The sequence below is a fragment of the Pseudomonas sp. 2822-17 genome (genome assembly GCF_002742485.1).
Lineage (GTDB): Bacteria > Pseudomonadota > Gammaproteobacteria > Pseudomonadales > Pseudomonadaceae > Aquipseudomonas > Aquipseudomonas cyclaminis.
On record NZ_LJRZ01000537.1, the window covers coordinates 1 to 56,145 of the forward strand.

At 59.1% G+C, this 56,145-nt stretch carries 53 protein-coding genes, 1 tRNA gene, 2 pseudogenes and 1 riboswitch (1 of these 57 only partly in view); of the genes and pseudogenes, 28 read left to right on the forward strand and 28 right to left on the reverse strand.

The window, feature by feature from the left end; translation table 11 throughout:
• Nucleotide 1: 1 nt before the first annotated feature.
• From AOA60_RS22300 to uvrB, 3 genes are all read right to left on the reverse strand, one after another.
• Nucleotides 2-77, reverse strand: a tRNA-Ala gene (locus AOA60_RS22300).
• A gap of 147 nt (nt 78-224) precedes the next feature.
• Nucleotides 225-1,706 (reverse strand): glutamate--tRNA ligase, encoded by a 1,482-nt coding sequence (gltX, locus tag AOA60_RS22305; protein WP_099586258.1) that lies wholly within the window; start codon nt 1,704-1,706, stop codon nt 225-227.
• Nucleotides 1,707-1,892: 186 nt separating this feature from the next.
• Nucleotides 1,893-3,908, reverse strand: a complete 2,016-nt coding sequence (gene uvrB, locus AOA60_RS22310) for an excinuclease ABC subunit UvrB (protein WP_099586259.1) — start codon at nt 3,906-3,908, stop codon at nt 1,893-1,895.
• A 342-nt stretch (nt 3,909-4,250) separates the two neighbouring features.
• Here uvrB and AOA60_RS22315 point away from each other — a divergent pair, with 342 nt between their 5' ends.
• Together AOA60_RS22315 and AOA60_RS22320 are read left to right on the forward strand one after the other, a co-directional pair.
• Entirely contained in the window at nt 4,251-5,447 is a 1,197-nt protein-coding gene (locus tag AOA60_RS22315) for an amino acid aminotransferase (RefSeq protein ID WP_099586260.1), read from the forward strand.
• 101 nt (nt 5,448-5,548) lie between these two features.
• The gene (locus AOA60_RS22320; protein ID WP_099586261.1) at nt 5,549-5,758 is read left to right on the forward strand and encodes a hypothetical protein; all 210 of its coding nucleotides are present in this window, start codon (nt 5,549-5,551) and stop codon (nt 5,756-5,758) included.
• A gap of 38 nt (nt 5,759-5,796) precedes the next feature.
• On the opposite strand, the gene AOA60_RS22325 is transcribed toward AOA60_RS22320, so the two are convergent.
• Nucleotides 5,797-6,675 (reverse strand): LysR family transcriptional regulator, encoded by an 879-nt coding sequence (locus tag AOA60_RS22325; protein WP_099586389.1) that lies wholly within the window; start codon nt 6,673-6,675, stop codon nt 5,797-5,799.
• Nucleotides 6,676-6,779: 104 nt separating this feature from the next.
• On the opposite strand from AOA60_RS22325, the gene AOA60_RS22330 reads away from it, so the two are divergent.
• Nucleotides 6,780-8,162, forward strand: a complete 1,383-nt coding sequence (locus AOA60_RS22330) for an aldehyde dehydrogenase family protein (protein ID WP_099586262.1) — start codon at nt 6,780-6,782, stop codon at nt 8,160-8,162.
• A gap of 11 nt (nt 8,163-8,173) precedes the next feature.
• Here the strand turns inward: AOA60_RS22330 and AOA60_RS22335 are convergent, their stop codons facing one another.
• The gene (locus AOA60_RS22335) at nt 8,174-8,479 is read right to left on the reverse strand and encodes a protealysin inhibitor emfourin (protein WP_099586263.1); all 306 of its coding nucleotides are present in this window, start codon (nt 8,477-8,479) and stop codon (nt 8,174-8,176) included.
• A gap of 28 nt (nt 8,480-8,507) precedes the next feature.
• Nucleotides 8,508-9,572, reverse strand: coding sequence for a M4 family metallopeptidase (locus tag AOA60_RS22340; RefSeq protein ID WP_099586264.1), 1,065 nt, complete (start codon nt 9,570-9,572; stop codon nt 8,508-8,510).
• A gap of 133 nt (nt 9,573-9,705) precedes the next feature.
• Between AOA60_RS22340 and AOA60_RS22345 the strand changes: the two genes are divergently transcribed.
• The 4 genes from AOA60_RS22345 (at nt 9,706) to AOA60_RS22360 (ending at nt 13,766) form a co-directional block, all read left to right on the forward strand.
• Entirely contained in the window at nt 9,706-10,635 is a 930-nt protein-coding gene (locus AOA60_RS22345) for a DNA/RNA non-specific endonuclease (protein WP_099586265.1), read from the forward strand.
• A gap of 37 nt (nt 10,636-10,672) precedes the next feature.
• Nucleotides 10,673-10,867, forward strand: a riboswitch (cobalamin riboswitch).
• Between the two features lie 114 nt (nt 10,868-10,981).
• On the forward strand, nt 10,982-11,992 hold the full coding sequence (locus AOA60_RS22350; RefSeq protein ID WP_099586266.1) for an ABC transporter substrate-binding protein: 1,011 nt from the start codon (nt 10,982-10,984) through the stop codon (nt 11,990-11,992).
• Nucleotides 11,989-13,005, forward strand: a complete 1,017-nt coding sequence (locus tag AOA60_RS22355; RefSeq protein ID WP_099586267.1) for an iron ABC transporter permease — start codon at nt 11,989-11,991, stop codon at nt 13,003-13,005. The genes AOA60_RS22350 and AOA60_RS22355 overlap by 4 nt, the downstream gene beginning before the upstream one ends.
• Nucleotides 13,002-13,766, forward strand: coding sequence for an ABC transporter ATP-binding protein (locus AOA60_RS22360; RefSeq protein WP_099586268.1), 765 nt, complete (start codon nt 13,002-13,004; stop codon nt 13,764-13,766). Before AOA60_RS22355 ends, AOA60_RS22360 begins: the two co-directional genes overlap by 4 nt.
• A 479-nt stretch (nt 13,767-14,245) precedes the next feature.
• On the opposite strand, the gene AOA60_RS22365 is transcribed toward AOA60_RS22360, so the two are convergent.
• On the reverse strand, nt 14,246-15,127 hold the full coding sequence (locus AOA60_RS22365; RefSeq protein ID WP_099586269.1) for a LysR family transcriptional regulator: 882 nt from the start codon (nt 15,125-15,127) through the stop codon (nt 14,246-14,248).
• Between the two features lie 100 nt (nt 15,128-15,227).
• On the opposite strand from AOA60_RS22365, the gene AOA60_RS22370 reads away from it, so the two are divergent.
• Entirely contained in the window at nt 15,228-16,280 is a 1,053-nt protein-coding gene (locus AOA60_RS22370) for an alkene reductase (protein ID WP_099586270.1), read from the forward strand.
• A gap of 279 nt (nt 16,281-16,559) precedes the next feature.
• Here AOA60_RS22370 and AOA60_RS22375 read toward each other — a convergent pair whose 3' ends face one another.
• Both AOA60_RS22375 and AOA60_RS22380 read right to left on the reverse strand, forming a co-directional pair.
• A complete protein-coding gene (locus AOA60_RS22375; protein ID WP_099586271.1) occupies nt 16,560-17,504 on the reverse strand; it encodes an alpha/beta hydrolase fold domain-containing protein in 945 nt (314 codons plus the stop codon).
• Nucleotides 17,504-17,944: a TspO/MBR family protein gene (locus tag AOA60_RS22380; protein ID WP_099586272.1), complete on the reverse strand. Its 441-nt coding sequence runs from the start codon at nt 17,942-17,944 to the stop codon at nt 17,504-17,506. Before AOA60_RS22380 ends, AOA60_RS22375 begins: the two co-directional genes overlap by 1 nt.
• 159 nt (nt 17,945-18,103) lie before the next feature.
• Between AOA60_RS22380 and chrA the strand changes: the two genes are divergently transcribed.
• Entirely contained in the window at nt 18,104-19,315 is a 1,212-nt protein-coding gene (chrA, locus tag AOA60_RS22385; RefSeq protein ID WP_256592862.1) for a chromate efflux transporter, read from the forward strand.
• On the opposite strand, the gene AOA60_RS22390 is transcribed toward chrA, so the two are convergent.
• Both AOA60_RS22390 and AOA60_RS22395 read right to left on the reverse strand, forming a co-directional pair.
• Nucleotides 19,295-19,876, reverse strand: coding sequence for a nucleotidyltransferase family protein (locus tag AOA60_RS22390; RefSeq protein ID WP_099586274.1), 582 nt, complete (start codon nt 19,874-19,876; stop codon nt 19,295-19,297). The two genes, chrA and AOA60_RS22390, sit on opposite strands and share 21 nt — an antisense overlap.
• 17 nt (nt 19,877-19,893) lie before the next feature.
• Nucleotides 19,894-20,127, reverse strand: a complete 234-nt coding sequence (locus AOA60_RS22395; protein WP_099586275.1) for a hypothetical protein — start codon at nt 20,125-20,127, stop codon at nt 19,894-19,896.
• Nucleotides 20,128-20,341: 214 nt separating this feature from the next.
• Between AOA60_RS22395 and AOA60_RS22400 the strand changes: the two genes are divergently transcribed.
• From AOA60_RS22400 to AOA60_RS34010, 5 genes are all read left to right on the forward strand, one after another.
• The gene (locus AOA60_RS22400; RefSeq protein ID WP_099586276.1) at nt 20,342-21,493 is read left to right on the forward strand and encodes a hypothetical protein; all 1,152 of its coding nucleotides are present in this window, start codon (nt 20,342-20,344) and stop codon (nt 21,491-21,493) included.
• Nucleotides 21,494-21,894: 401 nt separating this feature from the next.
• Nucleotides 21,895-22,134, forward strand: a complete 240-nt coding sequence (locus tag AOA60_RS22410) for a DUF6124 family protein (protein WP_099586278.1) — start codon at nt 21,895-21,897, stop codon at nt 22,132-22,134.
• 483 nt (nt 22,135-22,617) lie between these two features.
• Nucleotides 22,618-24,309, forward strand: a complete 1,692-nt coding sequence (locus AOA60_RS22415) for a trypsin-like peptidase domain-containing protein (protein ID WP_099586279.1) — start codon at nt 22,618-22,620, stop codon at nt 24,307-24,309.
• Nucleotides 24,310-24,659: 350 nt separating this feature from the next.
• Nucleotides 24,660-25,949, forward strand: a complete 1,290-nt coding sequence (locus AOA60_RS22420) for a PIN domain-containing protein (protein WP_143522479.1) — start codon at nt 24,660-24,662, stop codon at nt 25,947-25,949.
• Between the two features lie 313 nt (nt 25,950-26,262).
• Nucleotides 26,263-30,219 (forward strand): NACHT domain-containing NTPase, encoded by a 3,957-nt coding sequence (locus AOA60_RS34010; protein ID WP_256592863.1) that lies wholly within the window; start codon nt 26,263-26,265, stop codon nt 30,217-30,219.
• Between the two features lie 231 nt (nt 30,220-30,450).
• On the opposite strand, the gene AOA60_RS22430 is transcribed toward AOA60_RS34010, so the two are convergent.
• From AOA60_RS22430 to AOA60_RS22445, 4 genes are all read right to left on the reverse strand, one after another.
• Nucleotides 30,451-30,843 carry a hypothetical protein gene (locus AOA60_RS22430; protein ID WP_099586281.1) on the reverse strand — a complete coding sequence of 131 codons (393 nt, stop codon included), beginning with the start codon at nt 30,841-30,843 and terminating at the stop codon, nt 30,451-30,453.
• A 171-nt stretch (nt 30,844-31,014) separates the two neighbouring features.
• A complete protein-coding gene (locus AOA60_RS22435; protein ID WP_099586282.1) occupies nt 31,015-31,665 on the reverse strand; it encodes a hypothetical protein in 651 nt (216 codons plus the stop codon).
• 333 nt (nt 31,666-31,998) lie between these two features.
• Complete coding sequence (locus AOA60_RS22440) at nt 31,999-32,181, reverse strand: hypothetical protein (protein WP_099586283.1); 183 nt, start codon at nt 32,179-32,181, stop codon at nt 31,999-32,001.
• Nucleotides 32,182-32,203: 22 nt separating this feature from the next.
• Nucleotides 32,204-32,806 (reverse strand): hypothetical protein, encoded by a 603-nt coding sequence (locus AOA60_RS22445; protein WP_099586284.1) that lies wholly within the window; start codon nt 32,804-32,806, stop codon nt 32,204-32,206.
• Between the two features lie 241 nt (nt 32,807-33,047).
• Between AOA60_RS22445 and AOA60_RS22450 the strand changes: the two genes are divergently transcribed.
• Complete coding sequence (locus tag AOA60_RS22450) at nt 33,048-33,986, forward strand: hypothetical protein (RefSeq protein WP_099586391.1); 939 nt, start codon at nt 33,048-33,050, stop codon at nt 33,984-33,986.
• On the opposite strand, the gene AOA60_RS22455 is transcribed toward AOA60_RS22450, so the two are convergent.
• Together AOA60_RS22455 and AOA60_RS22460 are read right to left on the reverse strand one after the other, a co-directional pair.
• The gene (locus AOA60_RS22455; protein WP_099586285.1) at nt 33,983-34,447 is read right to left on the reverse strand and encodes a GNAT family N-acetyltransferase; all 465 of its coding nucleotides are present in this window, start codon (nt 34,445-34,447) and stop codon (nt 33,983-33,985) included. The two genes, AOA60_RS22450 and AOA60_RS22455, sit on opposite strands and share 4 nt — an antisense overlap.
• 71 nt (nt 34,448-34,518) lie before the next feature.
• Nucleotides 34,519-35,247, reverse strand: a complete 729-nt coding sequence (locus AOA60_RS22460; protein ID WP_099586286.1) for a hypothetical protein — start codon at nt 35,245-35,247, stop codon at nt 34,519-34,521.
• 149 nt (nt 35,248-35,396) lie between these two features.
• Here AOA60_RS22460 and AOA60_RS22465 point away from each other — a divergent pair, with 149 nt between their 5' ends.
• On the forward strand, nt 35,397-35,762 hold the full coding sequence (locus AOA60_RS22465; RefSeq protein WP_099586287.1) for a cupin domain-containing protein: 366 nt from the start codon (nt 35,397-35,399) through the stop codon (nt 35,760-35,762).
• Here AOA60_RS22465 and AOA60_RS22470 read toward each other — a convergent pair.
• The gene (locus AOA60_RS22470) at nt 35,750-36,058 is read right to left on the reverse strand and encodes a hypothetical protein (protein WP_099586392.1); all 309 of its coding nucleotides are present in this window, start codon (nt 36,056-36,058) and stop codon (nt 35,750-35,752) included. The two genes, AOA60_RS22465 and AOA60_RS22470, sit on opposite strands and share 13 nt — an antisense overlap.
• A 145-nt stretch (nt 36,059-36,203) precedes the next feature.
• On the opposite strand from AOA60_RS22470, the gene AOA60_RS22475 reads away from it, so the two are divergent.
• The 3 genes from AOA60_RS22475 to AOA60_RS22485 all read left to right on the forward strand — a co-directional run bounded on the left by AOA60_RS22475 (nt 36,204) and on the right by AOA60_RS22485 (nt 38,626).
• Nucleotides 36,204-37,454, forward strand: coding sequence for a hypothetical protein (locus AOA60_RS22475; RefSeq protein ID WP_099586288.1), 1,251 nt, complete (start codon nt 36,204-36,206; stop codon nt 37,452-37,454).
• A gap of 22 nt (nt 37,455-37,476) precedes the next feature.
• Nucleotides 37,477-37,938: a VOC family protein gene (locus tag AOA60_RS22480; protein WP_099586289.1), complete on the forward strand. Its 462-nt coding sequence runs from the start codon at nt 37,477-37,479 to the stop codon at nt 37,936-37,938.
• A 61-nt stretch (nt 37,939-37,999) separates the two neighbouring features.
• A complete protein-coding gene (locus AOA60_RS22485; protein WP_099586290.1) occupies nt 38,000-38,626 on the forward strand; it encodes a glutathione S-transferase family protein in 627 nt (208 codons plus the stop codon).
• A 27-nt stretch (nt 38,627-38,653) separates the two neighbouring features.
• Here the strand turns inward: AOA60_RS22485 and AOA60_RS22490 are convergent, their stop codons facing one another.
• The gene (locus tag AOA60_RS22490) at nt 38,654-40,390 is read right to left on the reverse strand and encodes an OPT family oligopeptide transporter (protein WP_099586291.1); all 1,737 of its coding nucleotides are present in this window, start codon (nt 40,388-40,390) and stop codon (nt 38,654-38,656) included.
• A gap of 509 nt (nt 40,391-40,899) precedes the next feature.
• Here AOA60_RS22490 and AOA60_RS22495 point away from each other — a divergent pair.
• Nucleotides 40,900-41,358, forward strand: a complete 459-nt coding sequence (locus AOA60_RS22495) for a transposase (protein ID WP_099586292.1) — start codon at nt 40,900-40,902, stop codon at nt 41,356-41,358.
• Here AOA60_RS22495 and AOA60_RS22500 read toward each other — a convergent pair.
• Nucleotides 41,328-42,230, reverse strand: coding sequence for a hypothetical protein (locus AOA60_RS22500; protein WP_256592864.1), 903 nt, complete (start codon nt 42,228-42,230; stop codon nt 41,328-41,330). The genes AOA60_RS22495 and AOA60_RS22500 overlap by 31 nt on opposite strands.
• A 106-nt stretch (nt 42,231-42,336) precedes the next feature.
• On the opposite strand from AOA60_RS22500, the gene AOA60_RS22505 reads away from it, so the two are divergent.
• Nucleotides 42,337-43,458, forward strand: coding sequence for a lactonase family protein (locus AOA60_RS22505; protein ID WP_099586393.1), 1,122 nt, complete (start codon nt 42,337-42,339; stop codon nt 43,456-43,458).
• A 3-nt stretch (nt 43,459-43,461) separates the two neighbouring features.
• Here AOA60_RS22505 and AOA60_RS22510 read toward each other — a convergent pair whose 3' ends face one another.
• The 4 genes from AOA60_RS22510 to AOA60_RS22525 all read right to left on the reverse strand — a co-directional run bounded on the left by AOA60_RS22510 (nt 43,462) and on the right by AOA60_RS22525 (nt 47,534).
• Complete coding sequence (locus AOA60_RS22510; protein WP_099586293.1) at nt 43,462-45,519, reverse strand: methyl-accepting chemotaxis protein; 2,058 nt, start codon at nt 45,517-45,519, stop codon at nt 43,462-43,464.
• A gap of 265 nt (nt 45,520-45,784) precedes the next feature.
• Nucleotides 45,785-46,075, reverse strand: a complete 291-nt coding sequence (locus AOA60_RS22515; protein WP_099586294.1) for a DUF3144 domain-containing protein — start codon at nt 46,073-46,075, stop codon at nt 45,785-45,787.
• 39 nt (nt 46,076-46,114) lie between these two features.
• The gene (locus AOA60_RS22520; RefSeq protein WP_099586295.1) at nt 46,115-46,810 is read right to left on the reverse strand and encodes a tRNA (adenine(22)-N(1))-methyltransferase TrmK; all 696 of its coding nucleotides are present in this window, start codon (nt 46,808-46,810) and stop codon (nt 46,115-46,117) included.
• A 13-nt stretch (nt 46,811-46,823) separates the two neighbouring features.
• Complete coding sequence (locus tag AOA60_RS22525) at nt 46,824-47,534, reverse strand: FadR/GntR family transcriptional regulator (RefSeq protein WP_099586296.1); 711 nt, start codon at nt 47,532-47,534, stop codon at nt 46,824-46,826.
• Nucleotides 47,535-47,874: 340 nt separating this feature from the next.
• On the opposite strand from AOA60_RS22525, the gene AOA60_RS22530 reads away from it, so the two are divergent.
• Complete coding sequence (locus AOA60_RS22530; protein WP_099586297.1) at nt 47,875-49,236, forward strand: MFS transporter; 1,362 nt, start codon at nt 47,875-47,877, stop codon at nt 49,234-49,236.
• A 19-nt stretch (nt 49,237-49,255) separates the two neighbouring features.
• Nucleotides 49,256-50,581 (forward strand): glucarate dehydratase, encoded by a 1,326-nt coding sequence (gene gudD / locus AOA60_RS22535; RefSeq protein WP_099586298.1) that lies wholly within the window; start codon nt 49,256-49,258, stop codon nt 50,579-50,581.
• 167 nt (nt 50,582-50,748) lie between these two features.
• Here the strand turns inward: gudD and AOA60_RS34015 are convergent.
• From AOA60_RS34015 to AOA60_RS22555, 4 genes and pseudogenes are all read right to left on the reverse strand, one after another.
• Nucleotides 50,749-50,868: pseudogene (locus AOA60_RS34015) on the reverse strand (putative addiction module antidote protein); the annotation flags it as partial.
• Nucleotides 50,831-50,941: pseudogene (locus AOA60_RS34020) on the reverse strand (type II toxin-antitoxin system RelE/ParE family toxin); the annotation flags it as partial. The pseudogenes AOA60_RS34020 and AOA60_RS34015, both read right to left, overlap by 38 nt.
• Nucleotides 50,932-51,438, reverse strand: a complete 507-nt coding sequence (gene msrA / locus AOA60_RS22550) for a peptide-methionine (S)-S-oxide reductase MsrA (RefSeq protein WP_099586299.1) — start codon at nt 51,436-51,438, stop codon at nt 50,932-50,934. The pseudogene AOA60_RS34020 and the gene msrA, both read right to left, overlap by 10 nt.
• 260 nt (nt 51,439-51,698) lie before the next feature.
• Nucleotides 51,699-52,709 (reverse strand): NAD(P)-dependent alcohol dehydrogenase, encoded by a 1,011-nt coding sequence (locus AOA60_RS22555; protein WP_099586300.1) that lies wholly within the window; start codon nt 52,707-52,709, stop codon nt 51,699-51,701.
• A gap of 183 nt (nt 52,710-52,892) precedes the next feature.
• On the opposite strand from AOA60_RS22555, the gene AOA60_RS22560 reads away from it, so the two are divergent.
• From AOA60_RS22560 to AOA60_RS22580, 5 genes are all read left to right on the forward strand, one after another.
• Nucleotides 52,893-53,792, forward strand: a complete 900-nt coding sequence (locus AOA60_RS22560; protein WP_099586395.1) for a LysR family transcriptional regulator — start codon at nt 52,893-52,895, stop codon at nt 53,790-53,792.
• 241 nt (nt 53,793-54,033) lie between these two features.
• Nucleotides 54,034-55,074, forward strand: a complete 1,041-nt coding sequence (locus tag AOA60_RS22565; protein ID WP_099586301.1) for an alpha/beta fold hydrolase — start codon at nt 54,034-54,036, stop codon at nt 55,072-55,074.
• A gap of 85 nt (nt 55,075-55,159) precedes the next feature.
• Nucleotides 55,160-55,405 (forward strand): helix-turn-helix transcriptional regulator, encoded by a 246-nt coding sequence (locus AOA60_RS22570; protein WP_099586302.1) that lies wholly within the window; start codon nt 55,160-55,162, stop codon nt 55,403-55,405.
• Between the two features lie 231 nt (nt 55,406-55,636).
• Nucleotides 55,637-55,885, forward strand: coding sequence for a hypothetical protein (locus AOA60_RS34025; protein WP_256592865.1), 249 nt, complete (start codon nt 55,637-55,639; stop codon nt 55,883-55,885).
• A gap of 166 nt (nt 55,886-56,051) precedes the next feature.
• Nucleotides 56,052-56,145 carry the beginning of an MFS transporter gene (locus tag AOA60_RS22580; protein ID WP_099586303.1) on the forward strand. Its footprint extends 1,133 nt past the window's final position, so only the first 94 of its 1,227 coding nucleotides appear in the window; it begins with the start codon at nt 56,052-56,054; its stop codon lies off the right edge, out of view.

Below are 56,145 nucleotides of genomic sequence, written 5' to 3' on the forward strand. Positions count from 1 at the left end.
TTGGTGGAGCTAAACGGGATCGAACCGTTGACCTCTTGCATGCCATGCAAGCGCTCTCCCAGCTGAGCTATAGCCCCTCATCGGTGAGGACGGGGCGAATCTTAATGGCGGTTTGGAAGTGTGTCAAATTTATTTTCAACATTTTCCAAAGTTTTTTGCCGGGATAACAATCACTTACCGACGAAACCCCGGAAAACCGGGGTTTCGTCGCTGCAACGGCCTGCTTACGCGATAGCGCCCAGCAGCTTTTCCCACTCTTTGTTTTCTTTCTTCGACACACCACCAAGCAAATCAAGGGCTTGGCGCAGACGGAAACGAGTGAGGTCCGGACCGAGAATTTCCATCGCATCCAGCACCGACACCGAACTGGCCTGCCCGGTGATCGCAGCAAACATCAGCGGCATGGCGTCACGCAACTTCAACTCCAGGGATTCCACCACCGCCTGGATCGTCGCGGTGATCGCGTCCTTCTCCCACTGGCGCAGGCTTTCGAGTTTCCACAGGATCAACTGCATCAACTGGCGAACCTGGTCGCCCGAGAGCTTTTTGGACTCGAACAGCTTGGCATCCGGGTTCACGCCTCCGGCAAAGAAGAAGCTGGCCAACGGGGCGACCTGGCTGAACGTCTCCACCCTGCCCTGCACCAGTGGCGCGATCTTCATCATGTACTCAGGGTTCAACGCCCACTGCTGCAGACGGCTGGCGAACTCTTCCACCGGCAGATCACGCAACCACTGGCCGTTGAGCCACGACAACTTCTCGACATCGAAAATCGGACCGCCCAGGGACACGCGCGACAGGTCGAAGTTGTCGACCATTTCCTGCAACGAGAATTTCTCGCGCTCGTCCGGCATCGACCAACCCATGCGCCCCAGGTAGTTGAGCATCGCTTCGGGCATGAAGCCCATGCGCTCGTAGAAGGTCACCGAAGTCGGGTTCTTGCGCTTGGACAGCTTGCTCTTGTCCGGGTTACGCAGCAGCGGCATGTAGCACAACTGCGGCTGTTCCCAACCGAAGTATTCGTAGAGCAGGATCAGTTTCGGCGCCGACGGCAGCCACTCTTCGCCACGCAGTACGTGGGTGATGCCCATCAGGTGGTCGTCGACCACGTTGGCCAGGAAGTACGTCGGCAAGCCGTCGGTCTTCATCAGCACCTGCATGTCCATGCGGTCCCACGGGATCTCGACGTCACCGCGCAGCATGTCCGGCACCACGCACACGCCTTCGCTCGGCACTTTCATGCGGATAACGTGCGGCTCGCCGGCAGCCAGGCGCTGGGCCACTTCCTCCTTGGACAGCAGCAGCGCGCGGCCGTCGTAGCGCGGGGTTTCGCCACGGGCCTGTTGTTCGGCGCGCATCTGGTCCAGTTCTTCGGCGGTGCAGAAGCACGGGAACGCATGGCCCATATCGACCAGTTGCTGGGTGTACTGCTTGTAGATGTCGCTGCGCTCGCTCTGGCGATACGGGCCGTGCGGGCCGCCAACGTCCGGGCCTTCTGCCCAGGTGATGCCCAACCAGCGCAAGGCATCGAAAATCTGCTGTTCCGACTCGCGGGTGGAGCGCAGTTGGTCGGTGTCCTCGATCCGCAGGATGAATTCACCACCGTGCTGCTTGGCAAAGCAGTAGTTGAACAAGGCGATGTAGGCAGTGCCGACGTGGGGATCCCCAGTAGGCGATGGCGCGATGCGCGTGCGGACGGTGGTCATGGCAGGTCTCGAATGGGCGATAAAACTAAAAATTGAAACAAGGGGCGAATGGTAACAGCCTGGGTGATTTCTGGAAAACCAAGGCGCGGCCATCGGGGGCAAGCCCCCTCCCACACTTTGACTTGTGGACACCGTCAAATGTGGGAGGGGGCTTGCCCCCGAAGAGGCCAGTCCAGCCACCGCAGATCACACAGCCAGCAACCGCTCACGCAACTTGCCAATCTCATCCCGAGTCTGCGCCGCAGCCTCAAACTCCAGATCCCGCGCCAACTGGTACATCTTCTCTTCCAACTGGCGGATCCGCTTGGTGATCTCACTCGGCGAGCGCAGTTCGTTCTCGTATTTGGCGCTTTCCTCGGCGGCCTTGGCCATGCCCTTGCGCTTCTTGCTGCGCGAGCCGGGCACCACGGCGCCTTCCATGATGTCGGCGACATCCTTGAACACACCTTTAGGCGTAATACCGTGTTCCAGGTTGAACGCGATCTGCTTGTCGCGCCGACGCTGGGTCTCGCCAATCGCACGCTCCATGGAGCCGGTGATGCGGTCCGCGTAGAGAATCGCCCGGCCATTGAGGTTACGCGCCGCCCGGCCGATGGTCTGGATCAGCGAGCGCTCGGAACGCAGAAAGCCTTCCTTGTCGGCATCGAGGATCGCCACCAGCGACACTTCCGGCATGTCCAACCCTTCGCGCAGCAGGTTGATCCCCACCAACACATCAAACACACCCAGGCGCAGGTCGCGGATGATCTCCACGCGCTCCACGGTGTCGATGTCCGAGTGCAAGTAGCGCACGCGCACGCCATGGTCGGCCAGGTAGTCGGTCAAGTCTTCGGACATGCGCTTGGTCAGCGTGGTGACCAGCACCCGCTCTTCCAGCGCGACGCGCTTAGTGATCTCGGACAGCAGGTCATCCACCTGGGTCAGCGCCGGGCGGATTTCGATTTCCGGGTCCACCAGACCCGTCGGGCGCACCAACTGCTCGATCACGCGGCCGGCATGCTCGGCCTCGTAGTTGCCCGGCGTGGCCGAGACAAAGATGGTCTGCGGGCTGATCGCCTCCCATTCATCGAAACGCATCGGCCGGTTATCCAGCGCCGACGGCAGGCGAAAGCCGTACTCCACCAAGGTTTCTTTACGCGAGCGGTCGCCCTTATACATCGCGCCCACTTGCGGCACGCTGACGTGGGATTCGTCGATCACCAGCAGCGCGTCATCAGGCAGGTAGTCGTAGAGCGTCGGTGGCGGCGCGCCGGAATCACGGCCCGAAAGGTAGCGCGAGTAGTTTTCGATGCCGTTGCAGTAACCCAGCTCCAGGATCATCTCCAGGTCAAAGCGCGTGCGCTGCTCCAGGCGCTGGGCTTCCACCAGCTTGTTGTTGGCGCGCAGGTACTCCAGACGCTCGGCCAACTCCACCTTGATGCCCTCGATGGCGCCCATCAGGGTTTCACGCGGGGTCACGTAGTGGCTTTTCGGATAGAAGGTGAAGCGCGGCAGCTTGCGGATCACCTCGCCGGTCAACGGGTCGAAAGCCGACAGGCTCTCGACTTCATCGTCGAACAACTCGATGCGGATCGCTTCCAGGTCGGACTCAGCCGGGTAGATGTCGATCACATCGCCGCGCACCCGGAAAGTGGCGCGGGCAAAATCCATGTCGTTGCGGGTGTACTGCAGGCTCGTCAGGCGACGCAGCAACTCGCGCTGGTCGAGTTTGTCGCCACGGTCCACGTGCAGCACCATCTTCAAATAGGCTTCGGGGCTGCCCAGGCCATAGATGCACGACACGGTGGTGACGATGATCGCGTCCTTGCGCTCCAACAGCGCCTTGGTCGCCGACAGCCGCATCTGCTCGATGTGGTCGTTGATCGACGCATCCTTCTCGATAAAGGTATCGGAGGACGGCACATAGGCTTCGGGCTGGTAGTAGTCGTAGTAGGAAACGAAGTATTCGACTGCGTTATTCGGGAAGAACGCCTTGAATTCGCCGTAAAGCTGCGCAGCCAGGGTCTTGTTGGGCGCCAGCACCAGCGTTGGGCGGTTGATCTGCGCGATCACGTTGGCGATGCTGAACGTCTTGCCTGAACCGGTCACCCCGAGCAACGTCTGGTGCGCCAGGCCGGCCTCGATGCCTTCGACCATCTGGCGAATGGCTTCCGGCTGATCGCCGGCGGGTTCAAAGCGGGTGACTAGTTGGAAATCCGACATAACGTACCTCTTGAAGTCACCCCGGACTGTAAACCCGCCGAGGACGAAATAGACCACCCCTCGCGAATATTCAGAGCGAGCGGTAGGAAAAAACCATGATAGCCATACAAGTGGTGGCGAATGTGACGGGTTTCAAGGCAATCGTCCTATCTGCCGTCCAGGATCAATGTTGCAATAAGACTAACGGTCAGCAAATAAACCGAAAAACTTGGCCGAAAAGCCGTTTCGGTTGTCGCCCTCAGCCGTGATGGCCTCTATACTAGCTCCCCGTTTGTGCACCGCTCTAGTGCATTCGGCTGGAGCGCGACACGTCCCTCCTTTCCCCCATAGAGCTGCCGCAAAATGAGCCTGTTCTCCGCTGTCGAAATGGCACCACGCGATCCTATCCTGGGCCTCAACGAAGCATTCAACGCCGACACACGAACCACCAAGGTCAACCTTGGCGTAGGCGTTTACTGCAACGAGGAGGGGAAGATTCCACTCTTGCGTGCCGTTGCCGAAGCGGAAGCCATTCGCGTGGCGCAACACGCCGCCCGTGGCTACTTGCCGATCGACGGCATTGCCGCCTACGACAAGGCCGTGCAAACCCTGCTGTTCGGTAACGATTCGCCATTGCTCGAAGCCGGTCGTGTCGTGACCGTCCAGGCCGTGGGTGGCACCGGCGCCCTGAAGATCGGCGCTGACTTCCTCAAGCAACTGCTGCCAGACGCCGTCGTCGCCATCAGCGACCCGAGCTGGGAAAACCACCGCGCCCTGTTCGAAACCGCCGGTTTCCCGGTGCAGAACTACCGTTACTACGACGCCGCCACCCACGACGTAAACCGCGCCGGCCTGCTCGAAGACCTCAACGCCCTGCCGCCGCAGTCCATCGTGGTGCTGCACGCCTGCTGCCACAACCCGACCGGCGTCGACCTGAGCCCGGCCGACTGGCAGAACGTGCTGGACGTGGTCAAGGCCAAGAACCTGGTGCCGTTCCTCGACATGGCCTACCAGGGCTTCGGCGACGGCATCCACGAAGACGCCGCTGCGGTGCGCCTGTTCGCGGAATCGGGCCTGACCTTCTTTGTCTCCAGCTCGTTCTCCAAGTCGTTCTCGCTGTACGGCGAACGTGTGGGCGCGCTGTCCATCGTTGGCGATTCCAAGGAAGAAAGCGCGCGCATCCTGTCCCAGGTCAAGCGCGTGATCCGCACCAACTACTCCAACCCGCCGACCCACGGCGCCGCGATTGTGGCCGCTGTGCTCAACAGCCCTGAGCTGCGCGCCCAGTGGGAAGCCGAACTGGCCGAAATGCGCCTGCGCATCCGCGGCATGCGCGAGCAGATGGTCGCCGAACTGGCCAAGGCTGCACCGGGCCACGACTTCAGCTTCGTCGGCCGCCAGCGTGGGATGTTCTCCTACTCCGGCCTGACCGTTGAGCAAGTCACCCGTCTGCGCAGCGAGTTTGGCATCTACGCGCTGGATACCGGACGTATCTGTGTGGCGGCGCTGAACCAGTCGAACATTGGTGCGGTAACAAAAGCGATTGTTCAGGTTCTATAACCCGGCCAGCGCCATACAAAGGGGGAAGCCAATGGCTTCCCCCTTTTTGTTGGCCAAGCCACTAGACTGAACCCCGACCGCCCCTTTGCTGTGAGAGCCCTATGCGAAACGATGACCTGGACCTGCGCGCCGACCGCGACGAGTTGCACGACTACACCCCGCGAGCGCCGCAACCCAAGCGCCAGAAAAGCCTGGTGCTGCAAGTGGCACTGGGGGTGTTCCTGGGTGGATTGGCGTTGTGGCTGGTGCAGTTGGGCGCGACAGCAATAATGGCCAAACTGGCCATGGGCACCTTCCAGTTCGGCGGCTGAAACCGGGTCAATGTGGGAGGGGGCAACCCCCTCCCACATTAAGACACCGACGCTTCCAGATTGCGTTCCTCCAACAACTTCACAAAGCTGCTCAAACTCTGTGACACCGTGCCCCGCCGCCAGATCAGCCAGGTATTCAGCAGGCGAAAACTGTCCATCAACGGCCACACACTCACCGCCGCAAACCCCGGCATGCTTTCCAGCATGCTGCGCGGCATCAGCGCCAGCCCGGCCCCGGCGCTGACGCAGGCGAGCATGCCGTGGTAGGACTCGATCTCGAAGATCTTGCCTGGCACCGCGCCATCCTGTGAAAACCAGCGTTCGAAGTGATGGCGATACGAGCAGTTCGAGCGAAACGTATAGATGTTCTCGCCATTCACGTCCTGCCCTCGGGTGATCGGTGCGTGGTGCAGGGGCGCGATCACTACCATCTCCTCTTCAAATACCGCCACGCCTTCCAGGGTCGAATGCAGCACCGGCCCGTCGACAAAGGCGGCGGCCAGGCGCCCCGACAGCACGCCTTCGATCATGGTGCCCGACGGGCCGGTGCTCAGGTCCAGCTCGACCTTGGTGTGTTTCTGGTTGTACGCCGCGAGCAACGCCGGGATACGTACCGCCGCCGTGCTCTCCAGCGAGCCAAGGGCAAACGCGCCCTGGGGCTCTTCCCCCGCCACGGTCGCACGGGCCTCCTGCACCAGGTCCAGGATGCGCCGGGCATAACCGAGGAAGTTCCATCCGGCCGGTGACAGCCGCAGGCGGCTCTTCTCGCGGATAAACAGCTCCACGCCAAGATCCTGCTCCAGCTGCTTGATCCGCGTGGTCAGGTTCGACGGCACGCGATGAATCAACTGCGCGGCGGCGCTGATGCTGCCTTGCTCGGCAACGGCCTTGAAGATTTCCAGCTGCACCAGGTCCAAGTCATTCTCCATTCGTGAATGTATTGCTTAATATTATTCAGTTTCCAGAAAAGAGCCAGCCCCGTACGCTGACCTCCATTCCAACGTACACGCAGGACGGTGCCATGAACGCGACTACCCACGCTTTATCGATCAACCCCGCCAACGGCGAAACCGTCGGCAGCTACCCGTACGAAACCACAGCGCAACTGGACGCCGCCCTGGACCGCGCCACCATCGCCTTCCGCACCTGGCGCCGCCAGCCGGTCAACCAGCGCGCCGAGTTGCTTCTTGCACTGGCCGCCGCCCTGCGCGAGCAAGCCGAAGCCATGGCGCAGATGATCACCCTGGAAATGGGCAAACCCATCGCCCAGGCCCGTGCCGAAGTGGAAAAATGCGCACAACTGAGCGAATGGTACGCGGCCCAAGGCCCGGCCATGCTCGCCCCGGAGCCGACCCTCGTCGACAACGGCACCGCCCACATCGAATACCGCCCGCTGGGCCCGATCCTCGCGGTGATGCCGTGGAACTTCCCAGTGTGGCAAGTGCTGCGCGGCGCCGTGCCGACCATGCTGGCCGGCAACACCTATGTGCTCAAACACGCGCCAAACGTGATGGGCAGCGCCTACCTGATCCAGCAAGCCTTTCAGAAAGCCGGCTTCGCTGAAGGCCTGTTCGAAGTGATCAACGTCACCACCGAAGGCGTGTCCAAGGCCATCGCCGACCCACGCATCGCCGCCGTTACCCTCACCGGCAGCGTGCGCGCCGGTATCGCCATCGGCTCCCAGGCCGGTGCCGCGCTGAAAAAATGCGTGCTGGAACTGGGTGGCTCCGACCCGTTCATCGTGCTCAACGACGCCGACCTCGATGCCGCCGTACAGGCCGCGCTGATCGGCCGCTTCCAGAACAGCGGCCAGGTCTGCGCCGCCGCCAAGCGCCTGATCATCGAAAAAGGCGTGGTTGAAGCCTTCACCACCAAGTTCGTCGAAGCCAGCCGCGCCCTGGTCATGGGCGACCCGACGTCAGCGGCCACCTACATCGGCCCAATGGCCCGTTTCGACCTGCGCGACGAGCTGCACGGCCAGGTCCAGGCCACCCTGGAAGAAGGCGCGACCCTGCTGCTGGGTGGCGATAAAGTCGCAGGCAACGGCAACTACTACGCGCCGACCGTTTTGGCCAACGTCACCGACCAGATGACCTCGTTCAAACAGGAGCTGTTCGGCCCGGTAGCCTCGATCATCACCGCCCGCGACGCCGACCACGCCGTGGCCCTGGCCAACGACAGCGAGTTCGGCCTTACCGCGAGCATCTTCACCACTGACGCGGCGAAGGCGCGGGACATCGCCAATCAACTGGAAACAGGCGGGATCTTTGTCAACGCCTTCAGCGTCTCCGACCCACGGGTGGCGTTTGGTGGCGTGAAGAAAAGTGGATTCGGCCGCGAGCTGTCGCACTTTGGTGTGCGCGAGTTCTGCAACGCGCAGACGGTATGGCTGGATCGCAAGTAACCCCTTGGGGTTCAACAGCGAACATGCCGCCGCACGCACTGCACCAACCCATCCAGGGCCGGGGACTTCACCGGCGCGAGCACACACACTGTGTGCTCGCGCTCACCCTCGCTGACCGTCAGGGTGTAATGCACCTGGCCCGGTTTGCCAGGCTCAGGCGCCGTGCTTTGCGGCAACTTGAAGAAGTCTGAAGCTTCGATCAGTTGCCGCAACTCCTGCTGTTGCGGCTCGGGCAGCTTCTCCAGCTCCACACTGTTCGGTTTCGCCAGGCCCGGAAAAAATGCCGGGCCGCCGTTTTCCTTGATCGAAATTCGCATGGCTGTTCCTCACCGCCCTGGCGGCTTGTCAGACGTTGATGCCCACGGCTTTCCAGCCTGCCTTGACGGCCTTCTGCTCATCCTTGTTCGCCCCGTACAAACGACCGGCGACGTCGTAGGTGATGCGCGCAAAACGCAGGAACCCCGAGTTCGGCCGCAACCGTGCATCGCGCAGGGCGTCATACCAGATGCGCCCTGCCCGCTCCCAGGCAAACCCGCCGATCTTCGTTGCCACCTGATAGAACGCATGGTTGGGAATCCCGGAATTGATATGTACGCCGCCATTGTCGTCATAGGTTTGCACAAAATCATCCATATGCCCCGGCTGCGGGTCCTTGCCCAGCAGCTTGTCATCAAACGCGGTGCCCGGTGCCTTCATCGAGCGCAAGGCAGTGCCTTTGATTTTCTTGGTGAACAACCCTTTGCCGATCAGCCAGTCGGCGTCCTCGGCCTTTTGCTGCAACGCGTACTGCTTGATGAGTGAGCCGAACACATCCGACAGCGACTCGTTCAACGCACCGGATTGATTGAAGTACATCAACTTGGCCTCATCCTCAGTCACGCCGTGGGCCAGTTCATGGCCGATCACGTCCAGGGCCACGGTGAAGCGGTTGAACAACTGCGCATCACCGTCCCCGAACACCATCTGCGTCGAATTCCAAAACGCATTGTTGTAGTCCTGGCCAAAATGAACGGTGGCGTCCAGCGCCATCCCGGCATCGTCGATGGAGTTGCGGTCGAACACCTGGTCGAAAAAGTCGAAGGTGGCGCCCAACCCATCATAGGCTTCGTCCACTGCGGCATCACCACTGGGAGGCTGGCCTTCAGCGCGGATCAGCTTGCCAGGCAGGCTGTCGGAGCCTTCGGCACTGTAGATCGAGCGGCGTTTTTCGGCGCCGATGGCCAGGGCCATATGCGCGGGGCCCTTGGCGGGCACCGCGACCATGCGCAGCGAACGGAACGTGCTGTCCTTGGCCCGCGTACGCAACGCGACGTCGCGCTGGGCTTTATCACCGTGGCGCGCGATCTGGTCGAGCATGTACGGCGGGATCAGGCAAAAAATCGGATTGCGATGAGGCTGGCGAACACACATTGGCTGGCTCCTTTTGCGAGGGGTGAGCGTCTGGACGACCGTTTTCAGGATAGCCGCCATGGCTTGACTCGACATCAATTGTCATCAACCTATGTTGCAGTCATGTTGATCCAACCCCCGTGAGGACCGCCCGATGCCAGCACGTAAAGCCAACGCCGACCTGACCTATCGCCCCCGGCTCGCCGACCTGCGGCCGCTGCTCGCGGCCAGCCCAACCCTGTTGGAAGCCCGGGCCGCGACGCCGCGTGTCACCCCGGCCAAAGACCTGAAAAACCGCCAGGGGTACGCCGACGATTTCCTCGGTAGCTTCGAGGTGCCCTGGCCCACCGTGGCGCAGGCACTGGCGCCTGACGCGCAGCCAAAGCGCCTGGACTACACGCATTTCTCCATCACGATGTCACGCGCCCGACGACTGGCACTCTACGTGGGCGTCAATATCGACGGCGGAAAACACGTGGATATCGTGCGCAGCAACGACACCTGGGCCTACGACGGCCGCCTGCCCACCGACGCCCAGATAGGCGAAGACCTCTACGCCGGCAATGGCCTGGATCGCGGCCACTTGGTGCGGCGCCAGGATCCCAATTGGGGCGACGAGGCAAAAACCGCCAACCTCGATACGTTCCATTTCACCAACTGCTCACCGCAGATGAGCGGCTTTAACCAGAAGACCTGGCTGGAGCTTGAAGACTACATCCTCGACAACACGCAACGCTGGAAAGCGCGGGCCACGGTGTTTACCGGGCCGGTGTTCGGCGACGATGACCGCGTGTACCGGGGCGTCAAAATCCCCAAGGCGTTCTGGAAAGTGGTCGCCTACCTCAGCGACGACGGCAAGCCGTCGGCCAGTGCCTACATGATCGACCAAAGCCGCGAATTGGGTCAGCTTGAGCTGGTATTTGGCCAACTGCGGACCTACCATCGCAGCGTGATCCAGATCGAGCAATTGACCGGCATCCGTTTCGGCAACCTGGCCGACTACGACGGGTTCAGCAACGAAGAGCGCGCCACCGGCACGCGAATTGAAGCGCTGATCCAGGGCCCCCAAGACATTCGTCTGTGAGCCACTGAACTTCAGCCTCCCTCTGCGAGGCTGAATCAACTACCATACCGCCGCCGGTTCCCCCACGGGACTAATAGGGAATTCGAAACGCCGCCCGCGGCGCCAATCGAAACTGCCCCCGCAACTGTAGGTGCCGAGCCTGCTCCTTAACGCCACTGGACCTCGTCCGGGAAGGTCGGAGCGTGGCGACGACGCATCAGTCAGGAGACCTGCCGGCCCAGCACAATCACTAACCGGCGGGGTGTCCGGGAAGGACATCCTTGCCTGCCCGACCGGCAGCGTTCGAGGGCGTATTTCCGAGCCGTACTGCCCCTGTTTCAACTACGGTTCACACGGAGATCGCCCGATGCTGCCACGCGTTATTGCCCTGATCACCGGCCTGGGTTTCTGTGCCCTGGCCCAAGCGGCGCCCACTCACTACCCGCTGACGGTCGAAAACTGCGGCAATGCCGTGACCTTCCCGCAAGCTCCTGCGCGCAGCGTGACCATCGGCCAGGCCGCCACCGAAATGCTGTATGCCTTGGGCGTCGGCGATAAAGTGGTCGGCACCTCGCTGTGGTTCAACCGTGTGCTGCCCCAGTACCAGGCGCAGAACGACAAGATCGAACGCCTGGCCAACAACGAGCCGAGCTTCGAAGCCGTGATCGCCAAGCGCCCGCAACTGGTGGCTGCCGAGCTGGAATGGGTGGTCGGCCCGCAAGGTGTGGTGGGCACCCGCGAGCAATTCCATGAACTGAAGATCCCGACCTACCTGCTGCCCTCCGACTGCGAAGGCAAGGACAACCTGGTGGGCGCCGACGGCACGCGGCTGGAGCCGTTCCGCATCGAAACCATCTACAAAAGCATCAGCCAACTGGCCGAGATTTTCGACGTACAGGCGCGCGGCCAACAGCTCAACGATGACCTCAAGGCGCGCCTGGCCAAGTCCGTCGCCACCGTGCAGAGCAAGGGCCTCAAGCACGCCAGCGCGCTGGTGTGGTTCTCCAGCTCCGAGATGGCCAGCGACCCGTATGTGGCCGGCCACAAGGGCGTCCCCGAATTCATGCTCGAAACCCTCGGCCTGCACAACGTGGTGCAGTCCGATGAAGAGTGGCCCGCCGTCGGCTGGGAAACCATCGCCAAGGCCAACCCGACCTTCCTGGTGATCGCCCGCATGGACCGCCGCCGCTACCCCGCCGACGACCATGAAAAGAAACTCGCCTTCCTGCGCAGCGACCCGGTCACGCGCAACATGGACGCGGTGAAAAACAACCGCATCATCATCCTCGACGCCCTGGCGCTGCAGGCCAGCATCCGCACGTTCGATGGCCTTGAACAACTGGCTGGCGCCATCGACGGCTACGACCTGCACAAATGAATAAAAGCGTGATCCGCACCCTGCTCGCCCTGACGCTGCTATTGATCGCCGTACTCGCCGGCGTGGCCATCGGCGAAACCGCCATCGAGCCGCAAGTGGTGCTGCAAGTGCTCGCCAACAAACTGTGGAACGCCGGCTACCTGCTCGACCCCATCGACGAAGGCGTGGTGTGGAACTACCGCCTGACCCGCGCCCTGGTCGCCGCCGCGTGCGGTGCGGGGCTGGCCACCTGCGGGGTGATCTTGCAGTCGTTGCTGCGCAACCCGCTGGCTGACCCTTACTTGCTGGGCATCAGCGCCGGCGCATCGACCGGCGCGGTATTGGTCGCGCTGATGGGCGTGGGCGGCGGGTTGATTTCGCTGTCGGCCGGCGCGTTTGTCGGCGCCATGGCGGCGTTTGCCCTGGTGATCCTGCTGGCGCGGGCCAGCAGCTCCATGAGCGGCACCGGCCAGATCATCCTTGCAGGCATCGCCGGTTCGCAGCTGTTCAATGCGCTCACCGCATTCCTGATCACCAAGTCGGCCAGTTCCGAGCAGGCCCGCGGCATCATGTTCTGGCTGCTGGGCAACCTCAGCGGCGTGCGCTGGCCGTCGGTGTGGCTGGCGGTGCCGGTGGCGGTGGCAGGCTTGGCGGTGTGCCTGTGGCATCGGCGTGCGCTGGATGCGTTCACCTTTGGCAGCGACTCGGCGGCGTCCCTTGGCATTCCGGTACGCCGCGTGCAATTTGTGCTGGTGGGCTGCGCGGCACTGGTGACGGCGGTAATGGTGTCGATTGTCGGCTCCATCGGTTTTGTCGGCCTAGTGATCCCCCACGCGGTACGCCTGCTGCTCGGCACTGGGCACTCGCGTTTGTTGCCGGCCAGCGCCTTGGGCGGCGCGCTGTTTTTGATCGCGGCGGATGTGCTGTCGCGCACCTTGATCAAAGGCCAGGTGATTCCGGTGGGCGTGGTCACGGCCTTGGTCGGCGCGCCGGTGTTTGCGTTGATCCTGATCGGCCGGAGGAACGCGCGATGAGCGTACTCAGTTGCACCGGCCTGGGTTTCAAGGTGCGCGACGCCGAGTTGCTGCGTGACATTCATCTGGAGGTGCAGTTGGGCGAGACGTTGGGGATTGTCGGCCCGAACGGCTCCGGTAAATCCACCTTGCTCAAACTGCTGGCGGGCTTGTGCACACCGGCGTCAGGTGAGGTGCGGCTGGGCGGCGAGCGGCTGGGCGACCTTTCGCGCCGCGCCATTGCGCAGCAGTTGGCCGTGGTGGAGCAACAAGCCGACACCGACGATGCCATCCGCGTGTTCGACGCCGTGGCGCTGGGCCGCACGCCGTGGCTGTCGGCGCTAAGCCCGTGGTCCAGCGACGACAACGCCATCGTCGTCCAGGCCCTGCACGACGTGGACGCCACCCACCTGAGCCAACGCGCCTGGCGCAGCCTCTCCGGCGGCGAACGCCAACGCGTGCACATCGCCCGCGCCCTTGCGCAACGGCCGCAGATCCTGTTGCTGGATGAGCCGACCAATCACTTGGATATCCAGCATCAACTGGCGATCCTGAAGGGCGTGCAGGGGTTGCCGGTGACGACATTGATTGCGCTGCATGATCTTAACCAGGCGCTGACCTGTGATCGCTTGGCCGTGCTGGATCGCGGGTGTTTGGTGGCGTTGGGCACACCGCTGCAGGTGCTGACGCCGCAACGCTTGCAGGACACGTTTGGGGTGCAGGGACACTACCTGACCGACCCGTTTGATGGGGCGCAGATATTGCGGTTGCGCTCCAACTGAGTCACTAGGATTGTTGTGGCTGATGAGTCCTTTGTGACACCTTGGCCTGCTGTGGCACATGAGTTCTTTGTGACATGTGAGTGCTTTGGGGCAGGTGAGTTCTTAGTGGCATGTGAGCTCTCTGTGGTGAGCGGGCTTGCCCCGCGCTGGGCTGCGAAGCAGCCCCAATAAGACCGCCAAGATTCTTCAGCAAAACCTCAGCGTTTGGTTGGGGGCTGCTTCGCAGCCCAGCGCGGCAAGCCCGCTCACCACAAAAAGCCCGCTCACCACAACAGGCCCGGTGACCACAACAATCCCTGTGACCACAGCAGGCCCGCTCACCACAGCCCTATAAATACCGCTGCATAGGCGTCGTGCACCACACCGGATCGTCCTCGACATCCACAATCTCAAACCCCTGGCGGAATCTCGGCAACGGTGACCGTCTGAATATTCATCATTCACCCATTCGTTGGTAGTGCAGAAAGTTACCGGGCCTGTCACGCATCCTCCAGCCTGTCGCGCAAAAAATCGATAAACCGTTGAGTCTTCGCCGGCAGCAGGCGGGTTTCGGTGAGCGCATAGACAGGCACCGATGTGCCATGCCAATCGGGCAACACTCTACGCAGTATGCCGCTGGCCACATCCTGTTCGGCAATGCCCTCAGGCAGCAGCGCAATGCCCAGGTCCAATGCGGCCAGCCGCCGGAGCATGCCTACGCTGTTGAGTTCAAACCGCCCGCTTACGTCGACTTCCACCTTATCCACACCCGACACCAAGCCCCATTGATGCGCCCTTGAACCGCGCATGCGCAAACATTCGTGATGCGCCAGGTCTGCGGGCTGCGCAGGCAGGCCAGCGCGTTCCAGGTACTGGGGCGAGGCGTACAGCGCTCGGCGCATGTTCGCGAGTTTGCGTGCGATCAGATTGGAATTGGCGGGCTCGCCCATGCGAATGACCACGTCCACCGGATCACTGATCAGGTCGGCCTGGCGTGGCGTTAAATCGAGTTCGAAGGTGATACCCGGATACAGCCGGGAAAATTCGGCAATCAACGGCGCCAGGTAGACCATCGCGAAATCCACCGGCAACGAGGCGCGCAGCACGCCGTTGGGCTGGGCGAGCATTTCGCCGAGTTGCTCATGGGCCAGGCGGGCCTCATCGACAATGCGCTTGCAGCGCTCAAAGTACAGTTGGCCAGTCTCGGTGGGCTCGATCTTGCGCGTGGTGCGGTGCAACAGCCGCAGGCCGATGCCTTTTTCCAGCTCGCTGATGCGCCGGGACAGCGTCGAGTTCGGCATGCCCAGGGTCTCGGCCGCACGGCTGAAACTGCGAGCCTTCACCACCTCGACAAACAGCGCCATATCGTTGAGAAATTCCACAACATTATCCCATCAGTGGATTAGTCATTTCGCGTTTGAGCCATTTATCCCGAAATCGGATTGATCAATCATAACCCCATCACTGATGAGGAACACCGCCATGAATGCTCTTTTTTCTCCCCTTGCCCTCGGTCGCTACACCCTCGCCAATCGCCTGGTCATGGCGCCAATGACCCGCTCGCGCGCCGACGACGCCGGTGTGCCTTCCGACCTGGTGACCACCTATTATGCGCAGCGCGCCACAGCCGGTTTGATCATCTCCGAGGGTGTGTTCCCCGACGCATCGGGCAAAGGGTATGCGCGCACCCCAGGCATCGAAACCGCCGCACAGGTGGCCGCCTGGAAATCCGTCACCGACGCCGTACATGCCCAAGGTGGCCACATTTTCATGCAACTGATGCATTGCGGACGGGTGTCTCACCCCTCGTTGTTGGCTGACGGTGGGCTGCCGCTGGCCCCCTCGGCGATCAAACCGGCGGGCCAGACCTGGACCGCGACCGGCCTGCAGGATTTCGTCACGCCCCAAGCAATGAGCGTGGCGCAGATCGGTGGCGTGGTCGACAGCTACCGCCAGGCCGCACGCCGGGCAATCGAGGCTGGCTTTGACGGTGTGGAGTTGCACGCCGCCTCCGGTTACCTGCCCGAGCAATTTCTCTCCAGCGGCAGCAACCAACGCGACGATCAGTACGGCGGTTCGGTGGAAAACCGTAGCCGCTTCGTGCTGGAAGTCCTCAAGGCGATGGCCGATGAAGTGGGCGCTGATCGCGTGGGCATCAAGATTTCCCCCGAGATGAACTTCAACGACATCAGCGATGCCAACCCGCAGGAAACCTACACCTATCTGGTCACGCAACTGCGCGGGCTGAAGTTGGCCTACCTGCATGTGGCGCTGTTCGGGGCGGGCTTTGACTACCACGCCGCGCTGCGCCCGTTGTTCGATGGCCGCTATTTGGTGGGCAGCGGGCTGACTCGGGACAGCGCCGACAGCTTGATCGCCGAAGGCAATGCCGATGCGGCGGTTTTTGGTAACGCGTTCCTGGCCAACCCGGACCTGCCAGCGCGTTTTCGCAGCGGTGCCGACTTGAATGTGCCCGACAAAGACACCTTCTACGCGCCAGGTGCCGAGGGTTACATCGACTACCCTGCGCTCTGAGGTGCACCACTCGGCTACTGAGCCTGGGTGATACTTGTGGTGAGCGGGCTTGCCCCGCGCTGGGCTGCGAAGCAGACCCATCAGAACCACCCCCGCTTTTCCAGACAAACCGAGTTGCCTGGTTTTAGGGCTGCTTCGCAGCCCAGCGCGGGGCAAGCCCGCTCACCACAACAAGCCCGCTCACCACACAAAAACCGGCTCACCCCAAATAAGCCCGCTCACCACAACAGGCTTGCTCACCCCAACAGGCCGGTCCGACGCAGAGGTTGAGGGCAATCGTTAAAGCGGCATAAACAAGGTTGTCCGCTTGCCATCGATGCGCTCAGTCATCCACTTGCGGCTGTACGCCAACACCGCCTCCCCCATCGCCACCGGAAAATGGATAAACCCATGGGCCGATTCCGGCAGCAGATGGGCCTCGGCCTGGGGCCAGCGCTGCGCAATCAATAGCGTGTCGTCTTTGAGCGGGTCCAGCTCCCCCACAAACATCAATGCCGGAGGCAGGTCGTCGAAGTCGCCATACAGAGGTGACAACGGCGGTTGCCTGCGCTCGTCATCGCTGATCCCCGGCGTCAGCATGCGCAGGGCCTCAACCATGCCCGGCCCATCCAGCAATAAGGTCTCCGGCCCGGCGCTGCGTACACTCGGCGTACCGGTCAAATCATAAACGCCGTAATACAGCACCGCGCCGCTCACACGCTGGAGCAGCGCGGGCCATTGCTTGAGCGCCAGCAACGTGGCTGCCGCCAAATGCCCGCCGGCCGACTCGCCCACGACGATAACGGGCAGGTTCTTGAACTCATCGTCGCTGAGCAACCAACGCGCCGCCGTCAGGCAATCCTCCATCAACCCCTCAACCGGTGTGTCCACCGCCAGCCGATAATCCACCGACACCACCGCCACGTCGCAGGCGTTGACCATGCCGAGGTTGAGGTCGTCATCCATCTGCGCATTGCCGATCACCCAGCCGCCGCCGTGGATATCCAGCACCACGCCCTTGGGCTTGCCGACGGGCCGCAGGATACGCACGGGTACGCCGTCCACGGTCCGGCTTTCAGCGGGCGTTGCGCGCCTGACCTTCTGGCTCACGCGCAACAGCGCCTGGATCAAGCGCGGTGTCACCCGGTTGCGGATCTTAAAGCGCGGCATCCAGGCAAGCTTTTGATTGAAGCGGCGCATCTGGGCCAGTTCCGGCTCGCTGGCCGGCCAAGGTTGATAAGCCATCAGCGGTTATTGCGCAGGATCGAGAAATTCAACGCCGCCGCGACACACAGCCACGCCAGGTACGGGAACAGGATCAAGCCGGTGATCAAATCCAGGCGCACCGCCAGCACCACCATGGCCGCCACGGTGACCCACAGCAACACGATGATCACCATCCCGGCAAGCAGGCGATGGGCGCCGAAAAACACCGGCGTCCACAACGTATTCAACGCGATCTGCGCGGCCCACAGCGCCAGCACCATTTGGCTGCCGGGGATCAGGCTCAGGCGGTAACCGGCCCAGGCCAGCAGCAGGTAGATGATCGTCCACGCGACTGGGAACAGCCAATTGGGCGGGGTGAAGCTGGGTTTTACGAGGGATTCATACCAGGCACCGGGCTTGAAGATCACGCCGGTGCTGGCGGCGGCGGCGCAGGCGAGCAGGAAGATGAAGAAGGTCATGGTCGGTCCTTGAGTTCGGAGGGAATAAAGCAACGCTATGCTTGAATGACTCAAACTGCTGCGCATAAATTCAATGAATACCCCAAAAATGGCGCTGGGCGTCATGAAAACTGGGTAGGGTCTGCGCCTTACCCGATGATCAAATGTGGAATCTCGACCGTGGCCATCCCCCCCACCCATCACCCTGACAGCCCCTGGTCGGTGTTCCTTGTCTTCCTGCGCCTGGGCCTCACCTCCTTCGGCGGCCCCATCGCGCACCTGGGCTATTTTCGTGACGAGTTCGTCACCCGGCGCCACTGGTTGAGCGAACGCAGCTACGCAGACCTGGTCGCACTCTGCCAATTTTTACCCGGCCCGGCCAGCAGCCAGGTCGGCATCGCGCTGGGCCTGCAACGGGCAGGTTACGGCGGAGCACTGGCAGCGTGGGCCGGGTTCACGCTGCCGTCTGCCTTGCTGCTGATCGTATTTGCCTTGGGCATTGCCCAGCACAGCGAAGCCCTGCCAACCGGCGTGCTGCACGGCCTTAAAGTGGTCGCCGTGGCCGTGGTCGCCCAAGCCGTGTGGGGCATGGCGCGCACCCTGTGCCGGGGCCTGGCGCGCGTAAGCCTGATGCTGATAGCTGCGTGCGTGGCGCTGTTGACGACGTCCGCGTGGGGCCAGGTCGGCGCGATTGCCGTCGTCGGCCTTGCCGGCCTGCTGTTCTTGACGCCCACGCCGAACACCGAACACGAAGCGCTGCCCATGCCGATCCGCCGCCGCACCGGCGCCCTGTGGCTACTGCTGTTTGTGTTGTTGCTGGTGGGGTTGCTGCTGCTGGCCCAACTGCTGCCCAATCGCAGCCTGGCGCTGGTGGACGCCTTTTACCGCAGCGGCGCATTGGTATTCGGTGGCGGCCACGTGGTACTGCCATTGTTGCAAGCAGAAGTGGTGGCGCCGCACTGGATCAGCAACGACTTGTTCCTCGCCGGCTACGGCGCCGCTCAAGCCGTGCCCGGCCCCTTGTTCACCTTCGCCGCGTTCCTCGGCGCCGCGATGTACTCGCCGCCCAACGGCTGGCTGGGCGGCCTGATCTGCCTCCTGGCAATCTTCGCACCCGCGTTTTTACTGGTGTTCGGCGCCTTGCCGTTCTGGGAAACCCTGCGCCGTAGCCCGCGCACCCAAGCCGCGTTGGCGGGCGTGAATACAGGCGTGGTGGGTTTGTTACTGGCCGCGCTGTACCACCCGGTGTTGACCAGCGCGATCTACACCACCTATGACATCGGCCTGGCGGTGCTTGCACTGGTCGCGCTGATGGTTTGGAGGCTTCCGCCGTGGTTGGTGGTGATCGCCAGCGGTGGACTGGGATGGTTACTAAGCGTGGGCGTCGGCTGAGCCAGGCTCAACAATCCTTAGCCACGGCCACCGCGCCTGATAACTCCTGGCCTTCTGCGCAAACAACGCCGGTTCCGAATGCAGTGGATTGATCCGCAACAGTCCCTGTTCTACATCCGCCAACCCATAGGGCGCATACACCTCGCCAGTGGCGATCTCCAAGCCGATGCACGTGCCGGCCACCAGATAACGATCAACCCCCTGTTTAGCCGAGTGCAGCTGCGGGTAAGGTCGGCCAAACCGCTGCCCATACCAGAGGTGAACCCGCGCCTGGTTCCTGACCTCCACATTCACGCCCAAATCCTGGAACAACCGCTCGGCCCTACGAATCACCGCGTCCTCAGCCTCGTAGGACAAGTCGGTGTCGAAGTAGAAAACGTCGTAGTCCTTTACGCCCTGCGCGGCAGGAAGATTGCACTGGTGATTCCACACCGCCTGGAACAGACACCCCGCCGTGAGCATGCACTGCTCCACACCGAGGTCGGGCAGGCGCTTGGTCATTTCAGCATTGATGGGGTTGGCCATGGCCAGGTGGAGCAAGGTGTCGACGGTCAAGGTCATGGGGATCCCTGATTTAATCAGCCCTTCAACTCACTGGCGCGATGACTCGCGGCATCGTCATAAGCCACATACAGCGACTCAGCGATTTGGCTCTTGATCGCCTTGGACGCTTCCAGCCCCAACACAAAGCCTTCTGCCTTGCCGCCTGCGCGGTTGAGTTCTTCATGGGTGGCTGCGCCGGTGATGGCGTCGAGCAGCTTGGTGGCGTGCGGGCCGACGCCCTTGGGCAGGCTGATTTGGTCGATGGACATGGGCGATACCTTGCAAGAGAGAGATCGGTAGCGCGTGGAACCACTGCCGAGGGGTGGCATGGTAGACCGATATGCCCTGCAACGGGGCGTTTGCGAGTGAACCGGTTTGAAACTCCAGATGCGCTCGTAATGGCATTTCACTATCATGCAGCGCCCGGCACCGCTTCACCGCGCATGCCCGCACACCTCATTCAATCAAGACCAGGGACAGGCAATGCCGCCACTCAAAACACTGCTCGCCGCCAGCCTGCTGCTGATCTCGCTCCTGCCGAGCGCTGCCAGTGCTGGCCTGTACAGTTCGGACAACAACAACTTTGGCATCCTGAAAACCAACCTTACCGACGCCAGCAAGTACCGCTACGCCGCGCTGGTGTCGACCAGCAGCGAAGGCGACAACTTTGAAACCCTGCACCAGCTTTCACGCGTCTACGCCGAGATCCTGGAAAAAGACATGGGCGTGCCCGTCGCCCTGTACAACGCCGACACTCTGCACCTGAAAAACATCGACACCTACCGCGCCGCGGCCATCGAGCAGATCCAGCGCAAAAACTTCAGCGCCACGGCCGACACCTGCGCAGTGGCCAGCACCTTTCTGTACCCGTCCACCGTCGCCAACCTATTGCGCATCATGGCCCCCGACATCGTCATCCCCCGCAACGACCCCGCGCTCCACGCCCAACTGGTCGATGTGTCCAAGCACTTCCTGGCGCAAGACCTGGGCGTGCTGATGAAGATGTGCGAAGCCTCGCCGTCACGCAAACAAACCGCCGCCTTCAAAGAATTCCTGGAAGCCCTGCAAAAAGCGCAGCCCTACATCGCCAGCACCGCCCGTCTGAGCCAGCACCGCATACAGGCCAACGCCGAACAAAACGCCGAAGACGCCCGCCGCGCAGAAATCGACCGCAAGGCCTTCGCACGCAAAGCCGAGCAGGACAAAGCCTACCAAGCCGCCGAAGACGCCCGCGACGCAAAAATCCTCGCCGACCAGGCCGCCGTGCGCGAAGAAAAACGCCTCAAGGCCCAACGCGCCGAACAAACCCGCCAACAAGCCCTGGCCGCCCGCACGCCCGAACAAGTGAACCGGGACAACCAACAAAACGAAGACGTGCACTTCTGCTACAAATACGCCGCCATGAACAAAGTGGCCACCGACGCCAACAACCAAGGGATGTCCATCGAACGCGCCGAGCAAGTCCTGGTGGATATGAGAGGCCTCAAAGGCCAGGATGCCGAAGACATGCGCAGCACCATCCGCGTCGTGCGCCTGACCCACGCCAACGACACCCCCAACCAAGCCTTCACCCTCGAATACGACCGCTGCCTGGCACTGCGTGCCAAGAAACGCGCAGAGGGCTCACTAAACTGATCCCTCTGTGACAAGGGAGCCTGCCCTGTGGCGAGGGAGCTTGCTCCCGCTGGGCTGCGCAGCGGCCCCAACACCATCAGCCACACAGACGAATAACAAGCGACATCGCCTTGCTCCATTGCCTACGCTTGCGTCAGAATCCGCCGGCTTGTGCGCTTGGGTGGCCGTCTTTAAGGTTGCCCGGTCGCCGACATCTCGGTGATCGGGTTTAGTAGCCTGAGTTTGGTATCTATAAGTGCATGAGCGTCATCAATTAGACATCGCGTCTGTACTTGATGGTGGCTGTACGCAGGGCGCCTTCGGGCGCGCCGGCTTTAGATATCCACCGGTCTACTAACCTGCGTACAGCTGCCACCCACCGTTTAGTAGCGGGAAGTGGCGGCCCAATTCAGGATATCTTTATGCTCAACGTCACACCGGATTCAACCACCCTCTTCACCGTCACCCCCGACGCCAGCAACGAAACCCTCATCACCAACAGCTACGAGACCTTCACCTCCGTCAGCACCTTGCTGCTCGACCTGTCCGAAGACCTCAACGGCAAACACCGCGACATTGCGCTGGCGATTCACCAACTGAGTGAATTGGGCGTGCTGCTGACCGCCAAACTGCTCGACCGCGAAATGCCTTGCGCCGGCTGATACCGGGGCCTTCACTCGCAGCGTGAGCACTCGCCGTGTCGTTGTAAGGCATATGCAACGATTCGGCGATTCAGGTTTTGATGGATTGGGCAAATGATCATGCCCGCGACCTAGACGGCGAGGCGGTAAGGAGTGAAATCACTACCGAGCGCACATGGTAAACTTTTAACCGCTAAGGGTCTGCTTTCGGCCACGAACGGCCATTCGGAGGTATCTACCAATTGGCGCAATCCAAATTGATTGTGGGTCCTCGGGCCCCCTTGAAGCAATGCGGAAGCTGAAAGAGTTCAGCACTATCTAAAAAAGCGCACATGCCAAAAATGATAGCCCGTGGCTTGCCACTGTTAAAATTTTGACGTACTGTCGCCTGGCCTCCATTCAGGTATTAAATAGGGTTGTTCAAATGCGACCCGATTCAAAAAAGCCACAAGCAACGGCACTGAGCAACTCTGCGACGTTATGCTTAAAGGAATATGGTGAAATATGAATGGAGGCTTCTTCCTCAACTTTTTATCTCTGAGTCCGTCAACATCCCCAGCAGAGCTTGCACAGCTTCTTGGCACGGATTATGGAAAGATTAAGCGTCTTTACTATCGCGGGGATAGGCAACGCCATTATTTAGCCTTTGATATCCCTAAGAAGAACGGAGGAAAGCGCAGGATTTTGGCTCCATCCGACAAGTTGAAAACCCTTCAATCTCGACTGGCTTCTCTGCTTAAGAAAATTTACAAGCCGCGCGAGCCGGTCAAGGCATTTCTGGACGGGGGGTCTATTGTCTCGAACGCATATCCACATTGCCGAAAACCATATGTCTTCAATATTGATTTGGAGAATTTTTTTGGCACTATTACCTTCGCTCGCATTCGCGGAATGCTTATATCTAAACCGTATTCTCTCACGCCCGAAACAGCGACCGTTATAGCTCACCTCGCTACAATTAACGGGATTCTTCCCCAAGGTGCACCGAGCTCTCCAATACTTTCAAATATGCTTTGCGCTAGCTTAGATCGCGATTTGTATTCGCTAGCCAAAAGAAACAGAGCTGTTTATACCAGATATGCTGACGACATAACACTTTCATTCTATTGTCCAGCTGAGTTTCTTCCTCCTGGAGTGGTGGAATATAGTATTTCCAATGGTAAGCCAAATCACTATTACAGCCGGACAGGACAAGAACTCCAATCGTTGGTGCGACAGCACGGATTCACTATTAATTTCGATAAGGTGAGACTGCAAGGCCCTGGCGAGCGGCGAACTGTTACGGGGCTGGTTACTAACCAGAAACCAAATGTTCCCCGCCCTTACATTAGAAAAACAGCAGCATTAATCCACTCCCTAGAAAAGAATGGGGTAGAGGCGGCCAATGCTATTTACAAGCAAAAGAACCCAAATAGCTCAGGCGTTTTGGAGTCGCACCTCCAAGGTCGCTTGTTATTCATAAAGCAGGTCGTTGGAGAAAGCTCAGTAGTCTACCGAAGACTTGCACAACGATACAATATGCTTCCGATCAGGTCTAAAGTCCCGAATGCACCGATTGCAACAACTGAAGACTCGGACAACTTCAAGGTCGGGGAGTTTATTAAAACAAAGTGCTGGGTTACCGAAATATCAGAAAGGATAGAAGACAACCTTGTTCAAATCCAAGGCACTGCCTTTATGATACAGGGCGGATTGATTGTCACTTGTGAGCACAATCTTAGCTACCAAACCAAAGAGAGACGGCATGAGTATGATGAGTGCTTAGTTTATCGCGTTGGTGAAGACGAAGGAGTATATGAGGCACAGGTCATCATTCGAAACAAGTATCTTGATCTGGCCGTGCTCAAAATTAAAAATGCTCCCGACGACCTAGAGCACTTCACCCTTGAGGTGACAAAAGAGCCGAACATAGGTGATCGAGTAGCTGTTTTGGGGTTCCCTAATCACAAGACTGGTTTTCACGTAGGCATTCTGAAATGCCGCATCACAAACAAATACCCACTACATGACGTCCAACACAGCGAGGTTGACAAAACCTTGTACGCAGGAAACAGCGGCGGGGCAGTCATTAACTCAAGTTATCATGTGGTAGGGGTAGCCGCCAAAGGAGCTGAAGGTAACCCGAATGGAAAAAATACTTTCATTCGAGTATCCGAGCTCATAGGGTACCTTCAGAAAAGCGGCTTCGATATGTGATGCTTTTCTCTCTAAAAAGTTAATGTGCCCCTGCACTGCTGTATTTTATCGAGCGATCGGAACGAGCCGCAAACTGCACGATATGATTTACAGCACCCTTGGAAACTTGCTAGTTTCTCTTTAGAAATCAACTGCTTTTAACCGAGTCGTCCGTTTATTGCCGATCAAGGTAGGTATCAATCGGACATAAGCGGACGGAAGGATTACATTTTGCATCTTGTCGAAATTTTTCATCGGGATAGGTGAGATTTGCTAGCCGTTTCCGACTTTAAATAAATGGTGGCACATTAGAAATTTCGGTGCTGTTTCTCAATCGTAATGCTGACGTTTATTAATTTTTGAGGTGCAGAATGAAAAGAGAGTTTCCTGGTTTCTTTGCCAATGGACTATCTGATATTGAGAAATTATGGGATGAATGCATTTTTGTTTTGGATGCAAATGTCTTACTCAGCTTGTATAGATATTCCGATTCAACTCGCTCCGAGTTATTACAGGTATTCAATGCCCTTGCAGATCGCCTTTGGATTCCAAATCAAGTTGCTTATGAATATTTAAATAATAGACTGGTCGTGATTGGTGAGCAGTCAAAGATATACGATGACGCAATAAAAAAAATAGAAGCACTAAGAAAAAGTCTTGAAAATAACAATCAGCATCCGTTTGTTTCGAAAGATACATTAGCTTCAAGTATTGGAATATTTGAAACGCTTGTCGCTGAGCTAAATGAAAATAAGTCAATTCACGAAAAGCGTATTAATAATGATGAAATAAAGGATCAGCTTGAGAAGTTGCTTGTAGATAAGGTGGGGGAGAGTTTTACAAAAGAAAAAACTGAAGAAATCATATTGAAAGGAAAGGCTCGGTATGAAGAAAGAACCCCTCCTGGATACTGTGACATTAAAAAAGGAGGAAATTCCGCTTTGTTTTTGGACGTTTGCAAGCCTTATGGAGACTATATAGTTTGGTTGCAGTTAATTGATAAATCGAAAGCCGACGAAAAACCCGTGATCTTCATTACTGGGGATGTGAAAGAAGATTGGTGGCTGTTATTTAATGGCAAAACTATAGGGCCTCAACCTCAACTAATAGAGGAGTTTCTATCTTTGACCGGAAAGTCGTTTTACATGTACCCTCCTGATCGCTTTCTTGAGAGAGCCAATATGTACTTGCAGCAAGAGACGTCACAGCAAGCAGTTAATGAAATTCGTGATGTCCGCGTTGAAGATTCGGAGGTGTCTGTATTTGACCAGCTTTTGAACGTTCATTGGCCATCCAGTAACATTATGAACGGTACAGACGCTACCTCTCCTGCGTGGCGACATAATCTTAGCCGCAGACTGGATATATTGTCTGAAGAGAAAGAGGCGGTAGTGGCTCGACTTAATGACGTTCGAATCTATTTAGATGATGCAATTTCTAGACAGAGTGGAGTTCGAGCCATTCTTCAACAAAGCTCTACAGATGGCAGTCGTATAAACTCCGAAAACATGGAAGTGTTTAGAAAAAGTTTGGTCTCCGCAGACCGCTCGATTGAAAAGCTTGAAAAGGAGCATCGAGAATTGCTAGGCAGTCTCTCCAACATTAAAAATCAAGAGAAATCTATTCTTTTAGAAGTAAGTGATGAATCCCACACCATGTAGCACTCTTTATTATAATATTTTGGCCCTTTCGAAATATGTGCTTCATAGAGATGCTACATCTGGACTGGAAGAAACGGTCCGTTCGCGGCTGACGGATTTATACAGCAATAGGAGAGGCGCTTGTTTGTCCTCGGGGCTTTTGGCTGCGGCCCACCCTTAGGTGATCGTCCACTTCTGGCCGATTGCAGCCGATAGCTACGGGCCGCTTCCGATCAGGGAACGGCTATGCGCGATAGTCCATTCGCCCAGAGGCATTATACATTTCATCAAGCTAGTATCCGCTGATTAAGCAGGCTCCAGATGAGGCTCAGACATGAGTGCAAGCGCAAAATTGATGGTGCACGAGATCATCGAACGAACCCTTTGGTACGATGCCCCAAACGGCCGAGTCGAATTGTCTCAGGCGGACCTGCTCAAACGAGCCGAGCCGTTAGTTATTCTCGGCGAAGCCGGAATGGGAAAGTCGCATCTGCTTGAGTGGCTTGCCACCTTTCCAAGTTATGCACGCTGCACTGCTCGCCAACTGATTAATCGTCACGATCCGAAAACACTTCTGGGCGATGCCCAGACTTTAGTGATTGACGCACTCGATGAAGTGAGTTCCCAAAGAGACGGCGATGCAGTGGATCTCGTTTTACGACAGCTCGGTAAACTCGGCTGTCCTCACTTCGTTCTATCGTGTCGTGTCGCAGATTGGCGCAGCGCCACTGGTTTAGAGGCTATTCGCGAGCAGTACTCAGAGGGGCCTCTTGAGCTGCATCTTGAACCCTTTAATAATGACGACGCGGCAATCTTTCTAAGTGCGTCGCTTGGAGGCGAGACCGCTAAGGAAGTGGTCGAGCATTTCAACGCACGCGGGCTCAACGGGTTACTTGGCAATCCACAGACTCTTGAACTCATCACCAGTATTGCCGAGAAGGGAAAACTGCCTGATACACGTAGTGAGCTTTTCGAGCGAGCAGTCGAGGTTTTGCGGGTGGAGCATCGGGATGCTAAAGCCGACAGTCAGCTTGCGCGAGAGATAGCGCTTGAGGCCGCAGGTGCCGCATTTGCTGGCCTGATTCTTACTGGTAGTGAAGCCATCGTTCGAACCTCTGCGGCGAGTGCTGCTGAAGGCGAGTTGCAGCTCACCGACATTTCTCGCCTCCCTCAAGGAGAGTACATAGGGGCCATGCTAGCCTCGCGGCTTTTTAAAGCAGACGGGGCCGATCGTTTCAGCTATCTGCATCGCCGTGTCGGCGAGTATCTTGGAGCCCGGTGGCTTGCAAAACAGGCTGATACTCCGCCAAAACGTAGGCGCCTTCTGTCAATGTTTCACAGCCATGGACTCGTGCCGGCAAGTCTACGTGGCATTCATGCCTGGCTTGCTCGTGATCCAGCACTTGCCCAAGCGGTGATCACCGCCGATCCAATGGGCATCGTCGAATACGGTGATGCAGACGATCTAGCGGTTGAACAGGCTCGTTCTCTTATTGCAGCGCTGGAAATACTTGCAACGGACAACCCTCGTTTTCGCGATTGGGGAGCTTACTCGGTTGGTGGAATCGCTCAGCTTGAGCTCATCGAAGACATACGCCGACTGATCACTGCAGCTCAAACACCGTTCAGCCTTCGTCTTCTAGTACTCGAAGCGATCAAGGGACAAAAAATCGCGACAGAGTTAGCAGATGACTTAAGAGGTCTAGTTCTCGACCCACAGGCGACTTTCGCGTGCCGGAGAGCAGCAGGTGAGGCGCTTGTCGAGCAAGATGACGAGAGTGATTGGACGGCCATTCTCCGCACTTTGCACGGATATGAAGGTGAGCTTTCGATTCGACTGGCCGTCGAGCTGGTAGAGGATATTGGGTACGAACAGATCGATGATGAGCTGATTGTCGACCTTGTGGTTGGATATGCTCTAAAGGGCGGTCGTACGATTGGCGTCTTGATGGGCCTGGAAAGAAATCTTCCGGAGTCTAAGATCGAAGGTGTTCTGGACCGATTAGCTGTAGCGGCAAAAAGGCTTGGTAAACGCTACGAACGTCCAGGGAATGACACCTTAACCGATTTTGCATATCACTTGATCGGACGCGGTGTGGCGGCCGGAGGCGTCACTACCGACAAGCTTTGGTCGTGGCTAGAACCATTTGACTCTAGTGTCGGGTATCAGCGCGAATCTCGTCAGCAGCTAGACGCCTTCATCCGAAGCGATGATCGCTTTCGGCAGGCCATGCAACGTTATGTACTTCTCGAGCTACCCAGTGATCACACCCCCTGGCAACAAGCTTGGCGGCTGAACGAACGGTCACATGGTTTCGCTCCTACGGCCGCCGACGTAATCGTATTACTTGATGCGCTGGATCCGCTCGATCATAGCGATGAACGCTGGCGTGATTTGGTCCAGCTCACCCCACATGGCGAAGAAATAGGTGTAGAGGTTCGCGCAGCCGCCAGGGCCTTCGCAGCACACAGCCCTGATCTATTGGAGTGGGTCGATAAGCTTGCAACGCCTGTCTTACACGAATGGGAAATCAGGCAGGCTGAAAGCGGGCGTATTCGTCGAGTAAAACAAGCTGCGGTGCATGCAGGACATCGGAAACAATATGCGACTTGTATCGATCAAATGCGGTTAGGTGCCTACAGCACAATCGTCGATCCCGCTAAGGCTTATCTCAACCTCTTCAACGATATTGGAGAGGATGTGCCTGCCCATAATCGGGTTTCTCAATGGCTTGGAGAGGATATCGCCGACGTTGCACATGTGGGGTTCGAAGCTTTTCTGGCACTTGATCCACCCATTCCTACTGCAGAGAAAATTGCGGATGGCCTTGCTCAGGGCAGAATCTACGAAGCTAGCTACGTTATCGTTGCCGCACTCGCCGAGCGCCTCAGGAAGGGCATAGGGTTCGATGATCTCAATGATGAGCGTCTGATGGCGGGACTCTTTGAGCTGCGTCGTACCAGCATTGACAGTCATGCTGGAATTGCTGGACTCAGAGAGGCGGTCGATTCCGCTATAGAGGTCCGCGGCGTCTGGAAGGAGGCTATGCGGCTCTACCATGAGCCTCAACTTCAGGCTCGGTGTGAATTGGTAGACGGCCTCCATGTCCTTATGCGAGACGAAAGTCATGCTGAGCAGGCTACTGACCTGGCTTCAGAATGGATAGAGCGCTTTCCAGATATTCCGCTTGGACCTGAAGCAGAATTGCTTGATCGGCTTATCCGTTCAGGGCGATTTGAGACGTTACGTCGCGCAGCCACTGCTCGCGTAGGGCTGACCGATAATGGGCGACGGCGAAATTGGGATGCTATCGGTTTTATCGTCGATTTTGAGTCTGCCGTAGCGCGGCTTGATGCTTCCACTATCGAGCCTGAGTTGCTCTGGCATTTGCGGTATCGCACAGGTGGACGTTTTGGCGAGGGCATTAGTGTTGCTCTCAGTCTTGCGCAGCTTGAGTGGGTCATCACGACCTTTCGACCAATCTGGCCAATGGTGGATCGTCCCAGTGGACCTTCGGGGGGCGATACCAACCCTTGGGATGCAAGCAACTATATTCTTCATCTCATTCATCGTCTGGGCAACGACTCCAGCGAGGGCGCGATTGATGCGTTGCAACGCTTAGGGCGCTCCCCGGCCGACGGTTATACCGAGTCGGTCAAAGTTGTTATCGCCGAGCAAGCGCGAATCTTTGTCGAGGCGGCCTATGCTCCTGCTTCTTTAAAAGAGATCAACGCAATTTCACGTAATCTCCTGCCAGTGTCAGCTGCCGATCTGCAGACACTCGTGCTTGAAGAGCTTTCAATCGTCCAAGCAAAGATCAGAAGTGACGATGCCGAATCTTGGCGCGGCTTCTATGACGAAAATAGTGTGCCATTCGCGGAGGAGCGCTGCCGAGATCATCTGCTGGGGCTTTTTCGCCAGGGGGCGACGGGAGTCATTTTTGATCCTGAGGCGCATGTCGCCGCCGACAAGGAGGTTGATATCGCCTGCTCAGCGGGCGCTATGCGGATACCGATTGAAGTGAAAGGGCAGTGGCACTCGGAACTTTGGAGCGGCGCAGATAAGCAGCTAGATAGACTCTATACGCGAGATTGGCGGGCTGAGGGTCGCGGGATCTATCTTGTTCTCTGGTTTGGCGATCGACAACCATCGAACAAGCTCCTTAGAAACCCAGCACGAGGTACGGAGCCACCTCAAACACCGGATAAATTGCGGGAGATGCTCGCTGTTAGCAAATCAGTCCGAGAAGGACGTGTGGTCATTTTCGTGCTTGATCTGGTGCGCTCTTAACCAAAGGTGATAGGTCTATTTTCATACGCCAATCGTCCGCTTTTGGCCGATAGCGGTCGGTCTGTAAGCATCGGCCGAAGAGCCATGCTTTACCCCTGGGTGTCTTCGCGGAGCGGTCTCGCTTTTGTTGAACCCGCAACGCGGAGAAGCCCAGGAGTTGCTGTTGGTCGATGGCTGCCTTTGGCAAAGGGCTGCTATCGCCCAGGTTGTGTGAAAACGAGCTGAAAGCAGTTAACTAAACGTGATGCAGACTGGTTCCATCTCTACCAACGAATTTTCACAGGCCCCTACGAGATCTCGTACACAGTAAAGCCTCCATCCCTTACCTGATCCCCACTTTGCCGCGACAGGTTCAAGCGAAGACTCTTCCTCCTGCGTTGCGCGAGCCCAATCATCGTGCCCGATCTCAGCGATCAATTGAGCCTGGTAGACCTGTAAGAATGGAAGCAAGCTTTTCGCTTGTTCAACCTCTATGAGGACAAATTCTGCTGTATCGAGTTGCTGTTTAACATTTTCGACCAGTTCGTAAGCCTGCAACGGGAGTGCCTCTAACACAGCCTCCAAGGCTGATCCGGATTTGTCAGCACTTTGGAAGGTGCCGCAGATGATATTCCCTCCTGCCATATTTTTCCCCTATCATGACTTCGAAGCTTGGATTAGGCAGCTCGCGATTACGTGTCTAACGTCGATTTTTTGCTGGTCTACGCCCGTTGCGAGCGGCCAATTAATCCAAGGCTTGATGAAAAATCCTGCGATTCTCTGACCTTCTGGTGGTCGAGATCGTGACGGGACCTTTCAATCATTTCTTACCTGTTTGAGCCAGTTCCAGAAAGGATCACTGGATTCATGCGCGTCCATGCTTGTTGTGCTTAAGATGAGATCTGATGCGCGCGCCGGGACGCTGAGGCCAAGCGTGCGTTCCACGTACGTCCGCAATGCCCTAGGTGGTGCTGGGTAGTCATCATCTGCGTATTGCTGCTCCCGCAGTTCGGCCGGTGTTCTCGTAAACTCCTCTGGCCAGCAGTGCTCGTTGTAACCGATGGCCAGTAAGCGAATCAGGTCTTGCGTACTATTAGTCAAGACGCAGAGCATGTCTGATCCCGAGCCCGAGCCAAGATGGACGATTCGCTGCTGATCGTGGTCGTCCAGCCACAACCCCGCCCACGATCCATCGCCACCAGTCCTGAGGAATATTGATAGCCGCTCGTTTACTCTGGGATCTGCGCAGGCCGTCCATCGAGCAGTATCGGCGGAGTCCGGAACGTGAAAGGCGGTGATAGCGCTGTTGTTGTATTCAGGTTCGGGATGCAAAGTCATGTAGCGGCCCCCAGTCCTATAGTGACGGACGCAGCCTAATGCTTCCAGGAATTCCATGGTCTGGCGTAATACTGGAGGTACCGGATTGCTTGCCGGGAAGGCGGCTACTAATTCGTCGGTGAAGTTCATGTCTTTCCTGACCATTGTCTTTAGCGAGTATCGTGAATGAAGGTAGATTGCTATACCGGGAATATATCGCCATGTGCCACCCAATGCCCGCTTCCGGCCGATAACTGCCAGCCACCAAAGCCTAAGAGAAGGCAGAATCGCGTCCCTACTGCCGGCCAACCCAAAGACCTCAACTCACATCGCCCAACGAACACATAAACTCACCCATAACCAACCACCCACGGCTCCTGCTCAATAGTCGCAACATCCCCCTCCGCCAATAACCCCCACAATTCCAGAATCTTGTCCCCCGGCACTTGCCTCATATGGCGAGGATCACCGGTCTCCAGATTTTCAAAAAGTGACGGTGCCCGACAGGTTTACAGCGATGCACCACTCTGCATCGTTGGTCACCGACACCTGCCCATGCTCCTCATCTTGTCCGCGCGTTTGCAGTTCGGCGAGAAGCTCAGAGAATGTGTGTATGCCAGGATCAGCGTTCATGGCACCGTATCTGTGGCTGACGTGATAACCCATATTGATCTCGTGGTTAACCTATTTATAAAACGTCAACGCCGGGATAGAGGTCCGCAGGCGGATGGTAATCGGGATCCTCAAAGCGGCTGTTGTTGTAATGGGTTTTGGCTGTCGGCCCTCCGCCCTTGTACGTCACCTGCGAGTTTGGCGTGAGATGCCACCCCTCTCCGTCTTTGTCGCGCTCGATCAGCGAGGGGTACAACGTGCAAGTGCCTGATGAACCTGATGTCAGCCTGAACTGGTAAAAGCGCCCAGCCTGGGGCGTGAACTTCGCCGTGACGAAGCAGGATCGCGTACGTGCGCCCTCCCAGGACATGCCCACGTGCGTTTCGATGCCGGGCCGGATTTGCGTTTCGTAATAGTCCGACGTGAGGGTTTGCCCCGCTTTCGGCATCCCCTGATCCTGGGTATGGATGAACGGAAGCAGCCCGCTGCGAATCACGCCACCCGAACGTTTACCGTTTTCGTATTGGTACAGGTCGGCATGCTGCGTGAAGTTGACGATGCGTATCCAGGCGGGATTGGGCTCGTTTGCAGGGGCCGTGAAGTAATCGGTGTGGGGGAAATACTGGCAGCCTGCGAACAATGGCAGGGTCAGCAGGCAGAGCGCAGTGCGTATCGACATGAAGCCTGTCCTTTTGCGGAGTCAGGGTAGAGACCACGAGAAAGGAGGCGCATTGCATAACAGGTGATAAATTCGTGGGGGCCGATTGCGGCGCGCTGGCAGCCGCCGGACACTCTGCCGTCGTGAGGGGCGGTGTTCGGCCTCTCAGCAGGCAGTTGTCTCGGCATAAGGTATTCTCCACGGCGTTAACATCGCCCAATGCCTGCAACCGTTGACCCTCAAGGCGCATCAGGAGATTTGCATAGTGATTGGCCATCGCTTCGAGCGCACCGCCCAGGATGACTTGCACGTCCACTCGCGCAACGGCGTGCAAAGCGTGTTTGTGCTGCTGACTGGCGCAATGGCGTTCATCCTGCCTTTGGCCTTCGTGCTGTTCTGGTTCACCGACGGCGGCTCGCAGTTGGCAGAGGTGGATCCGCTGAGTTCGCTGCTGATCGTACTCCTGCTGCTGCTTATTCCCGCCCTTGGCCTGCTGCTGATGGTGTACACCGGCACCCGCGAGACGTTGCTGTTGTCGCGAGTGAACGGTGAGGGCAAGCGCCGCACCCGAAACTTTTTCGGCGGCCGCGAGCGTGTGCAGTCGGTCTTCAGCATCGATAAACCTCACCACCTCGAACTTCGCCGCCGCCCGCAGGCCGAGCCCGCCTATACCCAGCTGTGGCTGGTGATGCGCGACGGCACCGAGCAACGGTTGACCACCGATAACGTGCCGGTGGTGCCGGGGAGCAAACGCACCGATGTGTGGCTGCGTGAACTGGCCGATTACCTGGGCGTGGCGGTGCCCACTGAGGTGGTCGTGGGGTCGGCAACGCCGGCACCCTATAGGCCTGCGCCAGCACCGGCGAAGGTCGCCAGGCGGCGCAAAGTCAGAGGGCCCACGCCTGCGGCTGAGTCCACCGATAAGCTCGGCATTGCGGCACGTGCCCTGCTTTCACTGCTGGGTGCATTCTTCGCGGTGCTGGAGCTGACGCATGTCGTCGGCTTGGTGCGCGCGCTGTTCACTGGGCGGCTGCGGGTCAGCGGTGTTCGCTCGGGCTCGGCGAGCTTTTACTGGGCCGAGCAGCCGTGGGTGTTTTCATTCAATGTACTGGTGGGCGTGGTCGAGGTGCTGATTATCGGCGTGATCGCCTGGGGGTGTGTGCGTACGGCGATTCTGGGGCGGATGAAGGCCAATCATTAAGAGCCGCTGACACGCACATAGTAGTTATCGAACTCACCGCTCTCCACGAACACGAAACCATGACGTGTATAAAAGCGATTGGCAGCGCTTTCCTTGAGAGCGCCCACGTTGAGGGAGCGACGTAGCTGATCAGCTTCTCTAAAAATCTGATTCAGCACGTAAGCGCCAATTCCGGCCCGCTGAGCGCTTGGTATGACGTAAAGGTGCTCAAGCAAAAGCTCGCGCTGATGGTCTTTGACCACCACAAAACCGACCAACTCGCCCGCTACTTCTATGCGGCGAGTACTCTGGACGTCGAACCTCGCGACAAATCGCTCGCGCGCGCGCCGGGGGTCGAAGCGCCCAACGCGTTCGAGACTCTCGCGCATGGCTTCAATTCTGATGGCGACCAGATCTTCCAGGTCGTCATGGGAAGCTGCGGCCAAGACGACAACAGCGTGTTGATCAGCACAGCGGGGCATTGCACACATCCTATAAGTGGTGACGCAGCGCGGGGCAAGCCCGCTCACTACAAAAAACCTGCATGCGTGGGTCACGCCTGGGTACTGAACCGCTGCGCTGCCCGCCGCGCCAACATCGCCGCTTCCGTCGCCTCAGTCGCCCGTTCGCCTTTGTAGGCCAGTTGGGTCACAAACTCTGCGTCCCTGAACTCGGCCGGTACCAGGCTGTGCTTGTCTTTGAACAGCGGCGCCAGGTCGATGGTGTTGGCGAAGTTTTCCTGGGTCAGGCTGTAGTAGCCCATGGCACTGCCGGACCAGGGTGAGCTGGCGTCTGTCATGTCGATGGCGGCATCACGGTACGTGACGGCGGCGGTCTTGAGGCCCAGGGATTTGTTGAGCAGATCCGTGAGCCGCTGGGTGTCGGAGCTGTTGAGCTGGCCGGCGGTATTAAGCACTTTCAGACTGCCGTCAGCGTCTACTGTGAAGCCATATTTCTTGCTGGCAAGGTCGGGGGCGGTGGTAGAAAGCGTTGCCTGGAACGCCTGGAACGAGGCTTTAAGCGTGCTGTGCGCAGCCCTGAAGAGCTCGGCGTATCGAGGGTACTCGGGCGATTCGGAGCGACCGACCCAGGTGTCGACGACCTCCAACGGTTTTGCCGTGGTGCTGGTGTCTTCACTGGGATGGTAGATGGCGGCTGGCGCTGCGTTTGCCAGGGCGTCCTTGGCAACATCCGTCAGCGGTTGGGGCACCAGCTTTTGGTCGGACGGTGCGAGGCTGGTGCTGGCTGGGGGGAGATAGGCGGAGCTGACGGAGAATGCCATTTAATCGGTCCATGATTAGCGGGTTCCTGAAGGTTATCGACGAGAATCGGGCAAGCTTGAATCAAGACGCCTCTGCTTGCAGGATCGTACAAGCCTGCCAACTCGCTACTTGGGTAGCCTTGGGCTTCTCACCCATCCAAGGATCCACCATGGCTCAGCATCCGGTAAATCTCACCCACAAAGCCTCGCTCATCGATCAGCAGTGGAGCCCTAGAGTGGTCGCGCAAATGAACGACTACCAGTTCAAGGTGGTGCGTATCGAGGGTGAATTCATCTGGCACGCGCACCCGGAAACCGATGAGGCCTTTCTGGTGCTGGAAGGCACGCTGCGTATCGACCTGCAGGACGGCCCGGTATACGTGGCGGCGGGCGAACTGTATGTGGTGCCGCGTGGCGTCGAACACCGCACCGCCGCAGAAGGCGAAGCCAAGCTGATGATGATCGAACCACGCGGCATCTTGAATACCGGTCACGAAGGCGGTGAACGCACAGCTGAAAATGATCAGTGGATCTGATCAGCAGCGCCCCCCACCAGCGCCAGTAATTCATTCACCAACTCAACCGCCTCTCGCTGATAGCCCTCCCGCCAGCGCGCCGACCAATCCTGCGGCCGACCGTCCTCTTCCCAAGCCGATAACGCCAAGCCGTTGACGATTTCCAGCTCAAACCACTGGCGCTGCCACCCGGCAGCGTCCGTTACCAGAGTGGTGTCGTGCCACAGGAACTCGGTGTGGGCGACAAAACGGCTCCAGCAGAACAGATCGTCTGAGGCCTGTTCCGCAAGTCTGATCAGTTGTGCTTTGTTATCCATGACTGGCTGTTTGCCCTTGATTTCTTCCAACCGCGTGACAGCGCCTCGCACCGCAGCAATTGGCGTGTACGCCTGCAGCGCTAGTGGCCACCCTGCAATCTCTGGATAATACCCTCCTCCCGCCCCGATACGGATATCCCGTTTTATGAAGTCGCCCGCGTCCGCCCTGCTCCTCGCGTCTGCCCTGTTGCTGCCAGCCATCGCCCACGCCGACGACGCCGCGCTCGCCGACACACTCAAGGCCTTCACCCGCTGCGACGCAACGTTCTTCAGCCGCCTGAACACCCACCACGCCGCATGGCAGGCCTATGCGCCGCTCAAGCAGGACAAGGACTTCACCTGGATCGCCGTTAGAAACCGTGCCGACCGCCACGCCAACCAAGTGCCCGTCAGCGCGCCGCCCATTGCGGGCCTGAAGCTGTTGTCGTATGCCGATGAGGCCACCGACCTCGATCAGTTGGGGCGCTACTATTACTGGGGGTTTGTTGTGCAAGGCGGCGTCGACGAAGTTGCCCAACGCCTTGCCCCGCTGCTGGACCAACCTGCACGGCTGCAAAAAATCGACGGGGCCTATATTCGCAGCGAACTCAAGGTCGACGACCACTGGCAGGCGATCAAGCCGCAACCCGGCAAGGCACCGGGCACGCGCCACGTTGAGCGGGTGCTGATCGTCGAGCCGGATGGCGAGCACACACGCGTCAGTTGCTCGGTACAGGGCGGCGTCGATGCGGCGCTGCTGGCGTGGCTGCGGCCGGACATCGCGCCGGTCGACTACCCGCGCACCGTGGTCGAAACCAGCATCAACGATGTCGAGGTACCCGCCAGTGTGCTCCAAGGCCTTGCCGCGCCACTGTTGCAACCGAAGTTCAAGAGGTTGAGCTACACCTACCTGTCCAAGAAAGGCGACGGCAGCCAGGACAGCCCGACCTCGGTCACCTTCACCGCCGACGGCGGCCTGCTGAAGAAGAACGAGGTCTACGGCGACACCTTCAACGTCGATCGCCTGATGCTGGCCGACCTGATCCAGCTGAAGTCAAAAATGAACGGCGTCGGCGATGGGCGCGTGCTGCAAACCCTCGCCGTCGAATTGAACGCGCCGAGCAGTTGGGCCCCTGGCCAAACCTTGCGCGCAGACATGCAGATGCTGAACGTGCCCGCCAAGCCCACCGACACACCTACCGCCACCTCATTGGTGTGCAAGGTGGGTGAACGCTTCCCGGCGCGCGAGGTGTTTGCTTCGCTGACCGGAGACGCCATCAAGCTTGAGTGCGACCAGGGCGACTACAAGACCTCGCGAGCGTTTATCGAGGATTTGGGAGTGGCGTTGACGCTGGAGTCGACGTCGAGCCAGTTCCACTACGTGAATCAATACACTGCGCTGGAAGTCGTGCGCTGATCGAGCTATTGGGAGGCAGGCCATGGAACTGAAATTCAGTCACGTCGATGTGCTGGTCAACGACCTTGAAGAGGCCTGCGCCTACTACGCGCAGATCCTCAAGGCGCGTATCTCCAAGACCTTCGTCTGGGACCGCGGCGGCCTGCATGTGCGCTACGCCGTGGCGCTGATGGGCCAGGAGCGGTTCATGCTGGTACAGCCGATTGCCGGCAATTTGCGGGCGCTGTTGGACGCCCACGGCGAGGGCATGATTTACCGCCACTGCTACTCGACGCCCGACATTGAGCTGGCCTACGACGAACTGATCGCGTCGGGCGTACAACCCGAAGATGAAAACGGCCAGCCGTTGCCGCGGGAGAACCTGCAAAGCCCGTCCGGCGGGCGCATTATCTGGCTGCCCAAGCGCTTTGGGCATTTCTCTATGGAGATTCTGGAAGAGAAAGGCTTGGAGGCCTTCATCGAAGAGGCGTTTAGCGCCGATTAAGGGCACTCTACGGCGGCACAGCAGTCTGCTCCTAACACACCCCTTGCCCAGCGGAGTTCCCATGATCATTGTTCACCACCTCAACAACTCACGCTCGCAGCGCATCCTGTGGCTGCTGGAAGAACTTGGCCTGCCTTACGAGATCAAGCGCTACCAGCGCGACCCGAAGACCAACCTCGCCCCGCCTGAACTCAAGGCGATCAACGCCCTGGGCAAGTCCCCGGTGATTGAAGACGGCGCCAACGTGGTGATCGAGTCCGGCGCCATCGTCGACTACCTGATCCGCCGCCACGGCGACGGGCGCCTGCAACCCGAGCCTGCCAGCGCCGACTACGACCAGTACGTGCAATGGCTGCACTTCGCCGAAGGTTCGGCCATGTTGCCGCTGATGCTCAATCTGTATGTGGGTCGCCTGGGTGAGGCCGGGGCGCCGTTGCATCCGCGTATCGAATCCGAAGTGGCCAATTACCTGGGTTATCTGAACGATGCGCTGGGACACACGCCGTACCTGCTGGGTGATGAGCTGAGCGGTGCGGATATCCAGATGAGCTTTATCGGTGAAATCGCCAAGGCCCAGGGCAAGTTGCAGGCCTACCCGCACCTGGCGGCGTGGGTGCAGCGTTTCCAGGCGCGACCGGCGTATCGCCAGGCGCTGGAACAGGGTGGCGAGTATGCATTTGCCAAATAAGTGAACGCGGGCACGGTGGGTGTGCGACTACCCCACCATCTGCCATAACGACGCCCCGACGCCGGTGATGCTCTCTCCGGCGATCAACCCCGCTGCGGCGGTAATCGCGAAACGCTCGGTGAGACTCGGCCAACGGCAGCTCACCAGCCAGGTCAGCACCGCGCCCAGCGCCATCATCAACGACACCGAGGCCGGCAGGACAAAGGCCAGCCCCAACGCGGCGGCGCTCGGCAAGTAACGGGAGCGATGGGCCGGCAACAGGCTGTCGAGCACGCCCAGCAACACACCTACCCCGCCGCCGATGGCAATCGCCCAGCGGATGCTCGTCGACAAGGACTCCAGCCCATGGGTCAGGGTTTGCGCCACGGCTTTCCACGTTGCCACTGCGGGCGCCGGCCATTCTTCGGTGAGCAGCATGGACTGCGGATCCGGAATCAGCGCCAGGTACGCCAACACGCCCACGATACTGCCAATGAAAATCCCCAGGATCTGCGCGATCACTTGTTTATGCGGCGTCGCGCCAATGGCTTTGCCCACCTTGAAGTCGTTCATCAAGTCCGTGCATTGCCCGGCCGAGCCGCCAGCGGTGTTGGCGCTCATCAGGTTGATCGGCACCTGGCCGGGGGCGACGATGCCGAAGCTCAGTTGGGACAATTGCCCGATGGCGCCAATCGGCGGAATGCCAGTGGCGCCCACCACACGGGCGGCGACGGCGGCCAGGCAGATCGCCAGGGGAATGGTCAGCAGCGCCATCCACAGGTTGATGCCGAACAACAACGCTTGCAGGCTGACGACCAAGCCTATCGACAGGATAAAACCCGCAGCCGGACCGGGCTTGGGCACGGTCCAGATCTTGCCGCCTTCGGCCTTGGTGGAGGTGCGTAATGCCCACAAGCGAATCGCCAAGGAGGCCAAGGTGGAACACACCATCAGGCTCACCCCCGGCCACAGCAACCACTCCACCAACGCGGCAAATTGCGGGCCGCTGCTGTCGGCCGGCAACGTCACCAGGTTCTGCGCCAACAGCCACGGGCCCAGGCCACCCCACGCGAGCAAGGCGCCGAGCAGCAAGGTCAGGCCAACGCGAATACCGATGATGCCGCCAAACCCCAGCAGCAACAGCGAAGGGTCGGCGGTAAAGGTCAGGCGCTCCAACTGGGCCGTCGGCGACCAGCGCGGGAAGGCCCACATGAAGGTGTCCACCCACTTCACCACCCCGGACAGCAACGCCGCGCTGAGCAACACCTTCAGACGCGTCGCGGCTTCGCGGCCATGGTTGTAGATGTGCAGCAGGGTTTCCAGGGTGGCCATGCCTTCGGGGAACTTCAGCGCCTTGTCATTGAGCAATGACGGCCGCAGGTACCAGGCAATCCAGATGCCCAGGAAACTCACCGAGAACACCCAGGCGATCATCGGCAGCGCGTCCAGTTGGTTGCCGGTCAGCAGTGTGTAAGCCGGGATCGGCGCCACCAGACCGCCAGAGATAATCGAGGCGGCGGCCGAGGCGACAGTCTGGTTGATATTGCTTTCATGCAGGGTCCAGGGCAGCTGATCGGTGGAACGTTTGGCCAGGCCTTGCCAGATCGCATATCCCACCAGCAGCGCGATGATCGACATATTGAACGACCAGCCGATCTTCAGGCCGGCGTACACATTGGAAGGGGTCAGCAAGATGCCAAGCACCGTACCGGTAATGACGGCACGCAGGCTGAGTTCGCGTTCGACGGGGGCGTACTGGGGAATGGCGGGCGGGGCTGAAAGCATGCGGATTCCTTTCGGCGATGAAACAGGGCGACCTAACAAGTGAGCCCTCTGGGCCCTGAAGGTTCCTGAATCGGCAAAACAGAAGAGCCGCGTAAAGCCCGTCCGTTTTTTGAAGAGCGGGCTCTGGGTAGTGAGCATTTTTTGTGGTGAACCGGCTTTTTTGTGATGACCCGGTTCTTTGTGATGAACCGGTTCTTTCTGGTGAACCGGTTCTTTCTGGTGAACCGGTTCTTTCTGGTGAGCAGTTTTTTTGTGGTGAGCGGGCTTGCCCCGCGCTGGGCAGCGAAGCGGCCCCCATAAGGCCGCCGCGATTTTTCAGGAAAACCGCAGCGCCTGGTGTTGGGGCTGCTTCGCAGCCCAGCGCGGGGCAAGCCCGCTCACCACAGAAGCCCGCTCACCACAGAAGCCCGCTCACCACAAGGTTACATTCAGCCAACAAGTGATACTTGTTCATCCCCTACTGCGCGCTAGCGTTAAGGCTCTTCAGGAATTCCACCAAGAGCACCGGAATGCGCCCCACACCTCAATCCCATCGTCTGCGTCACGGTCGTTATTCAGAACAGGGTCGTAGCTACCTCATCACCGTCGTCGTTCATCAGCGTCAGCGCTTGTTCACTGACCTTTACCTGAGCCGTCTGCTGGTTGCCGAACTCCGGCAGGTTCATGAGCTGGGGCTGGTTGAGTCTCTGGCCTGGGTCATCATGCCTGACCACATTCACTGGTTGTTTGAGTTGAAACAACAGGATTTGGCAGGCGTGGTGCGACGTATTAAGTCGCGCAGCACGCTGGTCATCAACCGGCGGCGTCAAAGCAAAGAGCGCGTTTGGCAACCCGGCTATCACGATAGAGCGGTGCGTGCGGAAGATGATCTTCGCAAGATGGCGCGGTACATCATTGCCAACCCTTTACGAGCCGGTTTGGTGGATCGGGTGGGCGACTACTCGTTGTGGGATGCGGCGTGGATTTGAGGAGGCGAGTGGGCTTTCTCTAGCAGTTGTTGCACCCACGGCGCATCTTGCTGATTGACCACGCCATATCGGTCCGGCGGGAAAAACCGCCAGTGATGCGCAACCTCAACCAGGTGTGTGAGTTCTTCGGCCGACAGCCAATACTCCGTGTGGGTCAAGGCTATCGGTGCACCGTCAAACCGTCGCCCAAGCAGTACGTTCGTGCAGGGAGCGAACGCCAAGGCCAGGTCACGGCAGGGGTGCATGCGTTTTTGCGCAGCGGGCATGCGCCCCACCCGGTTGTAGGTGAAAGGGCCGGGGTATTCGTCCTTGATCACCAGCCAGCGCCCCGTCGTGGTCATGGCCACGACCCATTGCGCCACTCCGCTGCTCTGGGCCTGTTCAAGCCGGCCGTTTTTCCATTGCATGAGGGCGTTGCAGTCCGGGTCGAAGTCCGAAGACCACAGGCTGGTGCCAGACACCAGCGTGTGACGCTCCAACTCGACCACGCCTTGGCCCGGCATCGTCTGCCAGTAACGCTTGATCGGGTCGCGGGTGTCGCGCAGGTAGTTACGCAATGCCCACGCCGCCATGAACACCAGCGTCGCCAGGGCCTGCCATGCCCATGAATGGCCGAGGATGCCGTCAACATCCAACCCCGGTGAGAAGACGGCGCGATACAGCAGCAGGCTGAGCAAAAAAACCAGACTGGGCAGGAACACGCCGAAACACAGCGGTGGCAGTAACACTGCGATCCAGTTGAAGCGATGCCCGCTTGCGTGTTCATGCGCCCAGGCCAGTTCCTCGGCGCGCATCGGCCTGCGTTCACGCGGGCCAATGCCGGGATCAGGGGTGTGGAAGCGCCAGTACCGTTCGTTGGGGTCGAGATTCATGCTGCGCATCATGCCCGTGACGCGCCGCAAGATACACCGTCTATTGCCCAGATCGAAATACAGTCATACGATGACTGACCACAACCATAACAATAAAGGCTCACTCGTGAATAAACCCCTCATCATGGCCGCCGCTATTGCCTGCGGTCTCAGTGCACACGCCAACGCCGCAACCTTCGCGTACATTTCCAGCCCCGGCGATGGCTTGATTTCCCAGTACCGCCTGGACGAGAGCAACGGCGCGTTGAGCCTGGTAAACCAGGTGACCGCCGGTGACCAGGTCAACCCCATGGCGCTGAGCCCCGACGGTAAAACCTTGTATGCCGCGTTGCGGGTCAAGCCGTTTCAAGTGCAGGGCTTCAGCATTGACCCGGCCAGCGGGCGTTTGACGCCGCAATCCAAAGCGCCCTTGGCCGAAAGCATGGCCTACCTCGCCACCGATCGCGCCGGACGTTTCCTGCTCGCGGCCTCTTACGGTGCCGACACCCTCAGCGTGCAGCCCATCGACAAGCCGGAACCGATCCTCACCTACAAAACCGGGCTCCACGCGCATTCCCTGCGCACCGACCCAAGCAATCGCTTTGCCTACGCCGGCAACCTGGGCAACGACCACGTGCTGCAATACCGCTTCGATGCCAACACCGGCGCACTCACGCCGATCGGCAGCGGCTACGTGAGCGTGCCAAGCAACACCGGGCCTCGACACCTGGCGTTTTCGGCCAACGGTAAATACCTGTATGTGGTCGGCGAAATGAGCGGCACGGTCACTGCGTTTGCCATCGACGACAGCACCGGTGCGCTGACGCAGATCGGTGTCGCCAATGGCATTCCCGCTCGCTTGAAGCTGGCCCACGGCGAAGTGCGTGATGCACGCAACAATGACTTGAAGGACGACCCAACACCGCGAATCTGGGCCGCCGACCTGCGCCTGTCCCCGGATGGCACGCTGCTGCTGATGAGCGAGCGCACCAGCAGTTCGGTGTCGGCGTTTGCGGTGGACGCGGCGACGGGCGCGTTGAAGTTCCTCGACAACTACCCAGTCGAAGAGCAGCAGCCGCGCAATATCGCGTTTTCGCCCAATGGCCGGTGGTTGCTGGTTACCGGCGAGAAAAGCGACAAGGTCGGCACTTACGCGGTCAGCAACACCGGCGCCTTGAAGCGCGTGGGTGAGGCGGCTTCAGGCAAAGGTGCGCTGTGGATTGAAGTCCTGCAGACCGCGGCCCAATAGCACTCAGCTCAAACGGAACCGCGCGGTGTTGTCACTCAACGCCTGACTGCCCTTGCTCAAGGTGTCCGCCGCTCGGTTGACCGCCCGTGCGCCATCCAGCAAACGCCCTGCCGCCTGGTCGACTTGCTGGATGTTGCCACTCACTTCATCCGCCGTCGCCGCTTGCTCTTCCACCGCTGTGGCGATTTGCGCCAGGGTGTCGGTGACGTTCTGCACCGCGCCGGCAATCTCGCCCAAGCGCGTGCCCAAGCCGGTGACGGACTCGGCGTCGGTCAACGCTTGCTCGCACGCGGCGCCCATCAGCGTCACCGCCTGGCTCACGGTCGCGCGCAGGCTGTCGACGGTGCCGGCGATCTGCGCCGTGGACGCCTGGGTGCGCTGGGACAGGCTGCGCACTTCATCGGCCACCACCGCAAAGCCCCGCCCCTGCTCACCGGCGCGCGCCGCTTCAATGGCCGCGTTGAGCGCCAGCAGGTTGGTTTGCTCGGCAATGCCGCGAATGGTGTCGACCACCGACTGAATCTGCTGGCCCTGCTGGCTGACTTGCTGCAACGCGTCGGCGGTGTCGGTGAGGCGTTGGTTGAGCTGCTGGATGCTGGCCGTGGTGCGCTGGCTGTCGCGGCTGCTGTCTTCGGCGATGCGTCGTGTTTGCTGGGCGCTGCCCGACGCTTGTTCACAGCTTCTGGCGACGCCCATGGAGGTCGCGGCCAACTGGGTAGCAGCGGCGGCGATCTGGCTGATTTGATGCTGCTGGTCTTCGACTTCGCTGAGGGTGCTGCCCGATTGGGAATTGAGGGTGAGCACCGCCGAGCCGAGCTGCTGGGTTTCGTGATTGACCCCCAACAGGCTGGTGCGCAATTGCACCACTGCGACGTTCAGCGCGGTGCTGATCAGCGCCAGTTCGTCACGCCCTTGCACCGCCACTTCGACGCACAGGTTACCGTCGCGCAGGGATTCGGCCAGGGTGGTGATGCCGCTGGCACTACGGCGGATGGAGGCCTGCAGGCACATGAACAAGTACAGCGCGGCCAGGGCCAGTACGCCGAAGACCATTGCAAGAGGAATGAAGCGTTTGTTCGCGTCGCGGTGGTAGTAGCTCAAGCGCTCGTCCAGGGAGGTCAGCGACTGCACGCGCAGTGCGCTGAGCGAACCGAGCATGGAGTCGACACTGCGTTCGAAACCGGCGGTATCGAGCTTGATGGTGCCACCGAACACGCCGTCATCCAGCACTTTAAGCTCGTTATCCAACAGTTGCAGGCTGTTGTCGTACTGTGCAGTCCAAGGCTCCATGCCCTCGAACTGCTTGGCCTTGAGCGAAGCCGCCGCCTTGACCAACTGGTCGCGCGCGTCGCCAATGCGGCTGCGCAGGTCGCGCATTTGCAAACGACTTTGCAGGGTGAACTGCCCCGACGCGATGGACGACTGCCCGACGCCCGCCATGCGACCGATACGCTCGATCAGGTCAGGCGTCTGCTGTGTGCCCATCTGCATCAGCATGTAGGTTTCCAGCCAGGGATCGAGGATCAGGCCGGCGTCCAGGGTGATCTGTTCGCGCAGGGTTTGCATCGCGCTCAACGCCGAGGTGAAACGGTCGTAGCCATCCGGCCACCAGCCCACCGTGCGCAGGGAAGCGGAGTCCATGCCTTTGACGGTGGCCTGCAACGCCCCGTAGCGCGCGAGGATGTCGGCGCTGGCGTTCTGGGCGTTGAGCGCATCGCCCAAGGCTTGCAGGCTTTGCTGGATCAGCGGGAAATTCGTATCGACCTTGTCCATCGCCGCCTTCGCCGCTGGCGTCGGTGCGTGCAGGATGTCTGCCGCTTTCCAACGCGCAGCCAGGTTGCGCTGGGCCGTCAATTGGCCGTCCAGTGCATCCAGGGCCAACAGTTGGCGCACGCCGGACTGCTCGGTGGAAATCACGCCTAATTTATCGCGATAGTCCTGGCCGATCATCCAGAGGCTCCCGGCCAGGGGCAGCATGAACAGGAAAAACAACAATTGGAATTTGCGTGCAAACCCCATACGTCCGAGCAGGCGGATACCGGGTGATAACAAGCTGTGCATGTCCGACTACTCCCTCAAACAACCCACGTGGTGCACGGTGGGCGAAGCCTTGAAATGACTAACGGCAAAGTGCCATGTCATTGATTGGCTTGGCTCTAGCAAGATACGGGCCGTTGGCGCGCAGCCCTGAAACAGGGCGTGCTGTGCGTTAATGGCGCCCGCAGCGTGCTCGAAAATGGGGCAAAAGCACTCACGGTCAAGGACACACCTGTAACCGATGGCGCAGGCGCCCCACGGACATGATCAAAACACCCGTGCCGCCGGCCTACCTGGCCTGCATGTACTGGTCAAAATTTTTGATGTGATCATCCAGATTATCCTCAAGCATCATCCGGTACTGGTCACAGCAATACGTGAGCATCGCCTCACGCTCCTCGGCCATGTGCGCACCGGACTTGAAGTTGCGCGCGAGGGCCCAGGCATTGAAGCGGGTAGTGCCGAACATCATCGAGGCGCTGACCTGGCCGAGGTTTTCGAAGGTTTTGAGCTGTTCGTTCGACAGTTCGATATGCGCGTCGGCGCGCTCATAGAAGGCTTGGTCGATAGCGTCTGCCATTGCGGGGTTCCTGGGTAATCACGATTGAATGAAGGGTTATCAAGCCAGCAGCGTGGTGATCCATCTGATCTGCCGGCTGATTTCTTGCAGCTTCGCCTCGGGCACGGCTTGCGACGCCTGCTCAAAGCCCGCCAGGGTCTGGTGTTTCAGGCGCAACGCGCGCTGCCACTTGGCCAAAAATACCGGGCTGCGGGCCTGCAGTTGCAGCGGGCCGAAGTACAGCTCCTCGGCGGTATAGCTCACCGGTCCAGCACGCTCGGCCACGATGATTTCATAATAAAAGCGGTTTTCGTGCAGCAGCTCTTCACTGACGATGCGATAGCCGTTGTTCATCAACCACAGGCGCAGCGGTTGCTCACCGCCGTTGGGTTGCAGGACCAGGCGCTCAAGGCCGTTCAGGTGGGCTTTGCCAGCTTCAAGGATGTCGCGAATCGTCTCGCCGCCCATGCCACAGAGGCTGATGGCCGTGATGCCGTCACTCGCCTGGACGGCCGCCAGGCCATTGGCCAGCCGCACGGTGATCTGCTGCTCCAGGCCGTTTTCACGCACGGTCCGTTCGGCCGCCTGGAACGGCGTAGCCGCCACCTCCCCTGCCACCGCCGCCTCGATCACGCCACGGCGCAGCAACGCCACTGGCAGGTAGGCATGGTCCGAGCCGATATCGGCCAGCCGCGCGCCGTGCGGCACCTGCGCGGCCACGCGCTCCAGGCGCATGGACAAGGTGTGTTCGTTCAACCTGTGTTCCTTATCATTCCCCGGAAAATCGATCCCGGCTGTTAGTCAGATGCAACACCATGGCGGCGCGTGCGGCGTCCGGGTCCTGGCGTTGGATTGCATTGAAAATCGCCTCATGCTCCCGGTTCGCCAGTTGCCCGAGCTTGGCAAAATCCGCGCCGCCACGCTCGTCACTCTTCACCTGGGTGCGCGGAATCATCGCATTGCCCAGGTGCTGCATGATTTCGGTGAAGAAGGTATTGCCGGTGGCTTCGGCGATCAACTGGTGGAAGCGTTTGTCCTCTTCCACGCAACTGTCGTTGTTGGCCAGGGAGGCCTGGTAGTCGTCCAGCGCTTCGCGCATGTGGGCCAGTTGCGCGTCGCTCCTGCGCAGCGCCGCCAGCGCCACCGCTTGCACCTCCAGGCCCAGGCGCAGCTCCAGCATGTTGCGCACGCTGGCGACCGTATCCACGTGCAGGCGCAAGCCTTGCTGGGCGCTCTGCTCCAGCACAAAGGTGCCGATGCCGTGACGGGTCTCCACCAGCCCGGCCGCCTGCAACTTCGACAGTGCCTCACGCACCACCGTCCGGCTGACGCCGTGCTCCAGCACGATGGTGGATTCCGACGGCAGCTTCTCCCCCGGTTTCAACTGACCGAGCAGGATGCGCTGGGTCAGGGCATCGACCACGCCCTGGGCCAGGTTGGTAGAACGTTTACGCACGGGGATCGGGGCTTCACTGGGCATTGCTGCAGGTCCACAGGGTTGGGCTGGGGGGAGCTTAACACCCAGACCCGGCACGCCGCCGAGGTTGATTGAATAACCACCCAACTTGTATGACAACTAATCTGACTGACAGGTATCTCGACAGCTCCCACCACCGTCAACGCTGGGTTCTTTCACCGCCTGCAAACCCACAAAAAACCCAATAAACACTGACAAATAACCAAAACACTTACTCAACGAAAGACCTTATAAGCACAAAAACATCGAGCACCGGATTGCGGACTACAGAAACGCACTTGTATGATGTCTATCAACAAGACACGCAAACCCACATAAAAATAACCAGGGGGAGTTTTGAATTGTGAACAATTCAAGCCATGCATCTGCCGCTCCACACAGTGATCCGGTCCTCGCGCGCGCCGTGCGCAAAGTGAAGAGCCATGTGCTCCCACTGTTCGTGATCATGTTCATCCTCAATTACATCGACCGGGTCAATATCGGCTTTGTGCGCACACACATGGAGCATGACCTGGGCATCGGCGCAGCGGCCTACGGGTTCGGTGCCGGGTTGTTCTTCATCGGTTATGCCCTCTTCGAAGTGCCCTCCAACATGCTGCTGCAAAAGGTCGGCGCACGTATCTGGCTGACCCGCATCATGTTCACCTGGGGCATCGTCGCGACGATGATGGCGTTCATCCAGAACGAAACCCACTTCTACATCCTGCGCTTTCTGCTGGGCGTGGCCGAAGCTGGCTTCTTCCCTGGCGTGATCTACTACTTCACGCGCTGGTTGCCGGGTGTGGAACGCGGTAAGGCGATTGCGATTTTCCTCAGCGGCTCGGCGGTGGCCTCGTTGATCTCGGGCCCGCTGTCGGGCGTGTTATTGCAGATCGAAGGCTTTGGCTTCCACGGCTGGCAATGGATGTTCGCCATCGAAGGCCTGGCCTCGGTGGTGATCGGTTTCTTTGTGTGGTTCTGGCTGGACTCCAAGCCCCACGACGCCAAATGGATGACCCGCGAAGAACAGGACGCGCTGGTCGGCGCCATCGACGAGGAACAACGCCAGCGTGAGGCGCTGACCAGCGTCAAGCCCACCATCGGCAAGCTGCTCAAAGACCGCCAGATCCTGCTGTTCTGCGCGCTGTACTTCTGCATCCAGCTGACCATTTACGCGGCGACGTTCTGGCTGCCGAGCATCATCAAGAAGATGGGTGACTTGAGTGATGTGCAAGTCGGCTTCTTCAACTCAATCCCGTGGCTGATCTCGATCATCGCCATGTACGCCTTCGCGTCGCTGTCGGGCAAGTTCAAGTTCCAGCAAGCGTGGGTCGCGGCGGCGCTGTTGATTGCGGCGGCGGGGATGTTCATGTCCACCACTGGCGGGCCGGTGTTTGCCTTTGTGGCGATCTGCTTTGCGGCCATCGGATTCAAGTCGGCGTCTTCGCTGTTCTGGCCGATCCCACAGGGCTATCTGGATGTGCGCATCGCGGCGGCGGTGATCGCGCTGATCAACTCCATCGGCAACCTGGGCGGCTTCGTCGCGCCGACCACGTTTGGCTTTCTGGAGCAGACCACCGGTTCGATCCAGGGTGGCCTCTACGGCCTGGCCGGCACCTCGGTGCTCGCGGCGATCCTGGTGTTTTTCGCCAAGACCGCGCCCTCTGCCCCATTGACCTCGCCCAGCGTGACGCCAACCGGCGCCGCCCTCAGCAAACCTCTTTGAGCCTCTTTAGGAACTTGCCATGACTACTCCCGTCGTTACTCACTTGCAGGTCATCCCCGTGGCCGGCCACGACAGCATGCTGCTCAACCTCAGCGGCGCCCACGGCCCGTATTTCACGCGCAACATCGTGATTCTCAAGGACAGCTCCGGCAACACTGGCGTCGGTGAAGTGCCGGGCGGCGAACGCATCCGCGAAACCCTGGAAGATGCGCGCAGCCTGGTGATCGGCCAACCCATCGGCCAGTACCAACGCGTCCTCAACCAGATGCGCAGCACCTTTGCCTCGCGGGATTCGGCCGGCCGCGGCCTGCAAACCTTTGACCTGCGCATCACTATCCATGCGGTCACCGCCATGGAAGCGGCCCTGCTCGACCTGCTGGGGCAGTTCCTTGAAGTGCCGGTGGCCGCTTTGCTCGGCGAAGGCCAGCAGCGCGACGCGGTGAAGATGCTTGGCTATCTGTTTTATGTGGGCGACCGCAATGCCACCGACCTGGCCTACCGCAACGAAGCGGACGCCGACGACGAGTGGTTCCGCCTGCGCCATGAAACAGCCCTGACGGCCGAAGCCGTGGTGCGCCTGGCCGAGGCTGCCAAGGCCAAATACGGCTTCAACGACTTCAAGCTCAAGGGCGGCGTTTTAAGCGGCGACGAAGAGATCGAAGCCGTCACCGCACTGGCCGAACGCTTCCCCGATGCACGCATCACCCTCGACCCGAACGGCGCCTGGTCACTCAAGGAAGCCATCCGCCTGTGCCGCGACCAACACCACGTGCTCGCCTACGCCGAAGACCCGTGCGGGGCCGAAAATGGTTACTCGGGACGTGAAGTCATGGCCGAGTTCCGTCGCGCCACGGGCCTCAAGACCGCCACCAACATGATCGCCACCGACTGGCGCGAAATGGGCCACGCGATCCAGCTGCAATCGGTGGACATTCCCCTGGCCGACCCGCACTTCTGGACGATGCAAGGCTCGGTGCGCGTGGCGCAGATGTGCAACGACTGGGGCCTGACCTGGGGTTCGCACTCCAACAACCACTTTGATATTTCCCTGGCGATGTTCACCCAAGTGGCCGCTGCGGCACCGGGCGAGATCACCGCCATCGACACCCACTGGATCTGGCAGGACGGCCAACGCTTGACCAAGGAACCGCTGAAGATCGAAGGCGGTTATGTGAAGGTCCCGGCCAAACCGGGCCTGGGCGTGGACATCGACATGGACGCTGTGGCCAAGGCTCACGAGCTTTATAAAGGCATGGGCCTTGGGGCGCGGGATGACAGCGTGGCGATGCAGTTCTTGATTCCGGGGTGGCGCTATAACAACAAGCAGCCTTGCCTGGTGCGCTGAGCGCTCAAGACAAAGTCGGTCAAATGTGGGAGGGGGCTTGCCCCCGATAGCGGTGTATCAGCCAGACATGTATCGACTGACACTCAGCCATCGGGGGCAAGCCCCCTCCCACATTGGTCCCCGGTGTATTTCAAGGGTTGTGGTCGCCCGCCACCGCCGCAATCGGCCTGCGGGTCTTGAGATTTCATGCTTTGTGCAAGGTATGCACTGATGATCTCCGGGCTGTCGAGAAAGCGCGACGCTTCAAAAAATTCTGTAGCCCGGCCCGACAAACACACGCATTTCACTCACCCCATCGCCTACGGGTGCACAATCGCCGAAATTGTTTTCCTCGGCTCGGTCCAGCCGCGTCAGCACCGCTTGGGCAACTTCCAGTTCGGCCGTATGAAGTGGCAGGTATACCCGTTCGGTATCCGCTCCAGATAATCCTGATGCTCCGGCTCCGCCTGCCAAAACTCCCTGGCAGGCTCTATTTGCGTGACCACAGGCCCCGGCCACAGGTTGGAGGCATCCACGTCAGCCGCAGTATCTTCGGCAATCTCCCGTTGCTGTTCGCTCAGGTAGTAAATCGCCGAACGATAGCTTGGCCCCAGATCATTGCCCTGCCGATTCGGCGTGCTGGGGTCATGGATCTGGAAAAAGAACTCAAGGATCTGCCGGTAGGAAATCACCGCCGGGTCAAACACGATCTCGATCGCTTCAGCATGGTTGCCATGGTTGCGGTAGGTGGCATTCGGCACATCGCCACCGGTGTAGCCGACCCGCGTGTGCAGTACGCCGGGGTAGCGTCGCAACAGGTCTTGCATGCCCCAGAAGCAGCCGCCGGCGAGGATGGCGGTTTCGGTTGGGTTGGTCATGGTCTGTCCTTGCGGTTAATGGAGACAGGGTAGTTATGGGGTGATGTTGGGCAATACCAAGGTGAATCAAGGAAAAACAGGGCAGCAGCCGGGTATCAGTCAGTCAAGGACGAACACCTGCACTTCCGTTCCTCGAAGACACCGCCTGCCATCGCAGCGGGCGAATGAGATTGCCGATCTGCTGCCCCATAACTGGGTGGCTATCTGACCGCACATATTTCAATGCGGAAATTTGCGGCGTAACTCCAAGTGGATTAATCCTATGCAATTTTGATTACCACCTTACCAAAGGCGCCTCTGGCCAAATGTTCGTACGCTTCGCGTGCTTGATCGAATGGATACACGTGGTCGATTACCGGGCGAATCTTGTGCTCATTCAAGAACTCGTTCATTCGGTCAAATGACGAGCGTGGAGCAACGGCTATGCCGCGAATCGTTGTTTGTCGAAAAATCATAGGCATCAGGTTCAGGGCAGAGGTTTGGCCTGTCAGAAAGCCGATCTGTGCGATACGTCCACCTACCTTTGTTGCAGCAATCGATTGATTGATGCCGTCACCGCCTGCCACATCCAGCAGAAGATCCACTCCCTTGCCGTCAGTGAGCTTCAGAACTTCCTCTGCCCACTCAGGGGTAGTGCGATAATTCACACCAGCCACAGCGCCGAGCTTTTTTAAAGCTTCCAGATTGTCATCACGGCTGGAGGTGACGATAACCTTGGCCCCCAGAGCTGTGGCAATTTGTGCTGCAAAAACAGAAACACCTCCAGATCCCTGAACCAAAACGGTTTGGCCGGCCTCGATCCGGCCATAATCGACGAGCGCATACCATGCGGTCAGCGCGGCAATTGGAAGGGTCGCGGCTTCCTCATCTGACATGTTGTCGGGGGCACGTACCGCGCTGTCTTCATGGATGATCATGTATTCCGCCAGTCCACCAGGCAATGGCGAGCCGAAGCAGTAGTTGGGCTCATCTGGCCCGGGCATACCGTCCAACCAACGTGAGTAGAGGTGTGAGTTGACCCGATCTCCGATAGCGAAGCGGCTGACACCATCACCAACAGCCACGACAGTTCCCGCCGCATCGCTGACCGGGATCAGTGGTTTGGGCACTAGGTGAGGTTCGTAGATACCGTCAACGATGGCCTTGTCCCGAAAATTGAGTGATACAGCGCCTACTTTAACCAGCAGTTCACTAGCTTGGGGCACAGGGGTTTCCGTTTCGCCCTGCACCAGATTATCCAGGCCGAAATCTTTCAGAAGCCACGCTTTCATTTTCTGTCTCCAACAATTTTGAATGTGCAGGTGAGGAAGACTCCTCCCTTACGCTGAAGACATTGTTGAGGTTTCCCGGCTGTAGATAAATGTGCAGAAACGATCAGGATTGTTATCCTGATCAGCAACAATCATCCAGTTAACACGCTTGCCGAGAAGAGACTTATGGAGCTTCTACAGTCGATGCAAGTATTCGCCAAGCTAGCGGAGTTGGGGAGCTTCACCAAAGTCGCTGAGGCAATGCAGGCCGGACGCCCGCACGTCACGCGCACCATTCAGGATCTGGAAGCCTCGCTGGGTGTCCGTCTGTTCCAGCGCACTACGCGTAAAGTAAAACTGACGGCTGAGGGCGAGCGGTTTTACGAACGCGTCAAAGAGATTTTGGCAACCATTGCAGAAACCACTTCCATGTTCGACCGTAGTGGGCCGACCTTGCGCGGACGACTTCGAATTGACATTCCCACTGCATTTTCCCAACGCAGCTTCATGGAAAGCCTTAGGAAATTTAAAGAGGCATTTCCCGAAATCGAGCTTGCGCTAGGCGTGACCGACCGTACGGTAGATCTCGTCGCCGAGGGCATCGACTGTGTATTGCGAATTGGTGACCTCCCGGATTCAAGCATGGTGGCCAGAGAAATTGGCGCCGCCACCATGGTGACCTGTGCGTCTCCAGGTTATCTCCAAACCTGCGGGGCACCCATAACCCTGCAAGATCTGGCAGACCACCAATGTGTCAGCTTCCTTTCCGGTCAAAATAACAGACCACTGCCTTGGCACTTCTCGGTAGACGGCGAAGATCGGCCACACACGCCTCATGGTGGAATCACGGTGAATGAGTCGAATGCCTACGTTCAATGCGGTGTTGCAGGCTTCGGCATTGTTCAAGCTCCTGGAATAGCCGTTGAGACATTCCTCGCAAGCGGAGAACTGGTTGAAGTGCTCAGGGCATTTCGTCCAAAGCCTCGCCTGGTATCCGTGCTTTATCCAAGCAGAACGCATCTTGCGCCTCAGGTCGACGCATTCGTGGATTGGCTGAAGGAACATTTTCCTGTGCTACACCCCAGCTGGTTCACAGCGCACTAACCTTCGCTCGTATGCTGACGCACGAATTCACAGACCGAACAAGGCAGTAGCGATGAGAGTTCCGGGTTGGGGCTGCTTCGCAGCCCAGCGGGGGGCAAGCCCACTCACCACAACAAGCCCACTCATCAAAAAAGCCACGGCGCCCCGTGCCCCAAAAGACGATACGATCGCGCTCGCCCATGAGGTTTACGCAATACCGTAAACCCACGAAGCTTCGACCCCATCAAGGAAGATAAAAACAATGAGAACGGCTTTCTGCGCCCTGTTCCTGCTGTGCCTGACCGCTCCTGCCTTCGCTGACGAAATCCCCATCGGCTTCAAAACCAGCGTGCTTCCCGACCCCCACAACCAACGTCCACTTGAGTTGGCCGTCTGGTACCCCGCTACTACCACCGCAAAACCGCAGCTGATTGCAGACAATGCTGTCTTCGTCGGCGCCCTCGCCGTGCCCGATGCGCCGCCGGCCAGCGGTGAACATCCCCTGGTCGTGCTCTCCCACGGCTACGGCGGCAACTGGGGTAAACAGGTGTGGCTGGCCAGTGCGTTGGCCCATCAGGGTTATATCGTCGCGGCGGTCAATCATCCCGGCACTACCACCAAGGACCGCAGCCCGCAAGCCGCCGCGCAGTTATGGCAACGCCCGGCGGACCTGAGCCGGGCTATCAATGCGGTATTGGATCAGCCCGCCCGATTTGGCGCGGTAGCGAGCAAACAGATCGCCGCCGTGGGCCACTCCCTCGGCGGCTGGACCGTGCTGGCAATCGCCGGGGCGCGCTTCGATCCTGATCTCTTCGCGAGGGAGTGCAGCACCTACCCCAAGCTGGGCGGTTGCATCGGTTACCACGAGATGAACCCCGCCGCCACGCCAGCGGGCAAGGCCAAGTTGGCGGCTGATTTGAGGGACAAACGCGTCACCGCCATTGTGTCGCTGGACCTGGGCCTGTCGCGCGGCTTCACCGACGCCAGCCTCGCCGCCTTGCCAGTGCCGGCGCTGGTAATTGCGGGGGGTGTGCCAACGGAGGATATGGCGCCTGAATTGGAGTCCGCCGATATGGTCCGGCGCATGGCAAAAGCTTCGACGCAGTATGTGGAGATTGCCGACGCTACCCACTTCAGCTTCATGTCGATCTGCAAGCCGGGGGCGATTGCCTTGATTGAGGAGAGCTCGCCGGGGGATGGCATGATTTGCCGGGATGGCGAAGGGGCTCGGGCGCGAGGGGTAATTCAGCAGCAGATTGTGGGGCTGATTACTGGATTTTTGGGGCGACCAGACAACAATTAAAAGAAAGTGCTACCCAAGCAAAAATGCATCGAATACGATGCATTTAATTGGTTAAATCAAAAATGCACCGTATAGGATGCAAAAAATGAATGACTTGGGGACCCTTATTAAAAATCTGCGCAAGGCAGCCGGTCTTTCACAAAGCCAACTCGCGCAACGGCACGGAATGAGCCGTGCAACTATTTCAGGCATCGAGAACAACACCATACCTGAAGTAGGGATTCGCAAGGTCGCAGCAATCCTTGAGGGTTTGGGGTATGAGTTGACCGCGACACCCAAGCGCCGACGTAAGACGCTCGATGAACTGAAATCAGGAAATATCCATGACTAGGCAAAATGACAGGCTGTATATCGGTGCTGGAGGAGTGGATGCGGGAACGCTGGGGATTGTCGGCCCACACCAGCTTGGTCGCATCAGCGTCTCCCACGACAGCGATGGCAAATCACTGCCTGAGATCAAACTCTCTGAGCTGTTGGTCTATGACGGGGCGAAAGATCTATTCGCCGATCTGATGAAAACTTATGCAGCCTACTCAGGTGTCTCTACCAGGAGCAGGACATCATGGGCCTCTTGCTTGGCGGTTCAAAGGCTTGGCCCAAACGTAAGATGCTGGTCAAGTTCGGTCGCAGCTCATGCAATTTGACGGAGTCTCGTTGCAACGAATTGCTTGCACGAGTGCACGGTGGAATGAGCCGCGCCATGGGGGAACTTTCTGATTATCGAATCGCCCATCACGAGTTTGACGCCGTGGGGGAAAAAATGATCTGCGCATGGGAGAAGGGGCTGGCGAGGAGTATTGAGCCGGAGTGATTGTGTTTGCTTGATAAAAGTTCCAGCGCAGTGCCGTCACATCGATAGCACTGATGATTACTATCGAACCACTCGCCTATAGGCTCACCAACCCCCGTTCCTATAATCGCCTCCCACGTCTTCCTGCGCCTGTCTTAAGGCCACATCCCCTCTTGGAACTCCTCACATGCCAAGCGCGAGCCAGGCCCCTAGCGGCCTTCCCGAACATAATCAACAAAGCGTCAAACAGCAGTGGCTGGCGATTCTTTCGGTTGCCGTGG

What these genes read in the sequence shown, in the direction of transcription:
- gltX (WP_099586258.1), bottom strand. Translation starts at nt 1,706, where the DNA reads ATGACCACCGTCCGCACGCGCATCGCGCCATCGCCTACTGGGGATCCC.
- uvrB (WP_099586259.1), bottom strand. Translation starts at nt 3,908, where the DNA reads ATGTCGGATTTCCAACTAGTCACCCGCTTTGAACCCGCCGGCGATCAG.
- AOA60_RS22315 (WP_099586260.1), top strand. Translation starts at nt 4,251, where the DNA reads ATGAGCCTGTTCTCCGCTGTCGAAATGGCACCACGCGATCCTATCCTG.
- AOA60_RS22320 (WP_099586261.1), top strand. Translation starts at nt 5,549, where the DNA reads ATGCGAAACGATGACCTGGACCTGCGCGCCGACCGCGACGAGTTGCAC.
- AOA60_RS22330 (WP_099586262.1), top strand. Translation starts at nt 6,780, where the DNA reads ATGAACGCGACTACCCACGCTTTATCGATCAACCCCGCCAACGGCGAA.
- AOA60_RS22335 (WP_099586263.1), bottom strand. Translation starts at nt 8,479, where the DNA reads ATGCGAATTTCGATCAAGGAAAACGGCGGCCCGGCATTTTTTCCGGGC.
- AOA60_RS22340 (WP_099586264.1), bottom strand. Translation starts at nt 9,572, where the DNA reads ATGTGTGTTCGCCAGCCTCATCGCAATCCGATTTTTTGCCTGATCCCG.
- AOA60_RS22345 (WP_099586265.1), top strand. Translation starts at nt 9,706, where the DNA reads ATGCCAGCACGTAAAGCCAACGCCGACCTGACCTATCGCCCCCGGCTC.
- AOA60_RS22350 (WP_099586266.1), top strand. Translation starts at nt 10,982, where the DNA reads ATGCTGCCACGCGTTATTGCCCTGATCACCGGCCTGGGTTTCTGTGCC.
- AOA60_RS22355 (WP_099586267.1), top strand. Translation starts at nt 11,989, where the DNA reads ATGAATAAAAGCGTGATCCGCACCCTGCTCGCCCTGACGCTGCTATTG.
- AOA60_RS22360 (WP_099586268.1), top strand. Translation starts at nt 13,002, where the DNA reads ATGAGCGTACTCAGTTGCACCGGCCTGGGTTTCAAGGTGCGCGACGCC.
- AOA60_RS22370 (WP_099586270.1), top strand. Translation starts at nt 15,228, where the DNA reads ATGAATGCTCTTTTTTCTCCCCTTGCCCTCGGTCGCTACACCCTCGCC.
- AOA60_RS22375 (WP_099586271.1), bottom strand. Translation starts at nt 17,504, where the DNA reads ATGGCTTATCAACCTTGGCCGGCCAGCGAGCCGGAACTGGCCCAGATG.
- AOA60_RS22380 (WP_099586272.1), bottom strand. Translation starts at nt 17,944, where the DNA reads ATGACCTTCTTCATCTTCCTGCTCGCCTGCGCCGCCGCCGCCAGCACC.
- AOA60_RS22390 (WP_099586274.1), bottom strand. Translation starts at nt 19,876, where the DNA reads ATGACCTTGACCGTCGACACCTTGCTCCACCTGGCCATGGCCAACCCC.
- AOA60_RS22395 (WP_099586275.1), bottom strand. Translation starts at nt 20,127, where the DNA reads ATGTCCATCGACCAAATCAGCCTGCCCAAGGGCGTCGGCCCGCACGCC.
- AOA60_RS22400 (WP_099586276.1), top strand. Translation starts at nt 20,342, where the DNA reads ATGCCGCCACTCAAAACACTGCTCGCCGCCAGCCTGCTGCTGATCTCG.
- AOA60_RS22410 (WP_099586278.1), top strand. Translation starts at nt 21,895, where the DNA reads ATGCTCAACGTCACACCGGATTCAACCACCCTCTTCACCGTCACCCCC.
- AOA60_RS22415 (WP_099586279.1), top strand. Translation starts at nt 22,618, where the DNA reads ATGAATGGAGGCTTCTTCCTCAACTTTTTATCTCTGAGTCCGTCAACA.
- AOA60_RS22420 (WP_143522479.1), top strand. Translation starts at nt 24,660, where the DNA reads ATGAAAAGAGAGTTTCCTGGTTTCTTTGCCAATGGACTATCTGATATT.
- AOA60_RS34010 (WP_256592863.1), top strand. Translation starts at nt 26,263, where the DNA reads ATGAGTGCAAGCGCAAAATTGATGGTGCACGAGATCATCGAACGAACC.
- AOA60_RS22430 (WP_099586281.1), bottom strand. Translation starts at nt 30,843, where the DNA reads ATGGCAGGAGGGAATATCATCTGCGGCACCTTCCAAAGTGCTGACAAA.
- AOA60_RS22435 (WP_099586282.1), bottom strand. Translation starts at nt 31,665, where the DNA reads ATGAACTTCACCGACGAATTAGTAGCCGCCTTCCCGGCAAGCAATCCG.
- AOA60_RS22440 (WP_099586283.1), bottom strand. Translation starts at nt 32,181, where the DNA reads ATGGGTTATCACGTCAGCCACAGATACGGTGCCATGAACGCTGATCCT.
- AOA60_RS22445 (WP_099586284.1), bottom strand. Translation starts at nt 32,806, where the DNA reads ATGTCGATACGCACTGCGCTCTGCCTGCTGACCCTGCCATTGTTCGCA.
- AOA60_RS22455 (WP_099586285.1), bottom strand. Translation starts at nt 34,447, where the DNA reads ATGCCCCGCTGTGCTGATCAACACGCTGTTGTCGTCTTGGCCGCAGCT.
- AOA60_RS22460 (WP_099586286.1), bottom strand. Translation starts at nt 35,247, where the DNA reads ATGGCATTCTCCGTCAGCTCCGCCTATCTCCCCCCAGCCAGCACCAGC.
- AOA60_RS22465 (WP_099586287.1), top strand. Translation starts at nt 35,397, where the DNA reads ATGGCTCAGCATCCGGTAAATCTCACCCACAAAGCCTCGCTCATCGAT.
- AOA60_RS22470 (WP_099586392.1), bottom strand. Translation starts at nt 36,058, where the DNA reads ATGGATAACAAAGCACAACTGATCAGACTTGCGGAACAGGCCTCAGAC.
- AOA60_RS22475 (WP_099586288.1), top strand. Translation starts at nt 36,204, where the DNA reads ATGAAGTCGCCCGCGTCCGCCCTGCTCCTCGCGTCTGCCCTGTTGCTG.
- AOA60_RS22480 (WP_099586289.1), top strand. Translation starts at nt 37,477, where the DNA reads ATGGAACTGAAATTCAGTCACGTCGATGTGCTGGTCAACGACCTTGAA.
- AOA60_RS22485 (WP_099586290.1), top strand. Translation starts at nt 38,000, where the DNA reads ATGATCATTGTTCACCACCTCAACAACTCACGCTCGCAGCGCATCCTG.
- AOA60_RS22490 (WP_099586291.1), bottom strand. Translation starts at nt 40,390, where the DNA reads ATGCTTTCAGCCCCGCCCGCCATTCCCCAGTACGCCCCCGTCGAACGC.
- AOA60_RS22495 (WP_099586292.1), top strand. Translation starts at nt 40,900, where the DNA reads ATGCGCCCCACACCTCAATCCCATCGTCTGCGTCACGGTCGTTATTCA.
- AOA60_RS22500 (WP_256592864.1), bottom strand. Translation starts at nt 42,230, where the DNA reads ATGAATCTCGACCCCAACGAACGGTACTGGCGCTTCCACACCCCTGAT.
- AOA60_RS22510 (WP_099586293.1), bottom strand. Translation starts at nt 45,519, where the DNA reads ATGCACAGCTTGTTATCACCCGGTATCCGCCTGCTCGGACGTATGGGG.
- AOA60_RS22515 (WP_099586294.1), bottom strand. Translation starts at nt 46,075, where the DNA reads ATGGCAGACGCTATCGACCAAGCCTTCTATGAGCGCGCCGACGCGCAT.
- AOA60_RS22525 (WP_099586296.1), bottom strand. Translation starts at nt 47,534, where the DNA reads ATGCCCAGTGAAGCCCCGATCCCCGTGCGTAAACGTTCTACCAACCTG.
- gudD (WP_099586298.1), top strand. Translation starts at nt 49,256, where the DNA reads ATGACTACTCCCGTCGTTACTCACTTGCAGGTCATCCCCGTGGCCGGC.
- msrA (WP_099586299.1), bottom strand. Translation starts at nt 51,438, where the DNA reads ATGACCAACCCAACCGAAACCGCCATCCTCGCCGGCGGCTGCTTCTGG.
- AOA60_RS22555 (WP_099586300.1), bottom strand. Translation starts at nt 52,709, where the DNA reads ATGAAAGCGTGGCTTCTGAAAGATTTCGGCCTGGATAATCTGGTGCAG.
- AOA60_RS22560 (WP_099586395.1), top strand. Translation starts at nt 52,893, where the DNA reads ATGCAAGTATTCGCCAAGCTAGCGGAGTTGGGGAGCTTCACCAAAGTC.
- AOA60_RS22565 (WP_099586301.1), top strand. Translation starts at nt 54,034, where the DNA reads ATGAGAACGGCTTTCTGCGCCCTGTTCCTGCTGTGCCTGACCGCTCCT.
- AOA60_RS22570 (WP_099586302.1), top strand. Translation starts at nt 55,160, where the DNA reads ATGAATGACTTGGGGACCCTTATTAAAAATCTGCGCAAGGCAGCCGGT.
- AOA60_RS34025 (WP_256592865.1), top strand. Translation starts at nt 55,637, where the DNA reads ATGGGCCTCTTGCTTGGCGGTTCAAAGGCTTGGCCCAAACGTAAGATG.